The organism is Methylobrevis pamukkalensis (assembly GCF_001720135.1).
Taxonomy (GTDB): domain Bacteria; phylum Pseudomonadota; class Alphaproteobacteria; order Rhizobiales; family Pleomorphomonadaceae; genus Methylobrevis; species Methylobrevis pamukkalensis.
Window position 1 is genome coordinate 1 of the sequence record NZ_MCRJ01000016.1, and the last position, 47,212, is coordinate 47,212.

Consider the following 47,212-nt stretch of genomic DNA (forward strand, 5'->3'; position numbering starts at 1 on the left):
CACCGCCCCGACGAGGAGCGCGGAGGCCGAGAAGGCGGCGAGCCCGAGGCCGAGCAGCCGCCGGGTCGGCCGCAGGCCGAGCCTCATCGCGGCGCCTCGGTCCGCTCGAGGATGCTGAACAGCACGTCGCGGCGGTGCGCCCTTCGATTTCCGCCGACGGCCCGAGCACGACGCGGTGGCGCATGGCCGGCACGAACAGGATCTTCACGTCGTCGGGCACCGCATAGGTGCGGCCGTCGAGCGCGGCGAGCGCCCGCACCGCGCCGCAGAGGGCGTCGGCGGCGCGGGTGGAGACGCCCTGCTCGATCTCGGGATCGGTCCGGGTCGCGCGGGCGAGTTGCAGCACATAGGCGAGGATGCTGTCGTCGAGGCGGATGCCGTCGATCAGCCTGCGGGCGGCGTCGAGGTCGCCGGCGCTGACCACCGCCGCGACGTCGGCCGTGCGCGCCTGATGGCCGAGCGGGCGGGCGGCATGGCGGCGCAGGATCTCCATCTCGGCCGCCTCGTCCGGGAAATCGAGCACGATCTTGAACAGGAAGCGGTCGAGCTGGGCTTCGGGCAGCGGATAGGTGCCCTGCTGCTCGATCGGGTTCTGGGTGGCGATCACCGAGAAATGGTCGCTGAAACGGTGGTCGACGCCGTCGATGGTGGCAACGCGCTCCTGCATCACCTGCAGCAGGGCGGCCTGGGTCTTGGGCGGCGCGCGGTTGATCTCGTCGGCGAGCAGGATCTCGGTGAAGACCGGCCCCTTCACCAGATGAAAGGTTCCGGCGCGGAAATCGTAGACGTTGGCGCCCAGCACGTCGCCGGGCATCAGGTCGGGCGTGAACTGGATCCGGCCGAAGCCGAGCGCGAAGGCGGCGGCGAGCGACTGGGCGAGCAGCGTCTTGGCGGTGCCGGGCGGGCCTTCGAGCAAGACGTGGCCGCGCGCGAACAGGCCGACGACGAGAAGGTCGATCGCCTCGTTCTGGCCGTGGACGGCCTTGCCGACCTCGACCCGGATGCGCTCAACGAGACTGCGCAGGTCGTCCAGGGTCATGCAGCACCTTTTCGGTCAGGGTTTCGAGGCGATCGACGATCGCGAGCAGGTCGACGGACGGCGTGCCGTCGGGGATCGCGTCCGCCGCGGACAGGGCGGCGAGTTCCGCGGCAGCGGCCGGGTCGCGCCGGGCCAGCACGCGGCCGAGTTCGCCGCTGGCGGACGAGCCGGCGCCGCGGCGGGGGCCGAGCAGGTCGGCGGCGAGCGCCTGCATGCGGTCCTGCACATGCAGGCGTACCAGCGCGGCGTCGCGGCCGGACAGGCGCAGGAGCCGGGCCCTGGCGGCAACGGAGACCGTCTTCGATGGCCGCAGCCCGTCGTCGTCCTCGGGAATTGGCGGCCCGTCACGCACCGCGGCGCGCCAGAGCACGAGCACGGCGAGGGCGAGGAAGCCGGCCCACAGCAGCGACAGCGGGAATGCAAAGAAACGGGCAAGGTCGGCCCAGCTTCGCTCGGGGGGCGTCCAGCCGTCGATCGTCCAGTTCCACGTGGTGTTGTCGACGACGATCGCACCCTCTTCGGCAAGACCGGCGACGAGGTCCGAGGCGATCTGTGCATTGTCGCCGCGGGCAAGGCCCCAGTTGTCGAGGAGATCGGGATCGGACAGGACCAGCACGTGGGCGGGACCGTCGGTCTCGTCGGCCGCCTCGTCCGGATCGACCGGGCAGCGGCCGAGCAGCATGCCGTAGCTCGTTCCGATCAGGGGCTCGCAGCGTCCGAGACCAGCAGCTGCGGATAGGCGAGGGTGGTGACGAGCGTCCCGCCGGCGGCGTCGACCTCGAAGGCGCCGGAGTGTCCGGCGAGACCCGGGCTTCACCGGCGAGCGCCTGGGCGGCGATGCGGCTGACGGCCGCCTCGTCGATCAGCAGGCGCGGATGGGCCTTGCCGAGTTCGGCCATGCCGGTCCGCCATTTCGGCAGCACGACCAGCGTCGGCAGGGTCAGGATCTTGGCGCGCAGCACGAAGACGTTGATGTCGCGCCGGGTTTCGGCAAGGAGCCGCGCCTCGCGGTCCTCGGGCTCGATGAAGACCTCTTCGGCGTCGGTGTCGTGCAGCGGCAGCACGCGCAGACCCACGGTGTCGGCCGGCGGCGTGTCGCCGTCACGCATCAGCCGGGCATCCAGCCCCTCGCTGCGCAGCCAGGCGGCGAGCCCGTCGAAGCCGGTGGCGGAGCGGTCCACCGGGGTGCGGCCCGTCCAGTCGAGCAGCAGCACGGCAGCGAGCACGAGCACGACGGCGAGCGCACCGATCACGATGTCCCCGGTCGAGCCGGGGGCCTTCATCGCGGCTCTCGCGGCGGCCGTCATCGGGGCGCCTCGGTCGTGAGGATGGCGCCGGCGGCGACGAGACAGGCCTCAAACGTGCTCTCCGGCAGGTCGCGGCCGGCAAAGCGCACCAGTTCCTCCGCATGGACGAGGGCGCGCAGGCGGTCGTGGTGCACCCAGGCCCCCGGCAGCGACGGAGCAGGCCCCGCGCCGTCTGGCTGCGAGCCAGCCGCATGCCGTGAACCTCGGCGGCGCGCTCCATCGCCCGCTGCAGCATGATCCGCAGCGCCGCCGGCCGGTCGGCCATGGCGCGCAGGTCGGACAACGACGTCGCGGCGTCGTCAACGGTCTGCGTCTCGGAGCGGACGGCGCGGTGCAGCCGGGCTTCGTGCGGACCGCGGCGGAACAGGTCGCTTGCGCCGCCGAAGCGGACGAACAGCCAGAGCAGCGCGGCCACGATCGCCACCAGCACGGCAGTGGTGAGCCAGTAGGCCGCATCGGCGGAGGGGGTGATCCGGTCGAGCGCCTCGGCCGGGGCGGGCCTGGCCTCGCCGGTCAGATCCAGCGGCGCCTCGGCGTCGAGGATCTCCACGGCGGTCTGGACGCGCGCCTTCTCGGCGACCTGCGCATAAGGAATGACAGGCGCGGCCGCCTCGTCCGCCGCCGATGCCGCGCCCGGCAGCAGCAGGATGGACAGGCCGAGGCCGACCGCGAGGCGGCGCGCCGCCAGGAGCCGGGCGATGGACGTCATGCGAACGAGATCCCTGCCGGCATCGCCATCCCCGGTGACCCGATCGGCCGGAGGTGTCCGGTCGCGCCTTCTGCCTATAGCGCGCCGCCTCGCCGGGCTGCAACCGTGGGGGTGGTCCGGCGCCGGTCGCGGTGAAGGAAATCTCGCCGGGTTCAGTGCGAGGCCCCCGCGCTGCGGAGAAAGGACCCGGGGAATATGGATGAGCATCAGGAGCAGCCTCGAAACGGGAACACGTCGCTCCGTCCGCTCCGGATACGGGATGGGTCGGACGCGGCGCCACCGGCCCACGTCCGTTCCTCGCCCGGCATCGCGCAGGCGAGGGGCGAGCCGCCGGGGAGGCGCCGCCCCGTCGTCGTCGCCGAAGGGGCTGTTTCCCCTCGCGAAATGCAATTCCTGCATGTGCGCAACGGCAGGGCCCGTTCCGGTAGAATGTGCGTACACATCCAAGACGAGGCACATGCTTCAGATGTTCTTAGTTTTTCGGCCTTAAAACAGGGTGATGTCAGGTTTTCTCGAAGTCGAGTTGTGCCTGCGTGGTTGCGCACTCATTCAAGGTGAACCGATGACGAAGGGAGACGTTCTGACCGCGCGCCCCCGGCGGCTGGGGTTGCGGAAGAGGGCCGAGCCGGCGCAGGCCGTGGCGGCAACGGCCGATGGCGCGCAGGCTGCGTTCCGGTCGTCGGTCAAGACCGAGTTCAAGGTCCGCGACAGTGCCGAGCAGACCCTGCACGAACGCGAGGAGCTTCTTCGCCTCGCCGTGGAGGCGACCCGTCTCGGAATCTGGGACATGGAACTGCCCTCGCACGACACCTCCTGGTCGGGACACCTGTGCGAGCTTGCCGGCCTGCCCGCGGGATCGCGCATCGACGACGAGATCTTCTACCGGCTGGTTCATCCGGACGACCGGGAGAAGGTCGACCACGAGATCCGTCGCATCGTCGAATCCTTCAGCCTGATCCCCTATGACATCACCTACCGGATTCGCCGCGCCGACACCGGCGAGGAGCGCTGGTGGCACGAGCGCAGCCAGCTGGTTGCCGACACGTCCGGCCACCCGGTGCGCCTCGTGGGCGCGATCCAGGACATCACCGACAGCAAGACCGCGGAGATCGAGCGGATCGGCAGCGAGAAGCGCTGGCGCCTTGCGCTGAAAGCCGGCCGCATGGTCGGCTGGGAGATGGCCGTCGGCGCCGACACCGTCAAATGGTCGGACAACGCCGAGGAAGTGCTCGGCAGCCGCAGCTTCGGCCTCGTCGACTTCCTCGCCCATGTCCATGACAACGACCGCAACAAGCTCGCGGGCATGCTGGCGGCGGCGCCGTCGGAGGCGAGCAACGGCATCGAGGTCCGCTTTCTTCACCCGGACGGCCGGCGGATCTGGCTGTCCGTGAGCATGCTGCTGATCGACGGCGACGGCGGTCTGCCGCGGATTGTCGGCGTGACGTCGGACATCACCCTGCGCAAGGAGGCCGAGGCCCGCCTGCGCCATGCGGCCGACCATGACGCGCTGACCGGGCTCGTCAACCGCTCCGGCTTCCAGTTCGCCCTCGACCGGGCCTTCACCGACCAGCGGATCGCGGCCGATCGCCGGTTCGCGCTGATCCTCGTCGATCTCGACCACTTCAAGGAAATCAACGACACGCTCGGCCATGACGCCGGCGACGTTCTGCTGCGCGAGATCGCCCGGCGCATCCTGTCGGTGACGGGCGGGGCAGGGACGGCCGCGCGCCTCGGCGGCGACGAATTCGCACTCCTGATCGATGCGGAGGCCGCGGGCGGCGACGTGCCGGCCTTCACGGCGCGGCTCCATGGCGCGCTGTGCCGCAGCTTCGAGCATCGCGACAAGCTGTTCACCGTTTCCGCCAGCTTCGGCGTCGCCTGCTTCACCTGCGCCGACGCCGATCCGGGCGGCGTGTTCAAGGACGCCGACCTCGCCCTCTACGCCGCCAAGCGGAGCGGACGCTCCAAGGTGGCCGTGTTCACGCCGCAGATGCGCCAGGCGGCCGACCGGCGGTCCGCACTGCTGTCGGAGATCAAGGAGGCGCTGGTCGACCGGCGTTTCGTGCCCTTCTACCAGCCGAAGGTCGACATCGTCAGCGGCAAGGTCCTCGGCTTCGAGGCGCTGGCGCGCTGGCTGCACCCGGAGAAGGGCGTGCTGACGCCGGCCGTGTTCGGCCCGGCCTTCGAGGACTGCGATCTTGCCACCGCCATCCGCGAATCGGTGTTCTCTGCGCTGATCGAGGACATGTCGGCATGGCTGGTGCGCGGGCTGGTGCCCGGCCGGATCTCGCTCAATCTCTCGTCCTTCGATTTCGCCGAACCGTCGCTGGCCGACGACATCATCGAGCGCCTTGCCGCGGCGGGCGTTCCTGCATCGCTGATCGAGATCGAGGTCACGGAAACCGTGCTGCTCGACAGTGCCGCCCGCAGTGTGGGGCCGATCCTCGAGACGCTCAGCGCGGCCGGCATGAAGATCTCGCTGGACGATTTCGGCACCGGCTACGGCTCGCTGACCCACCTCAAGCGGTTCCCGGTCAACGAGCTCAAGATCGACCGCAGCTTCGTCCATCACCTCGAGGAAGACGCCGGCGATTCGGCGATCGTCACGGCGGTGATCAACCTGGCCGCAGTCTCGGCCTCGACGTGATCGCCGAGGGTGTGGAGACGGCCGGGCAGGTCGCCAAGCTCCGGGCGCTCGGCTGCCGCTACGGCCAGGGCTATTTCTTCGCCAAGCCCATGGCCGGCAGCCGCGTTCCGTGGTTCCTCGACCACGCGGGCGAATGGCTCGCCCGGATGAAGCCGGCCGACAAGCGCGATCCGCGCCGGGCCTGACGCGAGTGTCGAACCAGCGCGCCCGCCGGGCGCGGCGCGACGTGTGACGGACCTTGGAAGACGACGATGGACCCCTTCGAGACGTTCCTGCGCCGCCATGCGGCCTGGTCGGAGGCGACCTTCGGCGCTGGCCGCCAGACCGCCAGCCTGACCCGGCACATTGAGCTCGAGATCGAGGAGGTTCGCCAGCGCCCGGCGACCTCGCCGAATGGATCGACGTGATCACGCTCGCCATCGACGGCTATCTGCGCCACGGCGGGTCGCCGGAGACGCTGCTCAAGGATCTTTGCGCCAAGCAGGCAATCAATCTCGCCCGCGACTGGCCGCCGCCCGGCGAGGCGGATGCGCCGGTGCAGCACGACCGCAGCGGCGAGCCGACCTGACCTCAGCGCCCGCCGCGCGCCCTCCGGCATCTCCACATTCCGGCGCCGGCAGGCTGACGCGACCGGTGCGCCGCGCGCCGCCGCAAGAGACGGCGCTGTCTCCATCAAGCAGCCCCCCCCCCACGGCCTGATGCCGCCGACGGCTGCGAATTCGGCAGGATTCGGATAGCCGCGGCGCTCCCGGGAGTGCCCGTCATCTCGCCCCGCTCCATAAGCGCGCCATCCCGGGCATGACCCGGACATTCGATGGAAGCGAAGGCGCAGGGCGCGAGGAGGGCATGATGGCGGGCCTCATGGGGAGCGCAGGTAACGATACGATTCTGATGACGGGAGGGACCGACGTCGTCACCGCTCTTGCGGGCGAGGACACGATCCGGGCGGGGAACTTCCTCACCGCCGGCGACAAGATCGACGGCGGCGACGACACCGACGTGCTGGTCCTGGACGGCGACTATCTGCAGCCGGTTGTCTTCAAGTCCCAGACGATGCGGTCGGTCGAATTCCTCCACCTGACCGCCGGCCACGACTACTCGCTCAAGACCCACGACGGCAACGTCGCGGCCGGACAGCAGCTGACCATCGAGGTGATCGGCGGCTCGGCCGGCCGGCTCGTCTTCGACGGCTCGGCGGAGAAGGATGGCCATTTCGGCGTCCGCGGCATGAGCGGCAACGACATGCTCAAGGGCGGGAACGGCGACGACGTCTTCTGGGTCTGGCAGGGTGGCGTCGACACCGTCATCGGCGGCGACGGCGACGACACGGCCATCTTCAACGATGGCTACACCACGGCCGACACCTTTTTCGGCGGGGCGGGCTACGACACGCTGGTCGTCGGCGCGGGAACCGATGCCGAGATCACGTTCGACCCGGCGACCCTGACCGGCGTCGAGGAAATCCGCATCGAGAGCAAGGATGGCGGTTCGACGGTCCTGACCACGGTCGACGCCATCGTCGCGGCCGGGGAGACGCTCAAGGTCGGCGTCATGGGCGGCGTCAGCTCGATCAACCAGGGACTGGCCTTCAATGGCAGCGGCGAGACCGACGGTCATTTCGACATCACGGGCGGCACGGGCGATGACGTGCTGATCGGCGGCGCCGCGGACGACGTCTTCCGGATGCACAGGGGCGGTGACGACATCGTGGTGGCCGGCGCCGGCGACGACAGGGTCGAGTTCACCAAGCACTACAATGGCAACGACATCGTGGATGGGGGCTTCGGTGTCGATGCCCTGCATATCGGCGGCCTCTCGACACCTGTCACGCTGTCCGGCACCACCGTGCAGAACATCGAACACCTCTACATCACGTCCTCGCTGTCCTCGGTGGTGAATGTCACGGATTCGCTCGTCGGGTCGGGAGAGACCCTCCACATCTCGTCCGGCTACATGACCGGCGGAACGACCTTCGTGCTGGATGCGTCCGCCGAGACCGACGGCACCTTCGGCATCATGGATCACAACGGAACGGACATCATCCTCGGCGGCGGCGGCCGGGAGGATGTCGATCTGCGCGGTGGCGGTACCGACCGGATCTACAGCGGTGGCGGCGACGACCTGATCCGCGGCGCCGGCACGATCGACCTCGAGGACATCATCGATGGTGGCTCGGGGCGCGACAGCCTCGATCTCAATGGGGACTACGAGATCACGCTGAAGTCGTCCACCATCCGCAATGTCGAGGAACTCGGCCTCGGGGCGGGCCATGACTATCGGATCCACCTGCACAAGGACACGATCGCCGACGGGCAGACGATGACCGTCAATGGATACTGGCTGGATGACGGAGACGTGCTTCTGGTGGACGATTCCTCCGGCGGCGCCGGGACGCTCGAGGTGCGCGCAGGTGCCGCGTTCCGCAACAGCGGCAGCGCCGTGCGTGCCGGCTCCGGCACCAGCGACAGCCTCCATCTCGACGGGGACTATTCCGAAACGCTGGTCCTCGGACCGGGCAAGCTCGCGGGCGTCGAGATGCTGGGTCTCGGGGCCGGCTTCTCCTACAACCTCGTCGCGCAGGACAGCACGGTTGCGGCTGGCCAGACGATGGAGGTGCGAGGCTACTGGCTCGGTGCCGGCGACAGGCTGACCTTCGACGGCAGCGCCGAGACCGACGGTTCGTTCGTGATGTCCGGCGGCAAGGGCAACGACGTGATGAAGGGCGGCAGCGGCAACGACACCCTTCGCATCTATGCCGGAGGCGATGACCGGGCGCATGGTGGTGGTGGCGACGACAGCTTCGATGTCGGGCAGGCGCTCGGACCGAAGGACAGGATCAACGGCGGCACGGGCAACGACACGCTGGAGATCGATGCCGACATGGCGATCACCCTCGGCGGAGCCGTGGTGAAGGACATCGAGAAGATCAGGCTCGGCGACGGCCACGACTATGTGCTGACGGTCACCGATGCGCTGCTGGATGCCGGAGAGACGCTGACCATCGATGCCTGGCATCTTGGTGCCGGCGACACGGTCATCCTCGACGGCAAGGCCGAGACGAACGGCAGCTTCGACATCGAGACCGGCGAAGGAGACGATTCACTCCTCGGGGGAGGTGGCAATGACATCTTCGAAGCTGGCGGTGGCAAGGACGTGCTCGACGGACGGGCGGGCGACGACGTTCTCGACGGCGGGGTCGGAAACGACACGCTGAGCGGCGGGTCAGATGATGACGTGCTCGATGGCGGGCTGGGAACCGACAAGCTTGGCGGTGGCGCGGGCAACGACGTCCTCAAGGGCGGCAGCGGCGGCGACGTGCTTGACGGCGGGGAGGACCGGGACCTCGTCAGCTACGAGGGATCTGCAGCGGCGGTTATCGTGTCATTGGCCGCTGGCACGGCGAGCGGCGGCGATGCGGACGGGGACGTGCTGACCGGCGTCGAGAATCTCATGGGCAGCAACTACTCGGACACCTTCATCGGCGACGGGGGCGTGAACTGGCTGGAAGGCGCCTGGGGCGACGATTTCCTGGCTGGCGGGGCCGGTGCGGATGTGCTGCGGGGCGGGGTTGGCACCGACACGGCGGACTACAGTGGCTCCGGTGCAGGCGTCTTCGTCAGCCTTGCGGCCGGCATGGGAGCCTGGGGCGACGCGGCCGGTGACACGCTCTCCCAGATCGAGAACGTCATCGGGTCGAACGTTGCCGACACGATCCACGGCAACAGTGCGCGCAACGTCCTCACGGGCAAAGGCGGGAAGGACACCCTGTCGGGCCTTGATGACGGCGACCTGCTTGACGGCGGCTCAGGAAACGATGTCCTGATCGGCGGTTCCGGCGGCGACACCTTCATCTTCAAGGGCACGAACTGGGGCGTGGATTCGATCGTCGATTTCGTGAAGGGCGACTTCGACAAGATCGATCTCAGCGACCATGACTACCTGTTCCGGGATCTGGGAATCTCCTATGCCGACGGGGATGCGACCATCGTCACCAGCCATGGCACGATCGTTCTGGAGGGCGTCTCAAGCGGCCTTACGGCAGGAGAATTCCTGCTTTAAGGCTGAGAGCCGGCGCGGCGCAGGGTTTCCATCGGCGTTTCTCCGAAACGCTGCCGGTAGTCCTGGCCGAAGTGCCCGAGATGGCCGAAGCCCCATTTCAGCGCCACGGCGGTGACCGAGACCCGTCCCGGTTCCGCGGTGAGAAGGTCCTCGCGCACGTGCTGGAGGCGGATCGACTTCAGCATGGCGAGGGGGCTGGTGCCCCGGAACTCCTGGAAGCCGCGGTGGAGTGCCCGCACGCTGATGCCGGCGGCGCCGGCAATGTCGCCGATCATCAGGGGCTCGGCGGCATGGGCGCGCATGTAGTCCTCTGCGCGGCGCACGTAGAAGGGGGAGACGGTCGTGACCGGCCGTCCGAAAAGCGCCTCGCTGTAGTTGTTCGGCTGCAGGGAGATCAGCGCGTTCATCAGCATCTGCTCGCAGGAGGCCATGGCGAGCGGCGAGCGGAACAGCAGCGATGTGCCGCTCACCGCCTCGTCGCGCAGATACTTCAGCAACCTCAGCCAGCGTAGTCCCCCCTCGCTCGCGAGGGGAAACGCGAGGGAGAAAGCCAGACGGCGGTCGAGCCCTCCGCCGCGCTCGTCGAGGAGCTGCTCGCATTGCCGCTCGAGCCTGTCCGCCGGCAACCTCAGGACGAGAAGGTCGAAATCGGCGGAAAACCGGAAGTCCAGCGGCACATCCGGACGGATGATCGTCGCCATGCCGGGATGGGAATCGACGGTCTCCCGGCCGTTGCGAATGCTGGCCTGGCCCGAAAGCGGGACCTGTACCAGGAAATTCGGGCCGCAGGTCTCGGCCCTGATCGACATCCTCGCGCCGTAGCTGATCTGGATCAGCCCCAGGTTCCCCAGCGACGCCTCCGCCTTCGATGCGGAAATGCGGCGCGTGCCGGGTTCCGGGCGGGCCACGTGATGGGAAATGGCACGCGACATCTCCGCGTGTATGCGGTCCATGTCGTCTGTGCTCAGCCGGTCTTGGCGGTCGGGCGGCAGGGTCAGGTGAAGATCGCCGGCGAGCAGCGATTGTGGCGGCGCAGGCGCGTCACCCGGTCCGCGCGAGGACTCCGAGGTGTCGGAACGCCACTCTGCCGCGCCTTCCCTCATCGCAACGTCCCTCGTCCGGATTTTCAGCCCGGCGGAAAAGTCTGAATACGACCGTGTCCCTTGTCCAGCGGAATGTCACGTCGACACTTCAGGATTTCCGGAATGCAGAACGGCGTTCGTGGAAGCAGCTTCCAAAGGTTCCATGCGTCGAGGCGGCTCGCTGACCATGGGGCAACGGCCGTCAGGCGCTGGCCTTGAGCGAGAAGGCGAGCGGCATCCACTGCTCGGCCGGCCAGCGATAGAGGCCTTCGTCGGTCTCCACGAGGTCGGCGAACATCCGCCACGGGATTTCGGGGTGCTCGTTGAACCATTCGAGCCGGAGCCGGGCCCTGGCGATCGAGGTCAGGATCTCGGCCAGCGTGTGCATCCACTCGTGGGTGCGGCTGTGCTTCAGCCGGGCCTTCTTGTTGGCATAGTCGGTGGGGTCGTCCTCGATGATCGCGCCTTCGATGAAATAGGGCAGGTAGAGCACCGGCTCCTGGCCGCCCTTCGGGTCGAGGTCCTCCAGCACCATGGCCGCCGGATGGGCGTCGGCGAGATAGAGGTGGCCACCGGGCCTCAGGAAATGCGCGACGACGGCGGCCCAGCGGGCAAGGTCCGGCAGCCAGCACAGGCTGCCCCAGGTGACGAAGACGATGTCGAAGCCGGGGCCGCGATCGAGGATCTTCGGCGCGTCGTAGACATTGGCCTCGACGAAGCGGGCGCGCCCCGCCAGCCCGAGTTCGGCGGCCAGGCGATTGCCCACCTCCACCGCGGCCGGCGAGAAGTCGAGCCCGACCACCTCGGCGCCCTGCTGGGCGAGCGCGAGGCTGTCGCGGCCGAAGTGGCACTGCAGATGCAGGATCCGCTTGCCGCGCACGTCGCCGATCTCGCGCTGCTCGATCGGATAGAGCCGCCCCTGTCCGGCGCGCAGGGCGCCGAGATCGTAGGACGGGGCATCGAGATGCCAGGAGACCCGCTCGTCCCAGTTCGCACGATTGATTTCCAGCCATTCGGCGGGCGCGTCTGTCGTCGCCGATGTCATGTCGATCCGATCGCAAGTCGTCATACGGATCACGAAGGGAGATGGAATCGGCGATTGTTGTCAATCATCCGCGGAACTTTTTGACGTTCGTCCCCGACTTTGCGGCGCCTCTCACGAGCGTGGCCGTGTCTTTTTGGGATCGTAGTGCGGAAAGGCCACGATTTTCGCCGGCAGCCGCTTGATGTGTCCGTCGAGCTTGCCGATCTCGACCTCGGTGCCGATGTCCGCATGGGCGACGTCGACGCGGGCGAGCGCGATCGGGTGACCGAGCAGCGGCGACCGCATGCCGCTGGTGACGACGCCGACCCGCGCCCGGCCGATGTGGACGCAGTCGCCGTGGACGGCCGACTCGTTGCCGGCGATCTCCAGCCCGACGAGGCGGCGGGACGGATGCTCCTTGCGACGCAGCAGCGCGTCGCGGCCGATGAAGTCCGACGCCTTCGATTTCAGCGGCACGGTGAAGCCGATGCCGGCCTCGAACGGGTCGGTCTCGTCGGAAAATTCGTGTCCGGCGAAGGCGAGACCCGCCTCGATGCGCACCATGTCGAGGGCGGCAAGGCCCATCGGCATCAGCCCCTTCGGCCGGCCGGCGGCCCAGACCGCGTCGAACACGGCGGCGGCGTCCTTGGGATGGCAGAAGATCTCGTAGCCGAGTTCGCCGGTGTAGCCGGTGCGTGACACCACCACGGGCGCGCCCGCCGGCCCGCCGATCCGCCCGACCGTGAAACGGAACCAGCCGAGTTCGGCAAGGCTCGGCCGCGCCGGCGGGGTCCAGACGATCTCGCCGAGGATTTCGCGGCTGGCCGGCCCCTGCACGGCGATGTTGTGCATCTGGTCGGTGGAGGAGCGCACCAGCACCTCCAGACCAAGTTCGGCGGCCTTCTCGCGCAGCCACACGCCGCCATAGTCGTCGCCGCCGATCCAGCGGAAGTTGTCGGCGCCGAGCCGCAGCAGGGTGCCGTCGTCGATCATGCCGCCGTGCGGGTAGCACATCGCCGAATAGACCACCTCGCCGACCGCCAGTTTCTTGACGTCGCGGGTCAGCACGTGGTCGAGCAGCACCTCGGCATCCGGCCCGGTCACCTCGAACTTGCGCAGCGGCGAGAGGTCGGTGACCACGGCCCGCTCGCGGCAGGCGTGATACTCGGCGATCGCGCCGCCCTCGTTGAACTCGTGGGCCAGCCAGAAGCCGCGATACTCGACGAAATTCCGCGTCAGCGCGGCAAAGGAGGCGTGGAAGGCGGACTCGCGGGTCATCTGCGGCTCGGCGTCTGGGGTCGGGCGGAAGGCAACGGCGCGGGAGAAGCGCTCGGCACCGGCGTAGGTCCGCACATGGATGTCGGTCGGGTTCCAGCCGTTGGCGGCGGTGGTGTCGTCCGGGCAGGCGGACGAGACGCAGACGAGGTCGGTCAGCGCCCGCATCAGCACATAGTCGCCGGGGCGCGACCACGGCTCGTCCGCATACATCACCCCGTGGGCGTCGATGCCGGTATTGAAGAAGAAGTTGACGGCCATCCAGCCGGCGCGCGGGGCCACACCGTGGCCCGCAAGCGCGCCGTTGAAGTTCTCGGTGCAGTTGACGTGACCCGGATAGCCGAAGTCGTCGTAGTATTTGGCCGAGCAGGCAAGCGCGAAGGCGTCGTGGCGGCCGCAGGTGTCCTGCACCACCTCCACCAGCGGCTCCATGTCCTGGTCGAAATACTTCGAATGGAGCCCCGGCATCGCGTAGGCGTGGCCGATGAGGCTGCGGGTGGTGGTCATGTCGAGCGGGTGCTCGATCCCGCGGTCGAGCTTGCGCGCCGAGAAGCACTGGAAGTCGGTGCACTGGCGACCGTCGACGTCGAGGATCTGGATGTAGTCGCCGGCCTTGACGAAATAGGCGCGCGCAGAGGCCGCACCGACCCGGATGTCGGCCAGCGGATCGGCGAGCGGATCGGGCAGGTCGTGGCGGGCGACCAGCCCGGGGGCAGCGCGGGCCACCGTCACGGTCAGCGGCGTTGCCGTGTCATGGCCATCGACGGCCATGGCGCCGCCGGGCGCGGCGATGACGAGATATCCCTCCGACCGGATCGGGAAGCTGGCGCTGTCGCCCGCCGGGGAAGAGGTGCCGAAGACGGTGACGGCGGTGGCCCCGGCCGGGTCGATCGCCCGGACGGCAAGGCCGCTGCGCAGGCTGCGGAGTCCGGCCTCCTCCGACTGCAGCAGGGCACCAAGGCCCGATGGAACCCGTCCGCCGGTCTCGCCGAGAAGAGCGGGGTCGCTGCGGCCGTCACGGTGGCAGGCGAGGATCTCGGCGATCTGTCCGCCCTCGTCGCTGACGACGGTCACCCGATCGCCCGCCGAAACCTCCACAAGGATCGCCCCGCCGCCGCGTATGGCATAGCGCTCGTGTGAGGGCGCGCGGGTGACGCTGCGCGGACGCAGGGCGCGCGTTGCGGAAGGCGGTCCGGGACGAAAGGGAATGTCCGGGCGGAGCAGCATGCGGCGTGTCTCCGTGTCAGGATCCGCCAGTGGCGCATCTCAGGACGTAGATGGAAATTATGTTTCCTCTGGAGAATATATCGAGACGGGCGTTGCCTGCAAGCGACTTGTCATCCGGCAACGGTCAGCGGCTCCGGTAACCCGTCGCCCGGGCCCGAGCGATACCGAGCACGAGTGCCACAGACGACAAAGGCCGGAACTCGCGTTCCGGCCCTGATGTCATGACGCCGTCCCGTCGCCGGCAATCCCCGGCCGCGACGAGACAGGCGGCTCACTTCTTCTTGTAGGCTTTGTTCTCGTGGCAGGCCATCGAGTAGATCGTGTAGACGCACAGCGCGATGCCGACGGCGGTGAAGAGCATCAGGATGCCCGGCTTGTCGGCGAAGGTGAAATAGGCTTCGGCGCCTTCCCAGGTGGTGATCGGGGCGGTGTTCATGATCCGGTGTCTCCAGGGTGTGGGGGCGGGGCGCGTCGAGGTTGAAGGTCGCCAGGACCGGGTCCCTGTCGCGGCCCCGCCGGGGTCCGTCTCGTCGCGCCGGAAGCGACCCTCCGGCGCGACCCGTTCCGCGAGGATCAGCCGATCACTCGGCCGGCGACGTGGCCGAGTTCACGAAGGCCGGCATGTTGGCCTCCGGGTAGGCGCGCACCGGCACTTCCGCCATGTCGAGGCCGGCGAGTTCCGCCGCGGCGCCGACGCGCAGCAGGCCGAACATCTTCAGGACGTAGGACAGGAGGTAGCCGGGGACGAAGCCGAGCAGGGCGAAGACGATCGCGCTTTCGACCTGACCGATCAGCGAGACATTCGGGCCGCTGACGTTCGGGTAGCCGGAGGCGAACAGGCCCGCGGCGATCAGGCCCCAGATGCCGCCGAAGCCGTGGACCGCCACCGCGCCGACCGCGTCGTCGATCTTGAACTTCTTCACCACGATGTCGTTGAGCTTCGGGATGAAGCAGCCGCCGGCGAAGCTGATCAGGAAGGCGAGGCCCGGGTAGTAGACGTCGAGGCCCGGGGCCGAGGAGATCACGCCGATGAGGGCGCCGGACATCATCCAGAAGGGATCGCGGGTGACGAGGTAGGAACCGATCATGCCGCCGGCAATGCCCATCAGGGTGTTGAAGGCAAAGGCCGAGAGCGTGGTCGGGGTGTTGTAGATCGTCATCCAGGTGTCGCCGGTGTAGATGATGCACCCGCCAAGGAAGCCGAAGAAGCCCATGACGATCAGCATCAGGCCGATCAGCGACATCGGCATGTTGTGGCCCGGCAGGTCGTTGACCGAGCCGTCGGCGTTGTAGCGGCCGACGCGCGGGCCGAGGTTGATCAGCACGCCGAGGGTGAACAGGCCGGCGATGGTGTGGACGCAGCCGGCGGCGCCGACGTCATGCAGACCCCACTGGGTGGTCAGCCAGCCCTCCGGATGCCAGCCCCAGGAGGCGCCGAGGACCCAGACCACCGAGCCGAGGAACACGGCCAGGATGGTGAAGCCGGAGATGCGGATGCGCTCGATCACCGAGCCCGACATGATCGAGGCGGTGGTGGCGGCAAACAGCGTGAAGGCGGCGTAGAAGATGCCCGAGGCCTGGTCCGTGAGGTTCGGCCCCATCGAGGTCGACCAGGGAATGCCGGCCGCGCCGGCCTCGGAGAGGGTGAGGCCCGCGGGGAAGGAGAGGTAGATCCACCAGCCGACGTAGTAGAAGGCGGGGACGAGGAAGGCGAAGGCGAGGAGGTTCTTGAGACCCGAGGCCAGCGCATTCTTGGCGCGCGAGGCGCCCATCTCGTAGGCGAGGAAGCCGGCGTGGATGGCGACCATCAGCGCGGTGCACCACCAGTAGAAGACCTCGGCGTTGATCGTCGTCGCCATGCTGAGAGACTTTTCGAGTGCCTCCAGCTTGGCGGTCATGTCCAGGAGCTGTTGCTGTTCCATGTGTGTCCCCGTGTGGTGGAGCTGTCGCCTCTTTTTATTCTTGTAAGGAATGATCCATTCGCGAGAAGAAACAAGGCCAAAATTTGCTCTGCCTGTTTCCTGTGCATATCAATGAAATCAATGCGGTGGACGCGTCTTCGTCGCGGCCTGCCTGATTGCTGGGCATGATGGCGCGGTGCTCCGCTGCACATCATCTGCTGACGCCGCCCATGCGAATTCCGGGCCGGATTCGCGGGCGCGAAATCGGACCTTCCGGACATGGCGGCGCGGTCAGGCCGCGCCCTTCTGCAGCTCGACCTGGAGGTAGGCTTCCAGCGAATCGTCGAGCGCCTCCAGCCACGGCGTGTGGTGCGGCGGCGACATCGTGCCGGTCATCAGCGAGCGGTAGGACTTGTTGCGGTAGCCCATGATGTCCTCGTCCTTGTGGTGCTCCCACGCGATGAACGTCTCGTTGACCCCCTCGATGTCGAACATCGGGTAGTCGGTCATCTCGATCAGCTCCCTGGTGTAGTCGCCCTGGAACCAGATCATGTCGTGGTCGCCGTCCAGCGCCTCCTCGCGGGCCCGCCAGGCGAGGCTGTCGGCGGTCATTTCCTCGGTGGAGGGCAGGGGAATGCGGCCGAGCATCACGTCGCGGGCAAACCACGCCTGCGCGTCGAACATGTTGAACGTGTAGAACTGGTCCTGCATGCCGAGGTAGAACAGCTTGGGATTCTTCTCCCACACCACGCCCTTGTAGAGGCCGAGCGGCCACAGCCGGTTGGCGGTGCGCAGCCGCAGGTCGTCGGCGAGGAAGGGGAAGTGGTGCTGGTAGCCGGTGCAGAGGATCACGGCATCGATCCGCTTCGTCGTGCCGTCCTTGAAGGTGGCGACGTTGCCGTCGACGCGCATCAGCAGCGGCACCTCGGTCCAGGTCTCCGGCCAGTCGAAGCCGATCGCCTTGGTGCGGTGGCTGATCGTCACGGACTTGCAGCCGTATTTGTGGCACTGCGAGCCGATGTCCTCGGCCGAATAGGACGTGCCGACGATCAGGATGTCCTTGCCCTTGAACTCCAGCGCGTCGCGGAAGTCGTGGGCGTGGAGCACGCGGCCGCCGAAGGTCTCGAAGCCGGCAAACTCGGGCACGTTGGGCGTCGAGAAGTGGCCGTTGGCGACGACCACGTAGTCGAATTCCTCCGCGTAGACGGCGTCGTTGACGAGATCGTGGGCGGTGACGGTGAACAGGCCGGTCTCTTCGGAAAAGGTCACCTGCCGCACCGGCGTGCGGAACCGCACCCAGTCCTTGACCCCGGCCTTCTCGACGCGGCCCTTGATGTAGTCCCAGATCACGGCGCGCGGCGGATAGGAGGCGATCGGCTTGCCGAAGTGTTCCTCGAAGGTGTAGTCGGCAAATTCGAGGCATTCCTTCGGCCCGTTGGACCAGAGGTAGCGATACATCGAGCCGTGGATCGGCTCGCCGTATTCGTCGAGGCCGGTGCGCCAGGTGTAGTTCCACAGGCCGCCCCAGTCGGCCTGCTTCTCGAAGCAGACGATCTCGGGGATCTCGGCGCCCTTGGCGGCGGCAGACTGGAAGGCGCGCATCTGCGCCATGCCGGACGGACCGGCCCCGATGATGGCAACGCGTGTCATGGCTGTGGAGTCCCCTCGTTCTTATGAAAACTGCGCAAGCGGCTGGGAGCGTGCCCGTCTCCGCGCCGCGTAACCGGGGCGGAGACGATGGCCTTGCGGCAGCCTGACGAGAGGCGCCGCGGCCACGTCCCCACACCCGCCCTTCGGGCCTCCGCTCCCGCAACGGGAGAGGGACGTCCCGACGATTCCTGTGCCCTGATCCGGCCGCCAACGCGGCGAGGCGCTCTGTCTCAGTCCGGAAAGATGCCGGGCGAGGTCGGCGCGCCGTCATCGTGCGCGGCCAGCCATTCGACCAGCATCGGGTGGTAGCGCGACATGCCCTTGTAGGTGACGAGTTCCGGGGGCAGGTCGCGGATCACGCGGTGCATCCGCCGGGCCCACTTCGGAATGGTCACCAGGTCGTCGAAGCGCAGCAGGTAGCAGCGGATCGGGAAGACGAGGGCGTTAGAGCGCGGCAGGCGCCAGAAGGTCTGCAGCTCCACGCGCAGATGCATCTTCTCGCCGATCGTGTCCGGCGTGACCGTCAGCTTGTCCGGTCCCCACTTCGGATAGTTTTCCGGGCTGGTGTCGAGCCGGGGGTTCACCGTCAGCGTCCAGTTGAGCCGGCGCGACGGCTGGCCCTGCGGGATGCTGGTCAGGAACTTGATCGCCCGCTGGAACACGCCCATCTCGTGGGCGAGCGGCACCGGGGCGTGCCACTCGAAGAAGTTCATGCCGATGTCGAAGTCGAGCGACCAGTCGGCCTGGGTGGTCACCATGCCGGCGTCCATCCAGAGATTGTTGTCGCGCTGGTCGAGCAGGCAGTGGTCGCCCTGGGTCTGGCGGCCGATGTATTCGAGCGGCGGGCAGGGCAGGGTCGACGTCACGCCGAAGGTGAAGCGGTCGTCGATGCCGAGCGGCCGGTTGGTCCAGTGCCAGCGGTCGCCGTCGGTCTCCAGCGTGAACAGCTCGGGATAGTCCCGCGCCTTCGTGGTCATCACCAGTTCCAGATAGTCCCAGGACGCCAGATCCATGTGCGGCAGCGCCTGGCAGCGCAGCGGATCCTCGGCCAGCACCAGCGCCCGGTCGGCCATCTCCGCCACGTAATGCTCGTCGACGTCGAAGCCGTGCTCGAACACGCTGCCGGGCGCGCCCGGCCGGTGCGGCTCGATGTTCACCGAATACATGTAGCCGTCCTCGTGGAACGGGAACGGGAAGCGGCGGATGCCGGCCGGGCTGTTGCGGAAGGTGAAGTCGTCGCGGAAGGTCTCGGTGCGGAAGGTGATGGTCATCGCGTCCGTCTCCGATGCGTCAGCGGTCGAGGGTCAGAAGGCGGCCGGTGAAGCGCGAGACGCAGGGCATGATCCTGTCGCCCGTCTCGCGCTGTGCGTCCGTCAGCCAGTGGTCGTGGTGGTGCAGGGTGCCGTCGCAGGCCACAACGGCGGTCTCGCACTGGCCGCAGGCGCCGCCGCGGCAGAGATAGGGCGCATCGACCCCGGCCTCCTCGATCGCCTCCAGCAGGCTCTGCTCGCCGCGCACCGTGATCGAGAGGTTGGAAGCGGCGAGCCGGACGGCGAAGGGCAGGCCAGGCGGAGGCGCCGCGAAATGCTCCACATGCACATGCCGGGCCGGCCAGCCGAGCGCGGCGGCGCGGGCGGTGACACCGGCGATCAGTCGCTCCGGTCCGCAGACATAGAGATGGGTGCCGAGCGGCTGGGTGGTCAGGAGAGTGTCGAGGTCGAGATCCTCGCCGCGGTCCGAGCAGCAGGCATGGACCGCGCCGGGATGGCGGGCGGCGAGATCGTCCATGTAGGCGGCGAGCGGCGCGGAGCGGGCCTTGTAGTGCAGCTCGAAGGGCGCGCCGCCGCCGGACAGCTGGTGGATCTGGGCGATGAACGGCGTGATGCCGATGCCGCCGGCGATCATCAGGTGCTTGCGGGCGCGCAGGTCGAGCGCGAACAGGTTCACGGGCGCGGAGATGGTCATCGCCATGCCCGGGACGACCTGCTCGTGCAGATAGCGCGAGCCGCCGCGACCGCCGTCGTCGCGCCGCACCGAGATGGCGTAGCGCGACAGGTCGCGCGGCGAACTCATCAGGGAATAGGGGTTGCGCCGCAGGTGGTCGCCGTCGGGCAGTTCCACCACCACATGGGCGCCGCCGGAAAAGGGCGGCAGCGGCGCGCCGTCAGTGGAGACGAACTCGAAGCGTTTCACCAGCGGCGTCACCTCGATGACATCGGCGACGGTGACGGCCAGGGCGCGGGCGGTCGAACTCATCGGAACACCTCCTCGGCCGGGACGATCTCGCTCTGGTCCTCCGCATTGATGCAGACGCCCTGGAAGGCGGCGAGCCGGCGGGAATAGTGGTCGCGCACGAACAGCGACAGGCCGCAGTGGGCGCAGGTCACCGGCTGGGTGGTGACCTCGTCCATGAAGCCCTTGCAGTGGACGCACTGGACACGGCGGGCGAGCGAGCCGCGATGCTCGGTGGCGATCGCCGAATGGTCGATGCCGGCCTCGATCACCACGCGCATCGCCTGGCCGATCAGCGGCTCGGTGCCGGCGAGATAGATCTGCACACCCATGCCGGCTTCTGCCAGCAGGCCGGCGAGAGTGTTCAGCATCGCCGGCATGTCCGGGCAGGCCGTCAGGGTGGCGGGCGAGAGGCGGTGCAGGGCCGCGGCCTCGTCGCCGGACAGATCCTTCGTCACGCTAAGGATCGTGGCGCTCTCGTGGAAGTCCGCCGGGGCCCTGGCGAACAGGTCGACGATCGCTGCGCTGCCGGCGTCATCGGCAATAAGCAGATGCGCCCGGCCGGGGCGGGGCTCGAGGGTGCCGTAGGTCGGCCGGGAGAGGATGGTCGGTTCGATCATGCACCGGAACTCGTCTGGACCGTCAGGTGACAGGTTGCTGGTGTGCCGCTCCCTGCGGGGGAGGGCGCTGGCCGGGTGAGGATCGCGGCGCTGCGCCCCCTCATCCGCCCCTTCGGGGCACCTTCTCCCCGTCGGGGAGAAGGGATTTGCAAGCGCCGTGCCTTGTCTCGGATACGACGTGGCGCCGATGACCGTCAGCCCTTGGCGGTGCGCTTCTGCTTCTTCGGGTCGTCGAAGGGCAGGGGCTGGGCGGTGGCGTCCATCGGGCCGTCCGGACCCTCGACCTGAAGCGCGGTGCCCGTGACGGCGAAGGGCACGTCGAGCCGGGCGATCGCCATCGCCTTTTCGACGAGCGGCGAATACATCGCGCAGGTGACGACGCCGACCTTCTCGCCGCCGGACATCACCGCCGCGCCTTCCTTCGGCGCGTCCTTGCCGTCCATCAGCACGCCGAAGATCCTGAAGCGCTCCTTGCCCTTGAGGCGATAATGCTCCTCGGCGCCGCGAAAGCCGGTCTTGCCGGGGCTGACGGTGAAGTCGAGGCCGAGTTCCCACAGCGTATCGCCGGCGGGCTCATTCTCGAAGGGGTACATCTGCGAATTGTCGTAAGGGTAGAACAGCAGGTAGCTTTCCACCCGCAGCATGTCGAGCGTGGTGAAGCGGCAGGGGATGATCCCCATCGGCGCGCCGTCCTCGACGATCCGGTCCCAGATCATGCCGGCGTCCTGCGCGCGGCAGAAGATCTCGTAGCCGCGCTCGCCAGTGTAGCCGGTGCGCGAGATCATCACCGGCGCGCCGAACAGGCGGGTCTGCATGTGATGGAAATAGGGAAGGTCGCGGATGCCCGGCACGTGCGGGGCGAGGAAATCGACCGCGAGCGGGCCCTGCAGCGAGATGTCGTGAAGATTGTCGTCGAAGCGGATCGACACGTCCCGGCCGGTGGCGGCCCTGGTCAGTTCCTCGTGACCGCTGCCCGAGCCGTGGACGACCATCCAGGCGTTGGGGCCGGTGCGGTAGAGGATGCAGTCGTCGGTGAACTTGCCGGCGTCGTTCAGCATGCAGGCATAGGCCGAACGGCCCGGATAGATCTTCTCCACGTCGCGGGTGGTGGCAAGATCGACCACCTGCGAGGCATGCGGCCCGGTGACGTGGACCTTCTTGAGCCCCGACACGTCCATCACGCCGGCCCTGGTGCGGATCGCGACATACTCGGCCATCGCGTCCTTGTCGTAGGACCAGGCCGTGCCCATGCCGTTCCAGTCTTCAAGGTTGGACCCGAGCGCCCGGTGGCGGTCGGCCAGCACCGAAAATCTCCAGATCGCCGTCATTCTCGTCTCCGGTTTCCTCGCGGGCCATCCTCGTTCCGGTGACGGGTCTGCGTCGCCGGGCGCCGGATTCCGCATCCGATCTCTGCTCGCGGCAATATTGATATTAAATTTTATTTCCTATCAAGCAATTTTTGCGGCTTTTTGCCCCCGCGTTATGCCTGCTCAGAAAGAGGGCAATTGCTCCCGGTGCGGGTCGCCCGCCGTTCGGCCGCGCCCCGTGAAGCGGTGCGTCTGCTTGATTTTGGAGAAGAAGATTTTCTTGACGGTTGAGAATGCCGGCGCGGATTGCTATGAGCGCTCCCGCAGTGCAGCAAGGCGGCGCGGGCCGCCCGACCCACCAATCCACCGGGAGCTTGCCGATGACCACCTGTGTGCTGACCGTCTCCTGCCCATCCACCCGCGGCATCGTCGCGGCCGTCTCGGGCTATCTTGCAGGCCGGGGCTGCAACATCACCGACAGCGCGCAGTTCGACGATCTCGGCACCGGCCGCTTCTTCATGCGCGTCAGCTTCGTCAGCGAGGAGGGGGCGGACCGCGATGCGCTGGCCGCGGGCTTTGCCCCGGTCGCCGAGCCTTTCGGCATGGACTTCGAGTTTCACGACCAGAGCCGCCGGATGAAGGTGCTGCTGATGGTGTCGCGCTTCGGCCACTGCCTGCACGACCTGCTCTATCGCTGGCAGATCGGTGCCCTGCCGGTGGAGATCGTGGGCGTCGTCTCCAACCACTTCGATTTCCAGAAGCTGGTCGTCAACCACGACATTCCGTTCCACCACATCGCGGTGACCCGCGCCAACAAGCCCGACGCCGAGGCGCGGCTGATGGAGGTGGTGGAGACCTCGGGCGCCGAACTGATCGTGCTCGCGCGCTACATGCAGGTGCTGTCGGACGCGGTGTGCCGGAAGATGTCCGGGCGGATCATCAACATCCACCACTCCTTCCTGCCGAGCTTCAAGGGCGCCAATCCCTACAAGCAGGCCTATGGCCGCGGCGTGAAGCTGATCGGCGCCACCGCCCACTATGTCACGCAGGATCTCGACGAGGGCCCTATCATCGAGCAGGACATCGCCCGCGTCACCCATGCCCAGAGCGCGGCCGACTATGTCGCGATCGGCCGCGACGTGGAAAGCCAGGTGCTCGCCCGCGCCGTCCACGCCCACATCCACCACCGGGTGTTCCTCAACGGCCAGAGCACGGTCGTCTTCCCGGCCAGCCCGGGCAGTTTTGCGACCGGCCGGGAGTGAGGCGCGGGCCTTGGGGCCCCGACATGGGGCCCCATTCCGGTGTCATGGTCCGCGCAGGCGGACGCCTACACCGTCCCCTCAGCGGCGCTGGTTGTAGACGTCGATGCAGACGGCGCCGAGCAGGACGAGGCCCTTGATCACCTGCTGGTAGTCGATGCCGATGCCGAGGATCGACATGCCGTTGTTCATCACGCCCATGATCAGCGCGCCGATCACCGCGCCCGTCACCTTGCCGACGCCGCCATAGGCCGAGGCGCCGCCGATGAAGCAGGCGGCGATCACGTCGAGTTCGAAGCCGAGGCCGGCCTTCGGTGTCGCGGTGTTGAGCCGGGCGGCGAAGATCAGGCCGGCGAGCGCGGCCAGCACCCCCATGTTGACGAAGGTGAAGAAGGTCAGCCGCTCGGTGCGGATGCCGGAGAGCTTGGCCGCTCGCTCGTTGCCGCCGACGGCATAGATCTGCCGGCCGAGCGTGGTGCGCGAGGTGAGGAAGGCATAGGCGGCGATCAGGATGCCCATGATCACCAGCACGTTCGGCAGGCCGCGGTGCGAGGCGATCAGGAAGGTGGCGTAGAGGATCACGCCGAACAGCACCACGTTCTTGAACACGAAGAAGCCGTGCGGCTCGGTCTCGATGCCGTGGCTGACCTGGCGGCGCCGGCCCTTCACGCTGAACCACACCAGCAGCAGCGCGATCACGCCGCCGCAGAGCAGCGACGTCGGATAGAGCGTGCCGCCGCCCGGGAAGAGCTCGGGAATGAAGCCCGACGAGAGCTTCTGGAAGGTGGTGGGGAAGGGGCCGACCGACTGGCCGCCGAGCAGGGCGAGCGACAGGCCCTTGAACACCAGCATGCCTGCGAGCGTGACGATGAAGGACGGGATCTTGAAATAGGCGACCCAGAAGCCCTGCGCCGCGCCGATCAGGCCGCCGGCGACGAGGCAGAGGATCACCGCGATCACGAAGGGCACGTCCCAGTTGACCATCATCACCGCGGCGAGCGCGCCGATGAAGCCGGCGACCGAGCCGACCGACAGGTCGATGTGGCCGGTGACGATGACCATCAGCATGCCGAGGGCCATGATCACGATGTAGCTGTTCTGCAGCACCAGGTTGGTCAGGTTCAGCGGGCGCAGCAGCGTGCCGTCCGTCATGAACTGGAAGAACAGCATGATCGCGAACAGCGACAGCAGCATGCCGTATTCGCGCAGGTTGTTCTTCAGGAAGCCGCTGTGCTTGCTCTCGGTGAGAGCGGCGGTGTTGTCGCTCATGGCGTTTCACTCCCCTTGCGCACGATCGAGCGCATGATCTTTTCCTGGGTGGCGTCGGCGCCCGAGAACTCGCCGACGAAGGCGCCCTCGTTCATGACGCAGATCCGGTCGCAGATGCCGATCAGCTCCGGCATCTCCGACGAGATCACGATCACGGCCTTGCCCGCGTCTGCCAGCTCGTTGATGATGCAGTAGATTTCGTATTTCGCGCCGATGTCGATGCCGCGCGTCGGCTCGTCGAGGATCAGGATCTCCGGGCTGGTGAACAGCCACTTCGACAGGACGACCTTCTGCTGGTTGCCGCCGGACAGCTTGCCGGTCTCCTGGTAGACGCTGGAGGAGCGGATCCGCATCCGCGCCCGGTAGTCGCCCGCCGCCTTGAGCTCGGCCACGTCGTCGAGCACGTAGTTGCGCGAGACGGCGGGAAGGTTGGACAGCGTGACATTCTTGCGGATGTCCTCGGCCAGCAGCAGGCCGAGCTGCTTGCGGTCCTCGGTGACATAGGCAAGGCCGGCGGCGATCGCCCGCCCGACCGTGGAAAGGTCGGCGACCTTGCCGCCGATCCGCGCCGTGCCGCTGATCTTCTGGCCCCAGGAGCGGCCGAACAGGCTCATGGCGAATTCGGTCCGTCCCGCCCCCATCAGGCCGGCAATGCCGACGATCTCGCCGCGGCGCACATGGAAGTCGACGTTGCGGATCACCTGCCGCTCGGGGTGCAGCGGGTGATGGACCGACCAGTTCTCCACCGCGAACACGGTCTCGCCGATGTTCGGCTCGCGTTTGGGAAAGCGGTGCTCGAGGTCGCGGTCGACCATGGAGCGGATGATCCGGTCTTCCTCCACCGCCTGGCCGCGGCAGTCCATGGAATCGACCGTCCGGCCGTCGCGCAGCACGGTGATGTGGTCGGCGACCCGGGCAATCTCGTTGAGCTTGTGCGAGATCAGGATCGAGGCGATGCCCTGCGCCTTGAACTCGAGCAGCAGGTCCAGCAGCGCCTCGCTGTCGGTCTCGTTGAGGCTGGCGGTCGGCTCGTCGAGGATCAGCAGCCGCACCTTCTTCGACAGGGCCTTGGCGATCTCGACCAGCTGCTGCTTGCCGACGCCGATGTTGGTCACCAGCGTGTCCGGATTCTCGGTGAGACCGACCTTGGCGAGCAGCGCCTGCGCGCGGGTATAGACCTCGGAGCGGTCGATCACGCCGAAGCGCGCCGGCGGATTCGACAGGAAGATGTTCTCGGCGATCGACATCAGCGGGATCAGCGCGAGTTCCTGATGGATGATGATGATGCCGAGGGCTTCGCTGTCGTTGATGCCCCGGAAGTGGCGCTCCTCGCCGTCGTAGACGATCGCGCCCTCGTAGCTGCCCTGCGGATAGACGCCGGACAGCACCTTCATCAGCGTCGACTTCCCGGCGCCGTTCTCGCCGACAAGGGCATGGATCTCGCCCGGTGCGACCTCGAAGTTGACGTCGGACAGGGCGACGACGCCGGGAAACCGCTTGGTGATGCCGCGCATTTCGAGGATGGGGGTCATGGGGGGTCTCTGGCGCCGTTGTCCCGATGTGGAGGAGGCGGCGGGCGCGGCTGCGTCCACCGTCCGTCTGGTCCGGGTCGTCGGTATCCGGAGCTCACCCCTCTCCCTGTCCCTCCCCACAAGGGGGGAGGGGACGATGAAGGCGCGAACTCCCCGACGGCTGACCTTGCGTCGAGGCGTGAGGCCGGATGAGCCGCGACGGTGCGTCTCGCGTCCCCTCCCCCTTGTGGGGGAGGGACGGGGAGAGGGGTGGACCCATCCACCCGCCTTGCCCGTCCGTGACGAGACCGCTCGCCGCAACCGGCCCCCGATCACATGATCTGGTCTTTGGTGTAGTAGCCCGAACCGATCAGGATCTCTTCCCAATTGGTCTTGTCGACCGCGACCGGCTTCAGGAGATAGGACGGCACGACCTTGACGCCGTTGTCGTAGGTCTTGGTGTCGTTCACCTCGGGCTCCTTGCCCGACATCATGGCGTCGACCATGTCGGCGGTCACCTTGGCGAGTTCGCGGGTGTCCTTGAAGATGGTCGAATACTGCTCGCCGGCGAGGATCGACTTGACCGACGGCACTTCCGCGTCCTGCCCGGAGACGACCGGCATCGGCATGTCGCCCGAGCCGTAGCCGACGCCCTTCAGCGACGACAGGATGCCGATCGACAGGCCGTCATAGGGCGAGAGCACCGCGTCGACGCGCTTGTCCGTGTAGTAGGCCGACAGGATGTTGTCCATGCGGGCCTGGGCCACCGCGCCGTCCCAGCGCAGGGTACCCACCTTGTCCATGCCGGTCTGGCCGGACTGGACCACGAGCTTGCCCTCGTCGATGAAGGGCTGCAGCACGCTCATCGCGCCGTCGTAGAAGAAGAAGGCGTTGTTGTCGTCGGGCGAGCCGCCGAACAGCTCAATGTTGAAGGGGCCCTTGCCATCCTTGAGGCCGAGTGCGTCGACCAGCGAGGTCGCCTGCAGCACGCCGACCTGGAAGTTGTCGAAGGTCGCGTAGTAGTCGACATTCGGCGAGCCCTTGATCAGGCGGTCGTAGGCGATGATCTTGATGTCCTGGCTGGCGGCCTGGGACAGCACGTCCGACAGGGTCGTGCCGTCGATCGAGGCGATCACCAGCACCTTGACGCCCTTGGTCACCATGTTCTCGATCTGCGAAAGCTGGTTCGGGATGTCGTCCTCGGCATATTGCAGGTCGGTGCCGTAGCCGCGCTCGGTCAGCACCTTGACCATGTTGTCGCCGTCGGCGATCCAGCGGGCCGAGGACTTGGTCGGCATCGAGATGCCCACGGTGCCCTTGTCCTGCGCCATCGCGGCGCCGGTGAAGGCCATCGCGCCGAGCGCGAGGGCGGCAAGTGTCGTCGTCAGGAATTTCATCGCGATTCTCTCCCTTTGATGGCGCGCCGGCGCGTGGTCGCTCCGGCATCGTTGCTACGGCAGGATCTCCCCCCTGCCGGTCCCCTTGCGTCCCGGTGCGGCGCCGCGGCGCCGTCCGGTGTTCCTGTCGGGCGCCGGCCCTCCAGCCGCCGCCGTGTCTCCCCCCTGTGTCTTCTCCGGGCCGATGGTGCGGCCGGGATGTCGCCCTCCTTCTGCGCCCCTCGCGGGCCGATGCCGTCAGCCGTCCTCGAACGGCTCGACGAAACTGTGCCGGCCGAGCATGAAGCGTCGGCCACATGGGTGAGCGGGGCGAGATCCACGTCGCTCGCGCTCTCCGCCACGAGGGCGGCAAGGCGGGCGTAGATGCCCCGGTATTCGGCGTCGGGCGCGTCAACCATCACTTCGCCGTTGACGGTCATCCGCTTGCCGCCGCCCGACAGCACCACGTTCCCAGCGTCAGTGGCGACCTGGATGTCCCAGGTCTGCGGCCCGGTCTGGCGCCAGTCGAATTCGGCGCGGATGTCGAGGCCGGCGGCATCCGTGAAGTCGAGGTTGGCCGCGATCGGCGCCGCCCGGTTGGCCGGAAAGAACAGCTCGGCGCGGTCGAGGAAGAACGGCCGCGGCAGGATGCGCGTGACGATCGACAGGGCGTTGATGCCGGGATCGAACACGCCGAAGCCGCCCGGTTCCCAGATCCACGCCTGTCCCGGATGCCAGTGGCGCACGTCCTCCTTCCAGTCGACGCGCAGGGAGCGGACCGTGGTCGTCGCCAGAAATTCGCGGGCCGGCTCGACGGCGGGCGCAAAGCGCGAATGCCAGGTGGCAAACAGCGTCACGCCTTGCGCCGCCGCCAGATCGACCATCGGGCCGATCTCCGACAGGCTCGCCCCCGGCGGCTTTTCCAGCAGCACATGCTTGCCGGCGGAAAGCGCCGCCATCGCCTGACGATACCGCCCCTGCGGCGGGGTGCAGAGCGCCACCGCGTCGAAGGCGAGACCGGAGGCGATCATCTCGTCGATGTCGCGGAAGTTGGCGACGCCCTCGAGACTGGCGTTGCGGCTGGCGACCGCCACCAGATCGATGCCCGGCGTGGTGGCGATCGCCGGCAGGTGCTGGTCGCGGGCGATCTTGCCGAGGCCGACGATCGCAAGCCGGATGGGGGCGGCGGCGGAATCCGTCATGCTACTCGGCCTCCTGCCGGACGCCGTCGACCAGACGGGCGAGGCGATAGGGATTGTCCGGCTTCACCGCGTCCGGCAGCAGCTCGGCCGGCAGGTCCTGATAGCAGACCGGCCGCAGGTAGCGGCGGATCGCCAGCGTGCCGACCGAGGTCGAGCGCGGATCGGACGTCGCCGGAAACGGGCCGCCGTGGACCATGGCGTGACAGACCTCGACGCCGGTCGGCCAGCCGTTGGCAAGAATCCGACCGGCCTTGTCCTCCAGCACGGGCAGCAGCTGGCGAGCAAGATCGTGGTCGCCGGCGTCGAGATGCAGCGTCGCGGTGAGCTGGCCCTCCAGATCGGCGGCGACCGCCAGCATCTCGGCCACATCGCGGCAGCGGACCACCAGCGAGGAGGCGCCGAACACCTCGTTGCCGAGCGCGTCATCGGCGATGAAATCCGCAGCGTCGACCGCAAACAGCGCCGGCTGGCAGGCGTTGGCAGTTGCCTCCGCACCCCGGGCAAGGGTCTCGACGCTGCCGGCGTTGCCGAGCGCCGACGTGCCGCGGTCATAGGCGTCGCGGATGCCGGGCGTCAGCATCGTCGCGGCAGGGGCCGCGCCCACGGCGGTGGCTGCGGCAGCGAGGAAGCGGTCCAGCCCCTCGCCGTCGATGGCGACGATCAGGCCGGGGTTGGTGCAGAACTGGCCGGCGCCCATGGTCAGCGAGCCGGCAAAGCCGGTGGCGATCGTCTCGGCGCGGTTGGCAAGCGCCGCCGGCAGCAGGAACACCGGGTTGATCGCGCTCATCTCCGCATAGACCGGGATCGGCACCGGGCGGCCGGCGGCGATGCGCATCAGGGCGAGGCCGCCGCCGCGCGAGCCGGTGAAGCCGACCGCCGCGATCCGCGGATCGGCGACAAGGGCGCCGCCGAGCTCGTTCGAGGGGCCGGACAGCAGCGAGAACACGCCCTCCGGCAGGCCGGCGGCGGCAACCGCGGCGACGATCGCCCGGCCGACGAGTTCGGACGTGCCCGGGTGGGCCGGATGGCCCTTCACCACCACCGGGCAACCGGCGGCGAGCGCCGAGGCGGTGTCGCCGCCCGCCACCGAGAATGCGAGCGGGAAGTTGCTGGCGCCGAACACGGCGACCGGGCCGATGGCCACATGGCGCAGGCGCAGGTCGGGCCGGGGCAGGGGCTTGCGCTCGGGCATCGCCGGATCGATCCGCGGCTCGATGAACTCGCCGCTGCGCACGAGTTTGGCAAACAGCCGCAGCTGGCCGCAGGCCGCCCGCGCTCGCCTTCGAGCCGGCCGCGGGGCAGGCCGGTCTCGGCCATGGCGCGCAGGATGAGATCGTCGCCGATCGCCTCGATCCGCGCGGCGATGTCCTCGAGGAAGGCGGCGCGCGCCTCGGGTGCCGTCTCGCGAAACACCGGGAAGGCCGCCGCGGCGAGCTTCGTCGCGATCTCGACGTCGGCGGGGCCGGCGGCCGAGAAGGCGGGCTCCAGCGGCGCGTTGGCGGCCGGGTCGAAGGCCGTGAAGGTCTCGGCGCGGCTTTCCTCGCGCGATCCGATCAGCAGGGCGCCGGTCAGGGCGGTGGCGGGCATGGTCATGAACAATTCCTCATTTGCCCCAGCGCAGCACGAGCGCATCAAGGTCTGCGGCCAGTTCGATCAGGCCGGCGCGGGTCGCCGGATGCAGCGGGGCGATGGGCGCGCGGCCGTCCTCGCAGGCGATGATACCGCCTTCCTTCATCAGCGATTTGGCGGCGAGCAGGCCGCACTGGCGGTTCTCGTAGTTGATCAGCGGCAGCCAGCGCCGGTAGGCGGCCATCGCGCCGGCCCGGTCGCCGGCGGCCCACGGATCCATGATCTGGCGGATGCCGTCCGGATAGGCGCCGCCGGTCATGGCGCCGGTGGCCCCCGCGTCGAGGTCGGCCATCAGGGTGATCGCCTCCTCGCCGTCCCAGGGGCCTTCGATCGCCTCGCCGCCGATCTCGATCAGCCGGCGCAGCTTGGCCGCCGCCATCGCGGTCTCGATCTTGAAATAGGCGACGTTCTCGATCTCCTTCGCCATCCGGGCAAGCAGCTCGGCGGGCAGCGGCGTGCCGGCGACGGGGGCATCCTGGATCATGATCGGGATCGAGATCGCGTCGGAGACGGCGCGGAAGAAGTCGAAGATCCCGGCCTCGGACACGCGGATCGTCGCCCCGTGATAGGGCGGCATCACCATCACCATCGCGGCGCCCGCCGCCTCGGCCCGGCGCGAGCGTTCGGCGCAGATGCGGGTGCCGAAATGGCTGGTGGTGACGATCACCGGCACGCGGCCGGCAACGTGCTCCAGCACGCAATGCATCACGGTCTCGCGCTCGTCGTCGGTGAGGACGAACTGCTCGGAGAAGTTGGCGAGGATGCAGATGCCGTGGGAGCCGGCGTCGATCATGAAGTCGATCGCGCGGCGCTGGCCGTCGAGGTCGAGGTCGCCGCGGGCGTCGAACACGGTCGGCGCCACGGGGAAGACGCCGCGGTAGGGTCGCTGCGCGGAAGGGGCCGTCTTTTCGGAAGGAGCGGTCATCATCCTCGGATCTCAGTGGTTGTCGCGGGGGACCGGCGAGCCGGAGCGGCCCACCAGGAAGTCGAGGTCGGCGCCCTGGTCGGCCTGCAGCACGTGGTCGATGTAGAGCCTCGTGTAGCCGCGCACGGCGGCCGGCTCGGGTGGCACCCAGGCGGCCTTGCGGGCGGCAAGCTCGGCGTCGTCGATGTGGAGATGCAGCGAGCGGGCGGGCACGTCCAGGGTGATGGTGTCGCCATTGCGCACCAGCGCCAGCGGCCCGCCGGCGGCGGCCTCGGGCGCGACGTGGAGCACCACCGTGCCGTAGGCGGTGCCGGACATGCGGGCGTCCGAGATGCGGATCATGTCGCGCACCCCTTCCCTGAGCAGCTTGGTCGGGATCGGCATGTTACCGACCTCGGCCATGCCCGGATAGCCCTTCGGACCGCAGTTCTTGAGCACCATGATGCATGATGCATCGATATCGAGGCTCTCGTCCTCGACGCCGTGGTGCATCTCCTCCACCGTCTCGAACACCACCGCCCGGCCGGTGTGGACCATCAGCTCCGGCGAGGCCGCCGACGGCTTGATCACGGCGCCGTCCGGGGCCAGGTTGCCGCGCAGGATGGCGATGCCGGCATCCGGCTTGAACGGGGCGTCGAAGGAGGTGATCACCTCGCGTTCCAGCAGGTGGCGCCGGCGACATTCTCCCAGATGCTGCGGCCGTTGACGGTCAGCGCGTCGCGGTGCAGCAGGTCGCGCTCGGCCAGCGTCTTCAGCACCACCGGCAGGCCGCCGGCATAGTAGAAGTCCTCCATCAGGAAGCGGCCCGACGGCATCAGGTCGACGAGGCAGTGCACGGCGCGGCCGAAGCGGTCGAAGTCGTCGAGGGTGAGGTCGACGCCGACCCGGCGGGCGATCGCCAGCAGGTGGACGACGGCGTTGGTGGAGCCGCCGATCGCGGCAAGCGCGCGGATCGCGTTCTCGAAGGCGGGGCGGGTCAGGATCTTCGACGGCGTCAGGTCCTCGCCGACCATCTCGACGATGCGCCGGCCGGCCATGCGGGCGAGGTGATTGCGGCGGGCGTCCGTCGCCGGGATCGCGGCGTTTTCCGGCAGGCCGAAGCCGAGGGCTTCCACCATCGACGCCATGGTCGAGGCCGTGCCCATGGTCATGCAGTGGCCGGACGAGCGGTTCATGCCCGCCTCGGCCTCGTGGAATTCGTCGATGGTGATCTCGCCGGCGCGCAGCTGCTCGCTCATCGAGATGATGTTCGTGCCCGAGCCGATGATCTGGCCGCGGTAGACGCCGCGCAGCTGCGGACCGCCGGAGACGCCGATCGCCGGCAGGTCGGCGGAGGCCGCGCCCATCATCAGCGCCGGGGTGGTCTTGTCGCAGCCCATCAGCAGCACGACGCCGTCGAGCGGATGGGCGCGGATCGCCTCTTCCACGTCCATGGCGGCCAGGTTGCGGTAGAGCATCGCGGTCGGCCGCATCGTCACCTCGCCGAGCGAGGAGACCGGGAACTCCAGCGGGAAGCCGCCGGCATCCAGCACGCCCCAGCGGACATGCTCCGCGATGGTGCGGAAATGCGAGTTGCAGGGATTGAGCTCGGACCAGGTGTTGCAGATGCCGATCACCGGCCGCCCCTCGAACTGGTCCTGCGGGAAGCCCCGGTTCTTCAGGAAGGAGCGGTAGTAGAAGCCCATCTTGTCCTGGCGTCCGAACCAGGCGGCGCTGCGCAGGGGCTTCTTGTCGGGCCCGTCTGTCATGACTGCGGTCTCTCGATGGGAGGGGCTGGGAAGAGGGTGGCCGGGGCGGCCGCGGCGCTGCTGCCGGCGGGGAAGGCGGGGCGGTAGGGATGCGGGCGTGACGGCGTGCTGCCGTGGCGGCGCAGGCCGTTGAAGATCACCTCGGTCATGGCGTCGGCCGCGCCCTGGCCGTCGCCGGCGGCGATCGCGTCGACGATGGCGCCGTGGGCCGCGAGCGTTGCCTTGCGGTCGCCGTCCTCGACCGGGGCGCTGAGCCGGAAGGAGGCGCGCAGCGCCGCCTCGATCACCGCGCCGATCGAGCGCATGAACGGATTGCCGGAAGCCGTGGCGATCTCGAGGTGGAGCGCGAGGTCGGCGTCGGCAAAGTCGGCCGAATCGGACGGGGCGGCATGCATCCGGGCGAGCCAGTCGCGAATCGCCACGACCATCTCCTCGGTGCGCCGCTCGGCGGCAAGCGCGGCGGTGCGCGGCTCCACGGCGAGGCGGATGTCGGCGAGGTCACGCATGAAGCGCTTGTCGATGCCGGCCTCCAGATGCCAGGCGAGCAGGTCCGGATCGAACATGTTCCAGGCGGCGCGCTCGCGCACCCGTGTGCCGACCTTGGCTTTCGCGGCAATCAACCCCTTGGCGGACAAGGTCTTCATGCTCTCGCGCAGCACGGTGCGCGATACGTTGAACATCGCCGACAGCTCGGCGTCCCGGGGCAGGCCGGCGCCTTCCGGATAGCGGCCGGAGATGATGTCGATCGCGAGGGTGCGGGTGACGTCGGACTGGTTGGAATGGCCGCGACCGGCCGGGATGAAGACGAGGGGGGTGGTCATTTCGGGGTCCTTGCGACGAGCCGGCCGGGGAGGCGGCCGGAGAGCCCGGACATCATCTGCTGGAAGGCGATGAAGGCGAAGAGCAGCATGCCGGTGGCGATCTTCGCCCACCAGCTGGAAAGCGTGCCGTCGAAGGTGATGTAGGTCTGGATCAGGCCCATGATGAGCAGGCCGACGAAGGTGCCGAAGATGGTGCCGGCGCCGCCGGTGAGCAGGGTGCCGCCGATCACGACGGCGGCGATGGTGTCGAGCTCCACGCCGACCGCGGCCAGCGAGTAGCCGGCGCCGGTGTAGAAGGAGAACACGATGCCCGACAGGCCGGCGAGCAGGCTGGAGAGCATGTAGACCGCGATCGTGGTCGGCCCGGTGCGCACGCCCATCAGCGTCGTCGCGCTGCGGCTGCCGCCGAGGGCGTAGACGTTGGTGCCGAAGCGGGTGAAGTGCAGCAAGAGGCCGCCGACGAGGAAGGTCGCCAGCATGATCATGGCGATGATCCGCAGCCGGCCGCCGCCGGGCAGGCGCACCGAGAAGCTGGCGATCTGCGAGTAGAGCTCCGCGTCGATCGGGATCGATTCCGTCGACATCAGGAAGGCGGCGCCGCGGGCGAGGAACATGCCGGCGAGCGTGACGATGAAGGGCGGCATCTCCAGATGGTGGATCAGCGCGCCCATCGTCGCGCCGAAGGCGGCGCAGATCGCCAGCACCAGCACGAAGGCGATGAGGGGAGGCATCCCCCAGCTGCCGATGGCGAGCGCGAGGAAGATCGTGGTGAAGCCGATCACCGAGCCGACCGACAGGTCGATGCCGCCGGAGATGATCACGAAGGTCATGCCGACCGCGAGAATGCCGAGAAAGGCGTTGTCGGTCAGGAGGTTCATGACGACGCGCGTCGAGGCGAAATTCTCGAACTGCAGCGAGCAGAACAGGAAGCCCGCGAGGAAGACGGCGGTGGTGACCGCGACGGGCAGGTGACGGCGGCTCATGACCTCGCCCTCCTCGGCGACAGGTAGGCGCGGATGTCGGCAAGGCGCGGCGACTGGATCAGCAGCACGGCGAGCACCACCATCGCCTTGACGACGAGATTGAGCTCCGGCCGGTAGCCGGACAGGAGGATGCCGGTGTTCATCGCCTGGATGATCAGCGCGCCGACGACGGCGAGCGGGATGCTGAAGCGGCCGCCGAACAGTGAGGTGCCGCCGATCACCACCGCGAGGATGGCGTCGAGCTCCAGCCACAGGCCGGCGTTGTTGGCGTCGGCGCCGCGGATGTCGGCGGCGGCAACCACGCCGGCGAGGGCGGCGCAGATGCCGCACCACACGTAGACGGCGACGGTCATCGCCGTGGTGTCGATGCCGGCAAGGCGGCTGGCGCGGGCGTTGGCGCCGGTCGCCTCGATCATCAGCCCCAGCGCGGTGCCGCGCACCAGCGCCAGGGTGACGATCAGGGCGATCGCGGTGAGCACCACCGGCATCGGCACCCCGAGCAGCGCGCCGCCGCCGAGGGCCGCCAGATCCGGCGAGGCGAAGGTGACGATCCGCCCCTCGGTGATCAGCTGGGCGATGCCGCGCCCGGCCACCATCAGGATCAGGGTCGCGACGATCGGCTGGATGCCGAAGATGGCGACGAGGAGGCCGTTCCAAAGACCGCAGACCGCACCGGCGGCCAGTGCGGCGGCAAGGCACACCCACACCGGCTGGCTGTCGGCGAGCGATGCGGCGATGGCGCCGGCGATCGCCATCACCGCGCCGACCGAAAGGTCGATGCCGCGGGTGGCGATCACCAGCACCATACCGATCGCCAGCAGGGCAACCGGGGCGCCGCGGTTGAACACGTCGATGATGCTGCCGAACAGCCGGCCGTCCTGAAGCCGGATATCGAAGAACTGCGGCGAGACCATCCAGTTGATGGCAAGAATCGCGAGGAAGGCGGCGATCTGGGCGGTGCCCGCGCGGGGGAGGCGTATCGGCATGGTGTCGCTCCTCCTCAGGCCGCCTGCGCGTCGTCGGCGATGGCCGAGACGACAGCGGGCACGGTGATCTCGTCGCCCCGGAGCCGGGCGACGTGGCGCCGGTCGCGCAGCACGATCACCTCGTCGGCGTAGGTGACGATCTCCTCGATCTCGGAGGAAATGACCAGCAGGGCGAGGCCCTCGTCGCAGAGCTTGCGGATCAGGCGGATGATCTCGGCGTGGGCGCCGACGTCGATGCCGCGGGTCGGCTCGTCGAGGATCAGCAGGCGCGGATCGGTCGCCAGCCAGCGGGCAAGCAGCACCTTCTGCTGGTTGCGCCGGAGAGGAGGCCGATCGGCCGGTCCGGATCGGCCGGGCGGATGTCGAGCAGGCGGATGAAGCGCGCGGTGATCTCGTCCTGCTCGCGGCGGGGCAGCGGCCGGGTCCAGCCGCGCCGCGCCTGGAGAGCGAGCACGATGTTCTCGCGCACGGTGAGCTCGGCGACGATGCCCTCGGTCTTGCGCTCCTCCGGGCAGAAGCCGAAGCCGTGGCGGACCGCGTCGCGCGGCGAGCCGATCCGTACCGTGGTACCGTCGACGGTGGCGGTGCCGCAGTCGGCGGCCTCGGCGCCGAAGACGAGGCGGGCGGTCTCGGTGCGTCCCGAGCCGAGCAGGCCGGCAAGACCGACCACCGTGCCGCGCCGCAGCACCAGTTCGAAGGGCTCGACATAGCGGCTGCGGCCGAAGGCGTCGAAGCGGGCCAGCGGCATCGACGTGTCGGCAGCGACGGCATCGCGCTCGGGCCGACGGGTCTCGACCTCCGCCAGTTCGCGGCCAAGCATCATGCGCACGAGTTCGAGCTTCGGCAGCCCGGCGACGGGGCGTTCGCCGACGAGGCGGCCGTTGCGCAGCACGGTGATCCGGTCGCAGATCGCATAGACCTGATCGAGGAAGTGGGTGACGAAGACGATGCCGATGCCGCGGCTCTTCAGTTCGCGCATCACCCGGAACAGGATCTCGACCTCGTGGACGTCGAGGCTGGCGGTCGGCTCGTCGAGGATCAGCACGCGGGCGGACAGGTCGACCGAGCGGGCGATGGCGCAGATGTGCTGGATCGCGACGGAATAGTCCGCCAGCGGGGCGGCGACGTCGATGTCGAGGCCGAAGCCGGCGAGAAGCGCGCGGGCATTGCGGCGCATCTCGGCGCTGCGCACGAGGCCGAAGCGGGTCGGCTGGCGGCCGAGATAGAGGTTTTCCGCGACCGACAGGTTCGGCAGGAGGTTGACCTCCTGATAGACGGTGGCGATGCCGGTGGCCACCGCCTCGGCACCGCTCTTCGGATCGATCTCGCGGCCATCCAGACGGATCGTGCCGGCGTCGCGGGCGATGATGCCCGTGGCGGCCTTGATCAGCGTCGACTTGCCCGCACCGTTCTCGCCGAGCAGGGCATGGATCTCGCCGGCCCGCAGGGTGAGATCGACCCCGTCGAGGGCGCGCTGGGCGGCGAAACTCTTGGTGAGGCCGCGGATGTCCAGAAGGGGGGGCGCATCCGCGCGGGGGGTGTCCATGGCTGCCGTCCGATCGGTCCGCACGCGGGAACAGGTGTCCGGCCGTCACCCGGAAGGAGGTCCGGGTGACGGCCGCACGGAGCGTGGCTCAGTAGCCGAGATTCTTGCGAGCCTCGTATTCGCCGGCCGGATCGTCAGCGGCGGTGTAGAGCTTCGATTCGGTCTGGATCCACTTCGGCGGCTTGGTGCCGGCGTCGCGGAAGGCGATCAGGGCGTCGAAGGCCGGGCCGGCCATGTTCGGCGTCAGCTCGACGGTGGCGTTGGCCTCGCCGTCGGCGATCGCCTTGAAGATGTCCGGAACCGCGTCGATCGACACGACGAGGATGTCGGTGCCGGGCTTGAGGCCGGCTTCCTTGATCGCCTGGATCGCGCCGACGGCCATGTCGTCGTTGTGGGCGTAGAGGGCGCAGATGTTCTTGCCGCCGTTCTCCGCCTTGATGAAACTCTCCATCACTTCCTTGCCCTTGGTGCGGGTGAAGTCGCCCGTCTGGGTGCGGATGATCTTGAGATTGGCGTGGGAAGCGATCGCCTCGTCGAAGCCCTTCTTGCGGTTGATCGCCGGCGAGGAGCCGACGGTGCCCTGAAGCTCGACGATGCTGCAGTCCTTGTCGCCGACGGTCTTGGCCAGCCACTCGCCCGCGACCCTGCCCTCGTGGACCGTGTCGGAGGTGACGGCCGTGAGGTAGAGGCTGTCATCGGCGGTGTCGATGGTGCGGTCGAGCAGGATCACCGGAATCTCGGCGTCCTTGGCTTCCTCGAGGACGTTGTCCCAGCCGGTGGCGACGACCGGCGCGATGAAGATCGCATCCACGCCCTGGGCAATGAAGGAGCGAACCGCCTTGAGCTGGTTTTCCTGCTTCTGCTGGGCGTCGGCGATCTTGAGGTCGATGCCGCGCTTTTCGGCCTCGATCTTGGTGACGGAGGTCTCCGCGGCGCGCCAGCCGGATTCGGAGCCGATCTGCGAGAAGCCGACCGTCAGGTCGGCGGCGAGCGCCGGGGCAGCGAGCACGGCGGCAAGCGCCGTCGCACAGAAGAGTGCCTTCATGGTCATGACTTTCCTCCCGTTGGCGCCGCGGCAGGGGTCTCTCTCGGACCTCTCTTGCGGCGGTGGAAGGCAAGCTAGGCGAAAGCCGCGCCGGACTCAATAGTCATACTATATGATTAGAATGATTTTTCACGGCGGTCTTCGGCGATGCTGATCCGGCTTGGCTGCTCGGCCCGCGCAAGCTACGGATGGGCAAGGCAAAAGCGGGAGAACAGCCAGATGCGCGTCTATTCGGCAGAGGAAACGGCGGCGGCACTGCCCTACCCGGCCCTCGTGGCCGGGTTGCGGGAGATCTTCGCGGCCAGGGTCGCCGCGCCGCTGCGCCACCACCACGTCATGGCGCGCCGCGGCGAGCCGGACGCGGTGCTGCTGCTGATGCCGGCCTGGCAGGGGGCGGGGCAGGGCGCAGCAGGCTTCGGCGGCGTCAAGATCGTCAACGTGACGCCCGGGAACGCCGCGCGCGCCTTGCGGCGGTGACGGCGAGCTATCTTCTTTTTCGACGAGACGACCGGCGCGCATCTGGCGCTGCTCGACGGCGGCACGCTGACCTGCCGCCGCACCGCCGCCGCCGCAGCGCTCGCCGCCGACCGGCTGGCCCGGCCGGACGCCCGCCGGCTGCTGATCGTCGGTGCCGGCCGGGTGGGCAGCGAACTCTTCGATGCGTTCCGCGCGGTGCGGCCGATCGACGAGGTGACGGTGTGGAACCCGACGCCGCGGCGGGGGTGGCCCTGGTCGAGGCCCTGCGTGGACGCGGAGTTGCGGCCCAGTTCACCGAAGACCTGGAGACGGCCGTGGCCGGGGCCGACATCCTCTCCTGCGCCACGCTGGCCGAAACCCCGGTGATCCGCGGCGAGTGGCTGCGACCGGGCCAGCATCTCGACCTGATCGGCTCCTTCACGCCTCAGATGCGCGAGGCCGACGACGCGGCGATCGCCCGCAGCACGGTCTACATCGACACGGAGGCGGCGCTGGCCGAATCCGGCGACCTGATCGCGCCGATCGCGGCCCGCGTACTCGGCAAGGACGACATTGCCGGCACGCTCTACGATCTCTGCGCCGGCCGGGGCGGGCGACGCTCGGCCGGGGAGATCACCCTGTTCAAGGGGGTCGGCGTCGCGGTCGAGGATCTCGCCGCGGCCATGGTCGCCTGGCGGGCGGCCCCCCCCCCCGGCGCCTGACACCCGGTGTGTGACGCCCGTGACGTCACGGCTCAGTCGTCGATGACCAGCGTTTCCACCGACATGATCATCGGCAGGTGCTGCGCGATCAGGCGCCAGTTGTCGCCCTCGTCGGCGCTGGCAAACAGCGCCCCCGAGTTCGAGCCGAAATAGACCCCGGCCGGGTCCAGCCGGTCGGTGGCGAGCGCCTGACGCAGCACGCAGAGATAGGCGTGGTCCTGGGGCAGGCCGCAGCGCAGGTCGGTCCAGGTGGCCCCGGCGTCGCGGCTGCGCCAGACCGCGGCCTTGGCGTCCGGCATGAACCGGCCGTCGACGTCGCCGTTGAGCGGCACGAGATAGACCGTCTGCGGATCGCGCGGATGAACGGCGACCGGAAAGCCGAAGCTCGACGGCAGGCCGGCCTCGATGCTGTCCCAGCCGGCGCCGCCGTCGTCGGAGCGGTACATGCCGCAATGGTTCTGCTGGTAGAGCCGGCCGCCGCTGCCGGGCGCGCGCACGACGCTGTGGACGCACTGGCCGTGCTCCGGATAGCGCTGGTCCTCCGGATTGAAATCGCAGCGGGTGCCCCGGTTGCGGGCGGTGAAGCTGCGGCCGCCGTCGGCGGTGTGAAACACGCCCGCAACCGAGATGCCGACGTGAAGGCTGTCCGGATCGTCCGGGTCGGGCACCAGCGAATGCAGGATCAGCCCGCCGCCGCCGCCCTGCCACTCGGGTCGGCTCGGATGGTCGCGCAGCCCCGCGACATGGGTGAAGGTCTCGCCGCCATCGTCGCTGACGAACAGGCCGGCCGGCTCGACGCCGGCGTAGAGGCGGCCATGGGCGGCGGCCAGGCTCCACACCGACTTGATCGCCGGCTCGCCCTCGCCATAGGCGATGCCGTCGCCGGAATGCGTCCACGTCGCGCCGAGATCGCGCGAGGTCCACACCGCCGCGCCGGTCCAGCCGTTGCCGCCGCCGGCATGGATCGCGCCGGTGGCCGGATCGGCGACGACGTGATGGATCGGCCATGTGTCGCAGAAGGGGCCGCGGGTCGTCCAGTCGCGCCGCGCCGCATCGCTTTCGAGGATGAAGGCGCCCTTGTTGGTGCCGAGGAGAACGAGAACCTTCGTCGCCATCCGCTTTTCTCCGCTGCGAATCTGGTCTGGATTGGGCTCGCCGATGCCTGCTCTGACGACGACAGATCGGGCGCTGTGTCAGTCGGTGCAAATGGGTCGCGCGCCTCGAGCGGGTCTGCCGGACGCGTCAGCAATAAAGAGTTGATATCAACATGAATGCGACATGTCAAATTCCGGATGACCCATCGGCGTGAACGTGCGTGGGCACGAACACGGGCCAGACGCTGTGTGGGAATGAGACGCGCGTGATCTGATTCGAGTTCGCGACGCCGGCATGATGCGCAGAGCCATCGCACGCGCGTGTCGCGGGCCGGTGCATGGCGAGGGGACCTCGGTGTCACTTCGCCCATAAGCGTGGATCCCGAGAGCGGCTTTTCCCGATTTTCGTTCTCCATTTAGCCCTGTACGCGCGACTCATTTTGCTCATAAGGGTCGAAAAACCGACCATTCTTGCGCGTTAGTTCGACAGCGACATCCATCGCCCCGGCTCCGCCCAGGACCGCCGCCGAAAGAGAGGCCTGCGATCTTTATGTTCCGCCGCGTTTGTAGCCTCTTTTCGACCCCGCAGGATCTACGGTGGTCTGGGGACGGCGCGGAGACTTCTGTTCGGCCTTCCGTTCACAATGCGCAGCGTGCAGGCGAGCCCTGCGGCGGTATCGAAGCCCGTGAGCTTGGCGGTAGCGAGGAGGCTGGCGATGATCGCCCGGGTGCGACGCCCCCGTCGGATCCGGCGGAGAGGCGGTTCCTGCTGGGCAGGGATTGGGGAATCATCTGAGCCGGAAACGCGTCATGCCATTCGAAGGAACGGCGGCCTAACCGGCGTCCTGCTGGGCCGGCCGTCGATCTGACCTCACGCATCCAGAGCGCGGCGTTGCCGATGAGCGCTGCCGCTTGCAAGAGGTAAGTTTCGAGTTTCGCGCGCCTCACTGCGCCCTGGAGGCAGGTGTCTCGCTTCCAGCCCAATCGCTACCAAGATGCTGCTGTGGAGGATCACCGTCATTGGCGTTGGCCAGCAGCGTTCGAGGAAATGCAGTAGCCGGAAAAGAATCCCGCATGGATCGGCAACACTCGACAGCCTACTAGATGCGAACACTGCAGAATAGCTTGCCATACCGCGCCCAAGCCAACCTTCGCTCCGCATCCAAGCCATCGACGTGGGCGGATACGAACAGCGGACGATGACGAAGAGAACATGGACCGGCGAGCATGGATCGCCGATCTTCTCGCGAGCTACGATGCCTTGCGAAACGGACTTCAAAAGTCCGGCAACCGAGGTGCCTCCGCATGATCGTCCTTACCGCTCCGACCGGAACCATCGGCCGCCAGTTGGCGGTGCGTCTTGTCGATTCGAGCGAACGGGTCCGTATCATCGTCCGTGACCCGGCGCGTCTCGATCCGGCCGTGCGTGCGTCGGTCGAGGTCGTCGTCGGCTCGCATGGCGATCCGGCGGTGGTCGGCTACGCCTTCGAGGGCGCCGAGGCCGTGTTCTGGCTGCTCCCCCCGAACGTCACGGCGACGAGCCTGGAGGCGGCCTATGTCGACTTCTCCCGTCCGGCGGCGGAGGCGATCGTCCGTCACGGCGTCGGCCACGTGGTGTCGATCTCGGCGCTCGGCCGGAACACACCCTGGGAGCGGCGGGCGGGCCTCGTCACTGCGTCGCTCGACATGGACGACCTGCTCGCGGCGACCGGGACCGCCTTTCGGGCACTGACGATGCCCTCCTTCATGGACAACATGCTCCGGCAAGCCCCGGCGATCCGCGAGGGCTACTTTTCCTGGCCGGACGACGGCAACGCCCGCCGGCCGACCGCCGCCACCGCCGACATCGCCAAGGCGGCATGCGACCTGCTCCTCGACCGGTCCTGGGGCGGCCGGGGCGACCGGGCCGTGCTCGGACCGGAGGATCTCTCTCCGACGGACCAGGCCCGCATCCTGTCGGAGGTGCTCGGACGCCCGATCGCCTTTCGTCCGGTCACCGTCGCAGACTACGCGGGGGCCATGGCGCGACGCGGCGCATCCGCGGCCTTCGTCGAAGGCTATGCGGCGATGATGACGGCCAAGGCGGAAGGGATGGACAACGTCGTCGCCCGGACGCCGGAGAACACGACGCGCACCAGCTTCCGGGCGTGGTGCGAGGCGGCGGTCGCAAGGGGTGCCCTGGCGTGATCCTGTCCGGCCGCCGGCTTGGCGCTCCGGTGCATGGAGTCCGTCGGTTCGCCGCCATCGGCATCCTGAGGACGATTGCCAAGATTTCAGAGACGGCCGCGTATGGATGATCGCCCGCCTCCCTCCCTAGGATCCACGTGGGGCTGAGAGGAGGCAGGATGCAGTCCGATCGAAACAACGGAGACAGGGTCACGACCCGCCGGACCGGGGCCGGCTGGCCCAAGACGGCGGCCTTGGCGACGTTGGTTGCCGCGACGATACCCGCTGCGGCGCTCGCACAGGACGCCGACGGAGAACGGTTGTTCGGGCAACGCTGCGGCGCCTGCCACACGCTCGACGGCGCGGCCCGCAAGCCAGGTCCGAGCCTTGCCGGGGTTGCCGACCGACCGGCAGGAAGCGTGCCGGGATTCCGTTTCTCGGAGGCGCTGCGGAGCTCCGGCTTGGTGTGGGATCGGGCGACGCTCGATGCTTTCCTCGCGGATCCGCGCCGCCTCGTGCCCGGAACCTTGATGACCGTGCGGATCACGGACGAGGGCCAGCGCCGGGCGCTGATCGCCTTCATCACCCGGCAGCGCTGAATGCCCCGGCAGCTAGCGCGGCCGGCGGAATGCGCCCGGTCGCGGCGCATCCCTACCGCGTCGCGCCCGCTACGGTTCCCTCAACCTTCCCAAGACATCTCAGGAGAATGGAATGCCTGCCTTCATCCTCAACGGGCGGAGCGTCGACGTCGACGCCGAGCCGGATACGCCGCTCCTCTGGATCATCCGCGAACATCTCAAGCTCACCGGCACCAAGTTCGGCTGCGGCATGGCGCAATGCGGGGCCTGCACGGTCCACGTCGACGGCGAGGCCGTGCGGTCCTGCGTCACCGCCGTCGCGGACGTGGACGGGCGCGCGGTGACCACGATCGAGGGGCTCTCGCCGGACGGGACTCATCCGCTGCAACGCGCCTGGATCGAGGAGCAGGTTCCGCAATGCGGCTACTGCCAGTCCGGGCAGATCATGCAGGCCGCCGCTCTTCTCGCCACCACACCCAGCCCGAGCCGGCAGGAGATCGTCGACGCCATGGACGGGAACATCTGCCGTTGCGGCACCTACGCCGGAATCATCGCCGCCATCGAGCGTGCGTCCAGGGAGGCCTGATCATGAATGGACCGCACGTCCGGACTTCGGTGCTCTCGCGCCGATCCTTTCTCGTCTCGGCCGGCGGCCTGACCGTCGCCATCGCCCTCCTTCCCCACGCGGGTCACGCGGCCGTGCCGGCGGACCTTCCGACCGGGCCCTTCAGGCCGAACGCCTGGGTGGCCATCGCGGCCGACGGCGCGGTCAGCATCATCTCGCCGGCGGCGGAGATGGGGCAGGGCGTCATGACCACGCTTCCGCTCGTCCTCGCCGACGAGATGGATGCCGATTGGGACCAGGTGCGGGTCGTCCAGGCGCCGTCGGACGCAGAGAACTTCGGCAACCCGGGCTTCTACGGGATCCAGCTCACGGGCGGCAGCGAGGCGGTCCGCGGCTACTGGGACACGCTGCGGCTGATCGGCGCCCAGACACGCATGGTGTTGATCGCCGGTGCCGCCGCGGTGCTCGATGCTCCTGCGGACGAACTGACCACCGAACCCGGCCGCGTCCTGCATCCGCGCTCCGGACGATCGCTCGGCTATGGCGAGATCGCGGCCTCGGGAGCGCTTCCGGCACCCCTGCCCGAGGCGACCGACGCCGACCTGAAGCCCGCCGAGCGGTGGCGCTACATCGGTCGGCGCGACATCGGCCGGATCGACGTCCCCGCCAAGGTTCGTGGCGCCGCCGTGTTCGGGATCGACGTCCAACTGCCAGGGATGCTCTACGGCGCGGTGCTGCGGGCGCGGTCCCGGGGGATCGGCCGGCGGTCGTGGACGACACGGAGGCCGGGGCCGTCGCGGGCCTGGTGAAGATCGTGACGCTGCCCTACGGCGTCGGCGTGATCGGCACGACGGTGGAGGCGACCCGGCGCGCCAAGGACCTCCTGAAGGTGTCCTGGTACGGCAGTTCGAAGGCATCCTCCTACACGAGCGCGGAACGGCTCGACGCCTACACCGCGCTGGCGCGCAACGCGGATCGGACGGGCGTCGCGATGCGCTCGACGGGCGATGCCATGGCGGCGATCGCCGGTGCGGACCGGGTGATCGAAGCGACTACCGCAGCGATCTCGTCCACCACGCGGCCATGGAGCCGATGAACGCGACCGCCCGGATCGCCGGCGGCCGGGTGGAGATCTGGGCACCGACCCAGGGGCCGACGGGGCACCAGCAGGTCGCCGCGGCCCTCGCGGGCGTCGATCCCGCCGACGTGGACGTCCATACCCTGCTTCTCGGCGGTGGCTTCGGCCGCAAGGCGGAGATGGATTTCGTGGAGGACGCCGTCCGGCTGGCCGGCGAGAGCGGAGGGCGGCCCGTCAAGGTGATCTGGAGCCGGGAGGACGACGTCCGCCACGGCAAGTACCGGCCGCTCGAAGCCCAATCGATCCGAATCGGGCTCGACTCGGCCGGACGCATCGTCGGCTGGCGGCACCGGGTGGTGGCCGATTCCATCTTCGCCCGCACGCTGCCGGAGATGTTCGCGGCCGACGGCGGCAAGGACGACGTCATCACCGAAGGCTCCGACCTGAGATACGCGGTTCCCGCTCACCTCGTGGAGTATCTGCGGCAGGACGACGGTCAGCCCGTCGGTTTCTGGCGCGGCGTCGGCGCGGGCTACGTCAAGTTCGCCGTGGAGTGTGCCCTCGACGAGGTGGCGGCGGCCCGGGGGCTCGATCCGGTCGCCCTTCGGCTCGATCTCCTGGCGGCGGAGCCGCGCGCCCGCGAGGTCGTCCGCCGGGTCGCCGAGATGGCCGAATGGGACCGGCCGCGTGAGGGGCGAGCCCTCGGGATCGCCTACTCCGACACGTTCGGCTCGCATTGCGCCGAAGTGGCCGAAGTGTCGCTCGACCGCGAGAGCGGGGAGATCCGGGTTCACAGGGTCTGGTGCGCGGTGGATCCCGGCATCGCCATCCAGCCGCGCAACATCGAAGCCCAGGTCGTGGGGGCCGTCATCGGCGGCATCAGCCATGCGCTCTACGAGCGCATCACCGTCGTGAATGGCGAGGTCCAGGAGAGGAACTTCGACACCTACCGGGTCCTGAGGATGTCGGAGGCTCCACCGGTCGAGGTGGCCGTGATCGAGACGCCGGGGAGCCGGCCCGGCGGCATCGGCGAAGTCGGCCTGCCACCCATCGCGCCCGCGATCGCCAATGCCGTCGCCCGTCTGACGGGAGGCGTGCGGCTGCGCCACCTGCCCTTCCTCCCCGAAAGGGTCGTCGCCGCGCTGCAAGTCTGACGATGCCCGCGCGGGCCGCGCCGTGACGGTGTCACGGCGCGGCCTTTCCGGTCGTTGGACCGGCCGTCCGACGGTGCGGATCACCGGTGCCTCGACCGAGGTTCCCCGCCCTCCGGCTCGGCGTCATTCGCCGGCCAAGGGGAGCAGCCCGGACGGCATGGAGCGGCCGTTCGGGTGGACCTACCCGCGTGGATCCGCACGGACCGCGGCCCTGACCGAGCGCGCATCGGAGGCCGCCGTCCCCATCCTGCGGCAATGCTCCCGAGGCGAGCATCCGATCACCCGCTTGAAGGCGGTGCTGAAGGCGCTCTCGGACTCGTAGCCGAGCGAGAGTGCGATGGCGGTCAACGGCTCGTCGGTGTTGGACAGGCGGTCCGCGGCGAGCAGCATGCGCCAGCGGGCGATGTAGTCCATCGGAGTTTCGCCGACCGTCTCGCGGAAGCGGAGTGCGAAGGTCGAGCGGGACATGCCCGCGGTCGCCGCCAGGTCCTGGAGCGCCCACCGTCGGGCAGGGTCGGCGTGGATGGCGGCGAGCGCCCGGCTCATCTGACCGTTGGCCAGGGCTGCCAGCCAGCCGACCCTGGTCGGGGTCCCTTCCCGGAGGTGGAGCCGGAGTGCCTGGACCAGCATCATGTGGGCGAGGTGCTGGGCGATCAGGTCGCGCCGGGCTGTCCCTCGTGGAGTTCGCGCATCATCTGCTCCACCGTCCAGCGAAGCGCCGCCTGCTCCATCTCGGAACCGAGACGGATGATCGGGGGCAGCAGCCGGAGCAGCACCGCGGCATGATGCCCGGCGACCTCGAAGCGGCTGCCGGCGAGGAACACGCCGCCGCCGCCGTTGACGGTCACGGTTCCGCCGTTGCGGGCCGGCGGGAAGACCGTCTTGGCCTCGACCGGCGGCAGACCGGGGTCGCTCGCCAGCACGAAGGGGCGGCCGCTCGGAAGGACGAAGCAATCGCCCGCCGACAGCCAGACCGGGTCGGGGACGTCATCCACGACGAGCCAGCACCCGCCGCTGACG

31 protein-coding genes and 8 pseudogenes are annotated in these 47,212 nt (G+C 68.7%); 12 read left to right on the forward strand and 27 right to left on the reverse strand.

Translation table 11 applies throughout. The features are described 5' to 3' along the window. Nucleotides 1-83: 83 nt before the first annotated feature. From A6302_RS04335 to A6302_RS04345, 3 genes and pseudogenes are all read right to left on the reverse strand, one after another. Nucleotides 84-1,039 (reverse strand): annotated as a pseudogene (locus tag A6302_RS04335) (AAA family ATPase). Next, nucleotides 1,008-1,721, reverse strand: coding sequence for a hypothetical protein (locus A6302_RS04340; protein ID WP_069306020.1), 714 nt, complete (start codon nt 1,719-1,721; stop codon nt 1,008-1,010). Before A6302_RS04340 ends, A6302_RS04335 begins: the two are co-directional and overlap by 32 nt. A 419-nt stretch (nt 1,722-2,140) precedes the next feature. Beyond that, complete coding sequence (locus A6302_RS04345) at nt 2,141-3,055, reverse strand: hypothetical protein (protein ID WP_069306021.1); 915 nt, start codon at nt 3,053-3,055, stop codon at nt 2,141-2,143. Between the two features lie 562 nt (nt 3,056-3,617). On the opposite strand from A6302_RS04345, the pseudogene A6302_RS04350 reads away from it, so the two are divergent. From A6302_RS04350 to A6302_RS04360, 4 genes and pseudogenes are all read left to right on the forward strand, one after another. Next, a pseudogene (locus tag A6302_RS04350) lies at nt 3,618-5,887 on the forward strand (putative bifunctional diguanylate cyclase/phosphodiesterase). A gap of 66 nt (nt 5,888-5,953) precedes the next feature. Next, nucleotides 5,954-6,109 carry a DUF550 domain-containing protein gene (locus tag A6302_RS21925; RefSeq protein WP_141703408.1) on the forward strand — a complete coding sequence of 52 codons (156 nt, stop codon included), beginning with the start codon at nt 5,954-5,956 and terminating at the stop codon, nt 6,107-6,109. Next, entirely contained in the window at nt 6,106-6,270 is a 165-nt protein-coding gene (locus A6302_RS21030; protein ID WP_169833494.1) for a dATP/dGTP pyrophosphohydrolase domain-containing protein, read from the forward strand. Before A6302_RS21925 ends, A6302_RS21030 begins: the two co-directional genes overlap by 4 nt. A gap of 323 nt (nt 6,271-6,593) precedes the next feature. Continuing rightward, nucleotides 6,594-9,761, forward strand: a complete 3,168-nt coding sequence (locus A6302_RS04360) for a calcium-binding protein (RefSeq protein WP_069306024.1) — start codon at nt 6,594-6,596, stop codon at nt 9,759-9,761. On the opposite strand, the gene A6302_RS04365 is transcribed toward A6302_RS04360, so the two are convergent. The 10 genes from A6302_RS04365 to A6302_RS04405 form a co-directional block, all read right to left on the reverse strand. Beyond that, nucleotides 9,758-10,864, reverse strand: coding sequence for an AraC family transcriptional regulator (locus A6302_RS04365; RefSeq protein WP_083255517.1), 1,107 nt, complete (start codon nt 10,862-10,864; stop codon nt 9,758-9,760). The two genes, A6302_RS04360 and A6302_RS04365, sit on opposite strands and share 4 nt — an antisense overlap. A 181-nt stretch (nt 10,865-11,045) precedes the next feature. Continuing rightward, a complete protein-coding gene (locus A6302_RS04370; RefSeq protein ID WP_069306026.1) occupies nt 11,046-11,888 on the reverse strand; it encodes a class I SAM-dependent methyltransferase in 843 nt (280 codons plus the stop codon). Between the two features lie 111 nt (nt 11,889-11,999). Further along, a complete protein-coding gene (locus tag A6302_RS04375; protein ID WP_069306027.1) occupies nt 12,000-14,369 on the reverse strand; it encodes a trimethylamine N-oxide demethylase in 2,370 nt (789 codons plus the stop codon). A gap of 271 nt (nt 14,370-14,640) precedes the next feature. Further along, the gene (locus tag A6302_RS22665; protein ID WP_169833495.1) at nt 14,641-14,805 is read right to left on the reverse strand and encodes a hypothetical protein; all 165 of its coding nucleotides are present in this window, start codon (nt 14,803-14,805) and stop codon (nt 14,641-14,643) included. A 145-nt stretch (nt 14,806-14,950) separates the two neighbouring features. Beyond that, nucleotides 14,951-16,267 (reverse strand): ammonium transporter, encoded by a 1,317-nt coding sequence (locus A6302_RS04380; RefSeq protein WP_245293914.1) that lies wholly within the window; start codon nt 16,265-16,267, stop codon nt 14,951-14,953. 294 nt (nt 16,268-16,561) lie between these two features. After that, entirely contained in the window at nt 16,562-17,920 is a 1,359-nt protein-coding gene (locus tag A6302_RS04385) for an NAD(P)-binding domain-containing protein (RefSeq protein ID WP_069306029.1), read from the reverse strand. Between the two features lie 230 nt (nt 17,921-18,150). Continuing rightward, entirely contained in the window at nt 18,151-19,191 is a 1,041-nt protein-coding gene (locus tag A6302_RS04390) for a heme-dependent oxidative N-demethylase family protein (protein WP_069306030.1), read from the reverse strand. Between the two features lie 19 nt (nt 19,192-19,210). Continuing rightward, nucleotides 19,211-20,176: a PDR/VanB family oxidoreductase gene (locus A6302_RS04395; protein ID WP_069306031.1), complete on the reverse strand. Its 966-nt coding sequence runs from the start codon at nt 20,174-20,176 to the stop codon at nt 19,211-19,213. After that, nucleotides 20,173-20,772: a dimethylamine monooxygenase subunit DmmA family protein gene (locus tag A6302_RS04400; RefSeq protein ID WP_069306032.1), complete on the reverse strand. Its 600-nt coding sequence runs from the start codon at nt 20,770-20,772 to the stop codon at nt 20,173-20,175. Before A6302_RS04400 ends, A6302_RS04395 begins: the two co-directional genes overlap by 4 nt. Nucleotides 20,773-20,966: 194 nt before the next feature. After that, on the reverse strand, nt 20,967-22,100 hold the full coding sequence (locus tag A6302_RS04405) for an aminomethyl transferase family protein (RefSeq protein ID WP_069306033.1): 1,134 nt from the start codon (nt 22,098-22,100) through the stop codon (nt 20,967-20,969). A gap of 359 nt (nt 22,101-22,459) precedes the next feature. Here A6302_RS04405 and purU point away from each other — a divergent pair, with 359 nt between their 5' ends. Beyond that, a complete protein-coding gene (gene purU / locus A6302_RS04410) occupies nt 22,460-23,341 on the forward strand; it encodes a formyltetrahydrofolate deformylase (RefSeq protein WP_069306034.1) in 882 nt (293 codons plus the stop codon). A gap of 78 nt (nt 23,342-23,419) precedes the next feature. Here purU and mmsB read toward each other — a convergent pair whose 3' ends face one another. The 12 genes and pseudogenes from mmsB to ytfQ form a co-directional block, all read right to left on the reverse strand. Then, entirely contained in the window at nt 23,420-24,607 is a 1,188-nt protein-coding gene (mmsB, locus tag A6302_RS04415) for a multiple monosaccharide ABC transporter permease (protein WP_069306035.1), read from the reverse strand. Beyond that, the gene (gene mmsA, locus A6302_RS04420) at nt 24,604-26,139 is read right to left on the reverse strand and encodes a multiple monosaccharide ABC transporter ATP-binding protein (protein ID WP_069306036.1); all 1,536 of its coding nucleotides are present in this window, start codon (nt 26,137-26,139) and stop codon (nt 24,604-24,606) included. The genes mmsB and mmsA overlap by 4 nt, the downstream gene beginning before the upstream one ends. A gap of 311 nt (nt 26,140-26,450) precedes the next feature. Beyond that, nucleotides 26,451-27,515, reverse strand: a complete 1,065-nt coding sequence (gene chvE / locus A6302_RS04425; protein ID WP_069306037.1) for a multiple monosaccharide ABC transporter substrate-binding protein — start codon at nt 27,513-27,515, stop codon at nt 26,451-26,453. 237 nt (nt 27,516-27,752) lie between these two features. After that, nucleotides 27,753-28,696: pseudogene (locus tag A6302_RS04430) on the reverse strand (Gfo/Idh/MocA family protein). A 1-nt stretch (nt 28,697) separates the two neighbouring features. Further along, nucleotides 28,698-30,283: pseudogene (locus tag A6302_RS04435) on the reverse strand (aldehyde dehydrogenase (NADP(+))). Between the two features lie 16 nt (nt 30,284-30,299). Further along, nucleotides 30,300-31,250 (reverse strand): dihydrodipicolinate synthase family protein, encoded by a 951-nt coding sequence (locus A6302_RS04440; RefSeq protein ID WP_069306047.1) that lies wholly within the window; start codon nt 31,248-31,250, stop codon nt 30,300-30,302. Between the two features lie 12 nt (nt 31,251-31,262). Then, nucleotides 31,263-32,998, reverse strand: a pseudogene (locus A6302_RS04445) (IlvD/Edd family dehydratase). Then, nucleotides 32,995-33,819 carry a FadR/GntR family transcriptional regulator gene (locus A6302_RS04450; protein ID WP_069306038.1) on the reverse strand — a complete coding sequence of 275 codons (825 nt, stop codon included), beginning with the start codon at nt 33,817-33,819 and terminating at the stop codon, nt 32,995-32,997. Before A6302_RS04450 ends, A6302_RS04445 begins: the two are co-directional and overlap by 4 nt. Beyond that, nucleotides 33,816-34,802, reverse strand: coding sequence for a galactofuranose ABC transporter, permease protein YjfF (gene yjfF, locus A6302_RS04455; protein ID WP_069306039.1), 987 nt, complete (start codon nt 34,800-34,802; stop codon nt 33,816-33,818). Before yjfF ends, A6302_RS04450 begins: the two co-directional genes overlap by 4 nt. After that, nucleotides 34,799-35,788 (reverse strand): ABC transporter permease, encoded by a 990-nt coding sequence (locus tag A6302_RS04460; RefSeq protein WP_069306040.1) that lies wholly within the window; start codon nt 35,786-35,788, stop codon nt 34,799-34,801. The genes yjfF and A6302_RS04460 overlap by 4 nt, the downstream gene beginning before the upstream one ends. 14 nt (nt 35,789-35,802) lie before the next feature. Further along, nucleotides 35,803-37,334: pseudogene (locus A6302_RS04465) on the reverse strand (sugar ABC transporter ATP-binding protein). A gap of 88 nt (nt 37,335-37,422) precedes the next feature. Next, nucleotides 37,423-38,385 carry a galactofuranose ABC transporter, galactofuranose-binding protein YtfQ gene (gene ytfQ / locus A6302_RS04470; RefSeq protein ID WP_069306041.1) on the reverse strand — a complete coding sequence of 321 codons (963 nt, stop codon included), beginning with the start codon at nt 38,383-38,385 and terminating at the stop codon, nt 37,423-37,425. A gap of 213 nt (nt 38,386-38,598) precedes the next feature. Here ytfQ and lhpI point away from each other — a divergent pair. Next, a pseudogene (gene lhpI, locus A6302_RS04475) lies at nt 38,599-39,557 on the forward strand (bifunctional Delta(1)-pyrroline-2-carboxylate/Delta(1)-piperideine-2-carboxylate reductase). 32 nt (nt 39,558-39,589) lie between these two features. Here lhpI and A6302_RS04480 read toward each other — a convergent pair. Next, nucleotides 39,590-40,672, reverse strand: coding sequence for a WD40/YVTN/BNR-like repeat-containing protein (locus A6302_RS04480; protein ID WP_069306042.1), 1,083 nt, complete (start codon nt 40,670-40,672; stop codon nt 39,590-39,592). A 1,284-nt stretch (nt 40,673-41,956) separates the two neighbouring features. Here A6302_RS04480 and A6302_RS04485 point away from each other — a divergent pair. The 6 genes from A6302_RS04485 to A6302_RS24090 all read left to right on the forward strand — a co-directional run bounded on the left by A6302_RS04485 (nt 41,957) and on the right by A6302_RS24090 (nt 46,192). Further along, the gene (locus A6302_RS04485; protein WP_069306043.1) at nt 41,957-42,838 is read left to right on the forward strand and encodes an NAD(P)H-binding protein; all 882 of its coding nucleotides are present in this window, start codon (nt 41,957-41,959) and stop codon (nt 42,836-42,838) included. Nucleotides 42,839-42,996: 158 nt separating this feature from the next. Then, nucleotides 42,997-43,416 (forward strand): c-type cytochrome, encoded by a 420-nt coding sequence (locus A6302_RS04490; RefSeq protein ID WP_083255519.1) that lies wholly within the window; start codon nt 42,997-42,999, stop codon nt 43,414-43,416. Nucleotides 43,417-43,528: 112 nt separating this feature from the next. Then, complete coding sequence (locus A6302_RS04495; protein ID WP_069306044.1) at nt 43,529-43,981, forward strand: (2Fe-2S)-binding protein; 453 nt, start codon at nt 43,529-43,531, stop codon at nt 43,979-43,981. 158 nt (nt 43,982-44,139) lie between these two features. Further along, on the forward strand, nt 44,140-44,769 hold the full coding sequence (locus A6302_RS24080) for a molybdopterin cofactor-binding domain-containing protein (RefSeq protein WP_245293915.1): 630 nt from the start codon (nt 44,140-44,142) through the stop codon (nt 44,767-44,769). Beyond that, entirely contained in the window at nt 44,730-45,056 is a 327-nt protein-coding gene (locus tag A6302_RS24085; protein ID WP_245293916.1) for a hypothetical protein, read from the forward strand. The genes A6302_RS24080 and A6302_RS24085 overlap by 40 nt, the downstream gene beginning before the upstream one ends. Then, nucleotides 45,053-46,192, forward strand: coding sequence for a xanthine dehydrogenase family protein molybdopterin-binding subunit (locus A6302_RS24090; RefSeq protein ID WP_245293917.1), 1,140 nt, complete (start codon nt 45,053-45,055; stop codon nt 46,190-46,192). Before A6302_RS24085 ends, A6302_RS24090 begins: the two co-directional genes overlap by 4 nt. A gap of 180 nt (nt 46,193-46,372) precedes the next feature. Here the strand turns inward: A6302_RS24090 and A6302_RS21035 are convergent. Further along, a pseudogene (locus A6302_RS21035) lies at nt 46,373-47,212 on the reverse strand (helix-turn-helix transcriptional regulator); the annotation flags it as partial.

Excerpts from the sequence above, each read along its gene's own strand:
- A6302_RS04340 (WP_069306020.1), bottom strand. The coding sequence starts at position 1,721 with ATGCTGCTCGGCCGCTGCCCGGTCGATCCGGACGAGGCGGCCGACGAG.
- A6302_RS04345 (WP_069306021.1), bottom strand. The coding sequence starts at position 3,055 with ATGACGTCCATCGCCCGGCTCCTGGCGGCGCGCCGCCTCGCGGTCGGC.
- A6302_RS21925 (WP_141703408.1), top strand. The coding sequence starts at position 5,954 with ATGGACCCCTTCGAGACGTTCCTGCGCCGCCATGCGGCCTGGTCGGAG.
- A6302_RS04360 (WP_069306024.1), top strand. The coding sequence starts at position 6,594 with ATGACGGGAGGGACCGACGTCGTCACCGCTCTTGCGGGCGAGGACACG.
- A6302_RS04365 (WP_083255517.1), bottom strand. The coding sequence starts at position 10,864 with ATGAGGGAAGGCGCGGCAGAGTGGCGTTCCGACACCTCGGAGTCCTCG.
- A6302_RS04370 (WP_069306026.1), bottom strand. The coding sequence starts at position 11,888 with ATGACATCGGCGACGACAGACGCGCCCGCCGAATGGCTGGAAATCAAT.
- A6302_RS04375 (WP_069306027.1), bottom strand. The coding sequence starts at position 14,369 with ATGCTGCTCCGCCCGGACATTCCCTTTCGTCCCGGACCGCCTTCCGCA.
- A6302_RS22665 (WP_169833495.1), bottom strand. The coding sequence starts at position 14,805 with ATGAACACCGCCCCGATCACCACCTGGGAAGGCGCCGAAGCCTATTTC.
- A6302_RS04380 (WP_245293914.1), bottom strand. The coding sequence starts at position 16,267 with ATGACCGCCAAGCTGGAGGCACTCGAAAAGTCTCTCAGCATGGCGACG.
- A6302_RS04385 (WP_069306029.1), bottom strand. The coding sequence starts at position 17,920 with ATGACACGCGTTGCCATCATCGGGGCCGGTCCGTCCGGCATGGCGCAG.
- A6302_RS04390 (WP_069306030.1), bottom strand. The coding sequence starts at position 19,191 with ATGACCATCACCTTCCGCACCGAGACCTTCCGCGACGACTTCACCTTC.
- A6302_RS04395 (WP_069306031.1), bottom strand. The coding sequence starts at position 20,176 with ATGAGTTCGACCGCCCGCGCCCTGGCCGTCACCGTCGCCGATGTCATC.
- A6302_RS04400 (WP_069306032.1), bottom strand. The coding sequence starts at position 20,772 with ATGATCGAACCGACCATCCTCTCCCGGCCGACCTACGGCACCCTCGAG.
- A6302_RS04405 (WP_069306033.1), bottom strand. The coding sequence starts at position 22,100 with ATGACGGCGATCTGGAGATTTTCGGTGCTGGCCGACCGCCACCGGGCG.
- purU (WP_069306034.1), top strand. The coding sequence starts at position 22,460 with ATGACCACCTGTGTGCTGACCGTCTCCTGCCCATCCACCCGCGGCATC.
- mmsB (WP_069306035.1), bottom strand. The coding sequence starts at position 24,607 with ATGAGCGACAACACCGCCGCTCTCACCGAGAGCAAGCACAGCGGCTTC.
- mmsA (WP_069306036.1), bottom strand. The coding sequence starts at position 26,139 with ATGACCCCCATCCTCGAAATGCGCGGCATCACCAAGCGGTTTCCCGGC.
- chvE (WP_069306037.1), bottom strand. The coding sequence starts at position 27,515 with ATGAAATTCCTGACGACGACACTTGCCGCCCTCGCGCTCGGCGCGATG.
- A6302_RS04440 (WP_069306047.1), bottom strand. The coding sequence starts at position 31,250 with ATGACCGCTCCTTCCGAAAAGACGGCCCCTTCCGCGCAGCGACCCTAC.
- A6302_RS04450 (WP_069306038.1), bottom strand. The coding sequence starts at position 33,819 with ATGACCACCCCCCTCGTCTTCATCCCGGCCGGTCGCGGCCATTCCAAC.
- yjfF (WP_069306039.1), bottom strand. The coding sequence starts at position 34,802 with ATGAGCCGCCGTCACCTGCCCGTCGCGGTCACCACCGCCGTCTTCCTC.
- A6302_RS04460 (WP_069306040.1), bottom strand. The coding sequence starts at position 35,788 with ATGCCGATACGCCTCCCCCGCGCGGGCACCGCCCAGATCGCCGCCTTC.
- ytfQ (WP_069306041.1), bottom strand. The coding sequence starts at position 38,385 with ATGACCATGAAGGCACTCTTCTGTGCGACGGCGCTTGCCGCCGTGCTC.
- A6302_RS04480 (WP_069306042.1), bottom strand. The coding sequence starts at position 40,672 with ATGGCGACGAAGGTTCTCGTTCTCCTCGGCACCAACAAGGGCGCCTTC.
- A6302_RS04485 (WP_069306043.1), top strand. The coding sequence starts at position 41,957 with ATGATCGTCCTTACCGCTCCGACCGGAACCATCGGCCGCCAGTTGGCG.
- A6302_RS04490 (WP_083255519.1), top strand. The coding sequence starts at position 42,997 with ATGCAGTCCGATCGAAACAACGGAGACAGGGTCACGACCCGCCGGACC.
- A6302_RS04495 (WP_069306044.1), top strand. The coding sequence starts at position 43,529 with ATGCCTGCCTTCATCCTCAACGGGCGGAGCGTCGACGTCGACGCCGAG.
- A6302_RS24090 (WP_245293917.1), top strand. The coding sequence starts at position 45,053 with ATGAACGCGACCGCCCGGATCGCCGGCGGCCGGGTGGAGATCTGGGCA.